The following is a 56,690-nucleotide window of genomic DNA, read 5'->3' as shown; positions in this document are numbered from 1 at the left end:
TCGCGCCAGGCCGCCTCGCCCACGGCCGTCCCCGCGCCCCCGAGAAACGCCGCCGCCGCCAACACGCCGGCCAATGCCCTCCGCATACTTCACCTTTCTGAGAACCCAGCGACCCCTTCGAGGGCCGCTAGATACAGAAAGTAGCGCTACGGTAACGTGCTGAAACCTTCAGTCACTGGGTAGCCACCACATCAGGTGATCGACTTCCAGCCAAGCGCGACCAGAAAGCACAAGAGGGCGACACCCCCGCACAGGGTGTCGCCCTCCTCTTGCGCGCCGGAACCGTCGCCGATCGGTGAGGGTCGGGGACCGGTGGCGGCTCCGGGGTCTGTTGCCCCGCAGGGGCCCGCAGGGGCCCGCAGGGGCCCGCAGGGGCCCGCAGGGGCCCGCAGGGGATCAGCGGTGGTCGCTGCCCGTCGACTGTGTTGCCGCCCGTCCCGCCTCCAGGCGGGCCACCGGAATCCGGAAGGGGGAGCAGGAGACGTAGTCCAGGCCCACCTCGTGGAAGAAGTGGACGGACTCCGGGTCGCCGCCGTGTTCGCCGCAGACGCCGAGTTTCAGGTCGGGGCGGGTGCGGCGGCCCGCCTCCGCCGCCGACTTCACCAGGGAGCCGACGCCGTCCCGGTCGATCGTCTCGAAGGGGGAGACCCCGAAGATCCCCTTCTCCAGGTACGCCGTGAAGAAGGACGCCTCCACGTCGTCGCGGCTGAAGCCCCACACAGTCTGGGTCAGGTCATTCGTGCCGAAGCTGAAGAACTCCGCCGCCTCGGCGATCTGACCTGCGGTGAGAGCGGCTCGCGGGAGTTCGATCATCGTGCCGATCGAGAGCTTCAGGGCGACGCCCGTCGCCGCCTCGACCTCCGCGATGACCTCGTCGGCCTCCTCCCGCACGATCTCCAGTTCCTGGACCGTGCCGACCAGCGGGATCATGATCTCCGCGCGCGGGTCGCCCTTGGCATTCTTGCGTTCCGCCGCGGCCTCCGCGATCGCTCGGACCTGCATCGTGAAGAGACCGGGGATGACCAGGCCCAGGCGTACGCCCCGCAGGCCCAGCATCGGGTTCTGCTCGTGCAGGCGGTGGACCGCCTGGAGCAGGCGCAGTTCGTTCTCGTGCGGGTCTTTTCGGGCCTCCGCCAGGGCTACGCGCACCGACAGCTCCGTGATGTCGGGGAGGAACTCGTGGAGCGGGGGGTCCAGGAGACGGACCGTCACCGGGAGGCCGTCCATCGCCTCGAAGAGTTCGACGAAGTCCTTCTTCTGCAGGGGCAGGAGTTGCTTGAGGGACTCCTCGCGCTCCTCGTCCGTGTCCGCCAGGATCAGGCGTTCGACCAGCTCACGGCGGTCGCCCAGGAACATGTGCTCCGTGCGGCAGAGGCCGATGCCCTGCGCCCCGAAGCGGCGGGCGCGCAGCGCGTCCTCCGCGTTGTCGGCGTTCGCGCGGACCCGCAGCCGGCGCTTGCGGTCCGCGAAGGCCATGATGCGGTGGACGGCCTCCACCAGCTCGTCCGCGTCGTCGGCGCCCGCGTGCATCCGGCCCTCGAAGTACTCCACCACGGGGGACGGGACGACCGGGACCTCGCCCAGGTACACCTTCCCCGACGAGCCGTCGATGGAGATCACGTCGCCTTCCTCCACCACGTGGCCGCCGGGGACCGTCATCCTCCGGCGCTTCGTGTCGACCTCCAGCTCCTCCGCGCCGCACACACACGTCTTGCCCATCCCGCGGGCCACCACCGCCGCGTGGGAGGTCTTGCCGCCGCGCGAGGTGAGGATGCCCTCCGCCGCGATCATGCCGTCCAGGTCGTCGGGGTTGGTCTCGCGGCGAACCAGGATCACCTTCTCGCCCGAGCGGGACCACTTCACCGCCGTGTAGGAGTCGAAGACCGCCTTGCCCACCGCCGCGCCCGGCGAGGCCGCGATGCCCCGGCCGACCTTCTCCACCTTCGCGTGCTCGTCGAAGCGGGGGAACATCAGCTGGGCGAGCTGGGCGCCCGTCACGCGCTGCAGCGCCTCCGTCTCGTCGATCAGGCCCTGGTCCACCAGCTGCGTAGCGATGCGGAAGGCCGCGCCCGCGGTCCTCTTCCCCACCCGGGTCTGGAGCATCCACAGCTGGCCGCGCTCGATGGTGAACTCGATGTCGCAGAGGTCCTTGTAGTGGTTCTCCAGCGTCTCCATGATGGCGAGGAGCTGGTCGTACGAGTTCTTGTCGATCTGTCCCAGTTCGGCCAGGGGGACGGTGTTGCGGATGCCGGCGACGACGTCCTCGCCCTGGGCGTTCTGGAGGTAGTCGCCGTAGACGCCCTGGTGGCCGGAGGCGGGGTCGCGGGTGAAGGCGACGCCCGTGCCGGAGTCGGGGCCCAGGTTGCCGAAGACCATCGAGCAGACGTTGACCGCCGTGCCCAGGTCGCCCGGGATGCGCTCCTGGCGGCGGTACAGCTTGGCGCGGTCGGTGTTCCAGGACTCGAAGACCGCCTTGATGGCGAGGTCCATCTGCTCGCGCGGGTCCTGCGGGAAGTCGCGGCCGGCCTCGGTCTTGACGATCTTCTTGAAGCGGGTGACCAGCTTCTTCAGGTCCGCCGCCTCCAGCTCGGTGTCGACGGTGACCTTCTTCGCCGTCTTCGCCGATTCGAGGGCGTCCTCGAAGAGCTCGCCGTCCACGCCCAGGACCGTCTTGCCGAACATCTGGATGAGGCGGCGGTAGGAGTCCCAGGCGAAGCGGTCGTCGCCGGCCTGGGCGGCCAGGCCCTGGACCGACTTGTCCGACAGCCCGATGTTCAGGACCGTGTCCATCATTCCCGGCATGGAGAACTTCGCGCCCGAGCGGACGGAGACCAGGAGAGGGTTGTCCGGCTGGCCGAGCTTCTTGCCCATCCGGGCCTCCAGCGCGTCGAGGTGCGCACTCACCTCGTCACGCAGTGCCACCGGCTCCTCGCCACTGTCGAGGTAGACCTTGCAGGCCTCGGTGGTGATCGTGAAGCCCGGCGGAACCGGCAGACCCAGGTTGGTCATCTCGGCGAGGTTCGCGCCCTTGCCACCCAGGAGGTCCTTGAGGTCCTTGTTGCCCTCGGTGAAGTCGTAAACGAACTTCGCTACGTGGGAATCTTTGTTTTCCGACACGGTCTCGACTCCTCGAGGACGCGGTGGCTGCCCTGACGTCGAGGAACATACCCAGATCAAAGGCGTCTGGGTACGTCTACTCCTGCGTCATGTGCTTGTAACCAGTCGTCCGCCAGCGGATCGAAAGTCAAAGGTTGGCAAGCGCACAGCCGCTGATGTTTTCACTTCTTGAACGCATCCGTCTCTCACCCCACCCCATCATCGCTCATATGAGCGTAGAGCGCCACGTCTGATTTCGATCGATGAACGATCAGGGGGTGGCACCCAGTGCCACCCTTTGGAGAAGTGCATTCGATCGAAGATCCGCTCATCTGAGCATTACCCCCCTCAGGGGTGGCGAGAATCACGCCGCTCGAAGCCGTCGGATTTCACCATGCGGACGCGACACAGGCGAGAAACACCTCCCTTACAAGGTCGCTCACACCCCCAGCGCCAGCAACCGCTCCTCCACCCGCTCCGGCGCGTACAGATGCTCCACGACCATCGCACCGGCCCCGACCAGCCCAGCCCGCTCCCCCAGCCGCGAGGTCACCACGTCCAGATGGGCCGTGGAGCGTGGCAGCGCCCGCTGGTAGAGCAGTTCCCGCACGCCCGTGAGGAAGGGGGTGCCGGCCAGATCTCCGGCGATCATCAGCACGCCCGGGTTGAGCAGAGTGACGACCGTCGCGAGTACGTCCCCGACCTGGCGCCCCGCCTCCCGCGCCAGCGCCGCCGCCTCCGGGTGCCCGGCGGCCAGCAGATCCCGTACGTCCGAGCCCGACGCCGCCGGAATCCCCGCCTCCGCAAGCTTCCGGGCCACCGCGCCCCCGCTGGCGACGGCCGCGAGACAGCCGTACGACCCACAGCGGCACAGCGCCTCCGCACCCACCCTGATGTGGCCGATGTCCCCGGCCCCGCCGTCGATCCCACGGAAGACCGAGCCGTCGACCACGACCCCCGCGCCTATCCCCGTCGACACCTTGACCAGCACGAACGCCGAGCAGTCCAGGTAACCGGTGCGCTGTTCGCCGTACGCCATGAGGTTCGCGTCGTTGTCCACGAGCACGGGGACGGCGGGCGCCCCGGAACGCTCGGTGAACGCTCTCGACAGGCGGCCTCTTATGTCGTAGCCGTCCCAGCCCGGCATGATCGGCGGCTGGACGACCTTGCCGCTCTCCCTGTCCACCGGGCCGGGGACGGCGAGCCCGATGCCGCAGACCTCGTCCGGCCCATGGCCCGCCTTCTCCAGCAACTCCGCGAACCAGCCGCCGAGTTCGCCGAGGACGGCGTCCGGGCCGTCCTCGATGACCAGGGTGCCGCCGTGCTCGGCGAGCAGCTCGCCGGTCAGGGACAGGACGGCGGCCCGCGCATGCCGGGTGTCCAGGTCCGCCGAGAGCACCACCGCGTGTGCGTCGTCGAACTCCAGTTTGATCGAGGGACGGCCGCCGAGCGGCGAGCCGACCGGGCCGCCGGCGCCCTCGCGCAGCCAGCCCGCGCGGAACAGCCGGTCCAGGCGCTGGCCGACTGTGGCACGGGAGAGCCCGGTCGCCTGCTGGAGCGCGCCGCGGGTCGTCGCCCGTCCGCTGCGCACCAACTCCAGCAGGTCTCCGGCGCTGGCCTGACCGCTCGCCCTGCCGGTCCGCCCCGGACGTCCGATGCCAGTCATGCGCACCCCCTTGTGTTTCCCAAGCCTGCATTACATATTGAGTTTTGCGTGTTAAATAGACGTAACCCTACGGTAGCCACTGCCGAACCTGGTGGCCTTGTCGTCTTCGGGGAGCCCCGAGTGGATCGCACTGCCCAGCTCATCGCCCGCCCGGCGGAGTACTCCGTTGCATACGATCCGGCGGCACCGCCGGGTTCCCTGCACCTCAGGGCGACAGCCGTGCTGGAGGGCAACTGGACCGGAACCTCGACGGTCCCCTCGCACCGGCTGTACCCGCACCAGTGGTCCTGGGACTCCGCGTTCATCGCGATCGGCCTCAGGCACGTCTCGCCGCTGCGGGCCCAGACCGAGCTGGCGACGCTGCTCGACGCCCAGTGGGGTGACGGACGCATCCCGCACATCGTCTTCAACCCCTCCGTGCCCCTCGACGCGTACTTCCCGAGCCCCGACTTCTGGCGCTCCTCGACCGCGGGGCGCGCTGCGGGCGCCCCGCGCACCGTACAGACCTCGGGCATCGTGCAGCCACCGGTGCACGCGCTCGCGGCCTGGCTGGTGCACCGCGCCGACCCGGGGCTCTCACGGGCCCGCGGCTTCCTGGCCCGGGTCTACCCGCGGCTGGCCGCCTGGCACCGCTATCTGCTGCACCGCCGGGACCTGGGCGGCGGCGGGCTGGTGTCGGTGGTCCATCCGTGGGAGCAGGGCATGGACAACGCCCCGTCCTGGGACGCCCCGCTGGCCCGGGTCGCCCCCGCCCCAGCCCGCTCCTTCCGCCGCGCCGACCTCGCCCACGGCGCGCCCGAGGACCGTCCGACGGATCTCGACTACGGCCGTTACGTCCGTCTGGCCACGGACTACCGGGATGCCGGGTACGCCGACGGAGGCGGCGAGTTCGCCGTCGAGGACCCCGCGTTCAACGCCCTGCTCATCGCCTCCGAACACGCCCTCGCGCACATCGCGCACGAACTGGGAGCGACGGCGACGGCCCGCCACGCGCGCGCGGAGCGACTGACGGCGGCGCTGGTGGACCGCCTGTACGACCCGGCGGAGGGCATGTTCTTCTGCCGGGACGTAAGGGACATGGAGGGTGACGGGCTGATCCGTGAGCGCGGGGTCTCCGGGCTCGTCCCTCTTCTCCTCCCCGGCCTGCCGCGCGAAGTGGTCGCCGCTCTCGTCTCGACCCTGCGCGGCCCGCACTTCGGTGTCGGTACGGCCACCCGTCTCGTCCCCAGCTACGACCTGCTCGGCGAGGCCTTCGACCCGCACCGCTACTGGCGCGGCCCGGCCTGGTTCAACACCGCCTGGCTGCTGGAGCGCGGTCTGCGGCTGCACGGCCGCCCGGCCGAGGCGCAGGCGCTGCGCGAGGCCGCCCTGGACACCGCGCTCACCTCGGACTTCGCGGAGTACGTCGACCCGTACACCGGCGAGGCCTGCGGCGCGACCGGCTTCAGCTGGACCGCCGCGCTCACGCTCGACCTGCTGCACGGCACCACCACTTCAGGCACGGGTATCAAGGGAGGGGACCTGGGATGACGGACCGGCATCATCTGCTCGTGTACGGCGGTACGTTCGCCGCCGTCGGCGACCGCGGGGACATCAGTGGCGTACGGGGTGCCGTCGGCTCCTCTTCCGCTCCGGAGGGGTTGTTCGTACGGGACGCCCGGCACCTCAGCCGCTGGCAGCTGACGGTCGACGGCGCCGTGCCGGAGACGCTCGCGCCGGTCGCGGACGGGGACACCGCGCGCTGCGTGCTCGTCCCGCGCGGCGGGCGCAACGAGCCGCCGTCCTGCACGCTCTTCCGTGAACAGGCCGTCGGGGACAGCTCGTTCGTGGAGTCGCTGCGGGTGGTCAGCAACCGTCCGGTGGCGACGACCGTCCGGCTCGCGCTCACCGTCGACGCGGACTTCACCGACCAGTTCGAGCTCCGCTCCGACCACCGTACGTACGCCAAGACCGGCGCCGTCCGCCGCCGCCAGGTCATGGACGACGGCGTGGAGTTCACGTACCACCGCGGCGAGTGGAAATCCTGTACGTCCGTCACGGCCGAGCCCGCCCCGGACGCCGTCGAGGAGACGGGCACCGGTGCCCGGCGGCTCGTCTGGGCACTGGAGCTGGAGCCGCACGGCTCCGCCGAACTGATCCTGCGGGTGGTGGCCAGACCGCACGGCGAGAAGCGGGCACTGCGGGTGCCGAGCTCCCCGTCGGCAATGGCCGAAAAGCTGCTTGCGCAGGAAGGTGACTTTGTGCAAGGAGTCGCCTTTCCGACCGGTTGGCCCGAACTGGCATCCGCTTGTGTTCGAGGGCTCTCCGATCTCGCCGCGCTCCAGGTCCACGCGACCGGCCCGGACGGCGAGGAACTGCGCGTCCCGGCCGCCGGAGCACCCTGGTTCCTCACACTCCTGGGCCGCGACGCCCTTCTCACCTCCCTCTTCGCCCTCCCCTACCGCCCGCAGCTCGCCGCCGCCACGCTGCCGGCGCTCGCGGCGACCCAGGCGACGGAGACCGGGCCACGGGCGGTGTCCCAGCCCGGCAAGATCGTCCACGAGGTGCGGCACGGCGAGCTGGCCCACTTCGGGCAGGTCCCGTACGGGCGTTACTACGGCTCGGTCGACGCGACGCCGCTGTTCCTCGTGCTCCTCGGTTCGTACGTCGAACAGACCGGCGACACCGCGCTCGCCCGCCGCCTGGAGCGGAACGCCCGTGCGGCGATCGGCTGGATGCTCGACCACGGCGGGCTGACCTCGCGCGGCTACCTGGTCTACCGCGCCGACCAGGGCGGCCTCGCCAACCAGAACTGGAAGGACTCCCCCGGCGCCATCTGCTCCGCGGACGGCACCCGCGCCACCGGAGCGGTCATGGCGGCGGGGGCCCAGGGGTACGCGTACGACGCGCTGCGCCGCACGGCGTGGGTGGCGCGGACGGCGTGGGAGGACGAGACGTACGCGGCGCTCCTGGAACAGGCGGCGGCGGATCTGCGGGACCGCTTCCAGCGGGACTTCTGGGTGCGGGAACGGTCCTTCCCGGCTCTCGCGCTGGACGGCGAGGGCCGGCAGGTCGATGCGCTCGCCTCCGACGCGGGCCACCTGCTCTGGTCCGGGCTGCTGGACAAGGAGTACGGCGAGATCGTCGGCCGGCGTCTCCTCGAACCGGACTTCTTCTCGGGCTGGGGCGTACGCACCCTCGCCTCCGGCCAGCCCGCCTACCACCCCCTCTCCTACCACCGGGGCTCGGTCTGGCCCCACGACAACGCGCTCATCACGCTCGGCCTCGCCCGGTACGGCCTCCACGACGAGGCCCGTGCCGTCGCCCACGGCCTGGTCGACGCGGCGACCGCGACGGGGCACCGGCTGCCGGAAGTCCTCGCGGGCTACGGCCGTGACACCCACACGGAACCGGTTCCCTACCCGCACGCGTGCGTACGGGAGTCCCGCTCGGCGGCGGCCCCGCTGGCACTGCTCACGGCGGTGGGCGGGGGGTAGCCGTACCCGGGCGGGGGCTTGGCTGGGGCCATGCGGGACCTTGCGGGGCCATGGTGGGCCTTGGTGGGGTGCTTGGCGGGGCTTTGCGGGTGCTCGGCGGGCCCTGGTGGGCGCTTGGCGAGGCGCTTGGCAGTTCCTGGCGGGTGCTCGGCGGGGCGCCTGGCGGGTACTCGCGGGGCGCCTGGCGGGGCCCTGGTGGGTACTCGGCGAGGCGCCTGGCGGGTGCTCGGCGGGGCCGCCTGGCGGGTACTCGCGGGGCGCCTGGCAGGGCCCTGGTGGGTACTCGGCGAGGCGCCTGGCAGGGCCCTCGCGGATGCTCGGCGGGGCGCTTGGCGTGCCATTTGCACGGTGTTTGCCGAGGACTGGCCGAGGGGGGTGAACGCGGGCCGAGGGCAGGCCGTACGAAACTGAGGCGGATCCGACTTCCCACGTCGGATCCACCGAACCACCGGGCTTCGTACGGAAGGACCCTCGGGTGCCTGTCTCCACTCGCTCTCACCAGCCACGGCAAGATTCGAACCAACCCGAGGACAGCACGACGCCTGCCACGGACCCGGAGGAGACAGCGGGGGCCGCGGAATCCAAGCCGACGGCTACCGGGGAACCGGCTGACGCCGGGGAGACGGCGGCCGTCGAGGAACCGGCGGAGGCCGGGAAATTGGTGCCCGCCGGGGACACGGCCGAGGCAGGGGAGCCGGTGACCGTCGAAGAGACGGCGAAGGCAGGGGAAACGGTGCCCGCCGGGAAGACGCCGGACGCCGGAGCAGCGGCGGATGTCTTGGAAACGGACGGCACCGGGGAGGACGGGGCCGTCGCGGAAGCACCGGAGACCGCGAAGGCCGAGGGCGCCGCGAAGGCCGAGAGCACCCCGAAGGCCGAGAGCACCCCGAAGGCCGAGAGCACCCCGAAGGCCGAGAGCACCGCGAAGGCCGAGAGCACCCCGAAGGCCGAGAGCGCCGCGAAGGCCGAGAGCGCCGCGAAGCTTCAGGAAGGCGCCGAGGCCACCCTCGCGGACGCCCCGGACGGGGAAACGCCGGCTTCCGAACCCTCAGCAACAGGAAGCCCCGCCGCCGAAGCCCCGAACGTCAACGCATCGGCGCGGAAGGCCCCGGCTGACGAGGCCCCCGACACCGCAACCCCGAGCACCGAAGCCCCCGGCGGCGAAGCCCCGTCCGGCGAAGCCCGCTCCACCGAAGCCCGCTCCACCGGAGCCCCTGCCACCGAAGCCCCTGCCGCCGGAGCCCCTGCCGCCGAAGCCCCTGCCGCCGCGGCGGCCACCGCTGGAACCCCTGCCGCCGAAGCAACCGGCGGGGAGGTTTCGGCCGGGCGAGTCGGGCGGGTGGGTGGGCGAAGTGGTGGGGGGTGGGGGCGCGTTGGGAAGGTGCTGTGGTGGACGGGGACTGTGCTGTCCCTCGCCCTGATCATCGGGGCCATGCTGTTGCCGAACAGGGTTGCCGCGTTGCAGGTGAACAGGTTCGTGCGGCTGCCCGGCGAGGCGATCATCGGCGCGGCCGTACTGCTGGCGCTGCCGAAGAGGCCCAGGATCGCGCTGGCCGCGCTCGGCGGCACCCTGCTCGGCGCACTCACCGTCGTCAACGTGCTCGACATCGGTTTCATGGAGTACCTGGGCCGGGACTTCAACCTCGTCCTGGACTGGGGCCTGCTGGACGACGCCCAGTCGTACCTCGCCGACTCCATGGGCAAGACCACCGCCGTGGCCGCCGCGATCGGCGTCGTCGTACTCGTCGTACTCGTCCTCGTACTCATGGCGCTGGCCGCCGTCCGCCTGAGCAACATCCTCGTGCTCGACCACCGCCGCGCCACCCGCGGCACGCTCATCGCGGGCACGGCGTGGATCACCTGCTCGGTGCTGGGCCTGCAGTACGCCGGCATCCCGGTCGCCTCCGACCGCGTGGGGGCCCGGCTGCACTCCGAGGCCCGGCACGTGCGCGACACCCTGCGCGACGAGGCCGCGTTCGGGAAGGAGGCCCGCAGCGACACCTTCGGCAACACCCCGGCCGACCAGCTCGTCCCGGACCTGCGCGGCAAGGACATGATCTTCACGTTCATCGAGAGCTACGGCCGCAGCGCCATCGAGGACCCGATCATGGCCCCGGGCGTCGACAAGACCCTCGACGTGAGCACCAAGGCCCTCGCGAAGGCCGGCTTCCACGCGAAGAGCGGCTGGCTGACGTCGGCGACGTACGGCGGCAGCAGCTGGCTCGGCCACTCCACCACCATGTCCGGGCTCTGGGTGGACAACCAGCAGCGCTACCGCACGGTGATGGCCAGCGACCACCTCTCCCTCACGAAGGCGTTCCAGAAGACGGGCGCGTGGGACACCGTCGGCATCATGCCGGGTGTGCAGAAGGGCTGGCCGGAGGCGAAGTTCTACGGGCTGGACAAGGTCTACAACGCTTTCCAGATGGGGTACCAGGGACCGAAGTTCAGCTGGTCGACGATGCCGGACCAGTACGCGCTGGAGGCGTTCCAGAAGCTGGCGCACGGCAAGGACCGCGACAAGCCGCTGATGTCGGAGATCATCCTGACCTCCAGCCACCAGCCCTGGGCGCCGATCCCGAAGATGGTCGGCTGGGACGAACTCGGCGACGGCTCGATCTTCAAGGGCATCGAGGAGTCCGGCACCAAGGCCGCCGACGTCATCGCCGACTCCACCAAGTCCCGTCAGGAGTACGGCAAGTCGATCCAGTACTCGGTGACCGCGCTCACCCAGTGGATGGAGCGCTACGCCTCCGACGACACCGTCCTCGTCTTCCTCGGCGACCACCAGCCGATCGCCCGGGTCAGCGGTGACAACGCCAGCCGGGACGTGCCGATCTCGATCGTCGCCAAGGACCCGAAGGTCCTCGACAAGATCGCGAGCTGGAACTGGACGGACGGCCTCAAGCCGGCGCACAACGCCCCGGTGTGGAAGATGAGTTCGTTCCGGGACCGCTTCCTGACGGCTTACGGTTCCACACCCAACCCGAAGAACGACTGATCAGCCGCCGGAGGTGTCCAGCTCCGCGTCCTCGCCCACGCCGGCGCAGTCGTAGGGGTCCTTCAGCCAGCCGTCCGGCAACACCACCCGGTTGTTGCCGGACGTACGGCCCCGGGGGCCGTCGGCGCCGACGGGCCAGGGCTGGTCGAGGTCCAACTCGTCCAGCCCGGACCGGAGTTCCTCCAGGGAGGACGTGATCGCGAGGCGCTTGCGCATCTCCGAGCCGACCGCGAACCCCTTGAGATACCAGGCGACATGCTTACGGAAGTCGACAACTCCCTTGGTTTCGTCGCCGATCCACTCGCCGAGCAGCGTGGCGTGGCGGACCATGATGTCGGCGACCTCGCGGAGAGAAGGCCTGCGGCTGCTGTATCCATCAGTGCCTTCGGCACGGGCATCCCGCCCTTCGAAGGCGGCCACCAGGTCCGCGAACAGCCACGGCCGCCCCAGGCACCCGCGCCCGACGACCACCCCGTCGCACCTGGTCTCCCGCACCATCCGCAGCGCGTCGTCGGCGGACCAGATGTCGCCGTTGCCGAGGACGGGGATCTCCGGCACATGCTCCTTCAGCCGCGCGATGGCGTCCCAGTCGGCCGTGCCGCCGTAGTGCTGGGCGGCAGTGCGGCCGTGCAGCGCGATGGCCGTGACGCCCTCCTCGACGGCGATGCGGCCCGCGTCGAGGTAGGTGATGTGGTCGTCGTCGATGCCCTTGCGCATCTTCATGGTGACCGGGAGGTCCCCGGCCCCCGACACGGCCTCCCGGAGGATGGCCCGGAGCAGGTGCCGCTTGTAGGGGAGGGCGGAGCCGCCGCCCTTCCGGGTCACCTTGGGGACCGGGCAGCCGAAGTTCAGGTCGATGTGGTCGGCGAGGCCCTCCTCCGCGATCATGCGGACGGCCTTGCCGACGGTCGCCGGGTCGACGCCGTACAGCTGGATCGAGCGCGGCGTCTCGGTCGCGTCGAAGTGGATCAGCTGCATGGTCTTCTCGTTGCGCTCGACCAGCGCCCGCGTGGTGATCATCTCGCTCACGAACAGGCCCTTACCACCGCTGAACTCCCTGCACAGGGTGCGGAAGGGCGCGTTGGTGATACCGGCCATGGGGGCCAGTACGACGGGCGGCTGCACGGTGTGCGGGCCGATCCGCAGGGGCGGGGCGAGCGTGGGCGCGGTCGTGGGCATTGGGCCATTGTCGCGCATGGGCGCTGATCATGTAACAGTCATTAGTTAGACGCACTATCAATGCAGGCGTACGATGTGCGTCATGCCCGAGCTCAGCCCCCGCCGACGGCAGCTGGTGCTCGCGATCTGCTGTATGAGCCTGCTGATCGTGAGCCTCGACAACACCGTCCTCAATGTCGCCCTGCCCTCGATGGAGCGCGACCTGCACGCCACCACCGCGGGTCTGCAGTGGACGATCGACGCGTACACCCTGGTCCTGGCGGCGCTGCTGATGCTCGCGGGCTCCACGGCCGACCGGATCGGCCGCCGGAAGGTGTTCATGGCGGGCCTGGTGGTGTTCTCGCTGGGCTCGCTCCTCTGCTCCCTCGCGCCGAACCTGGACCTGCTGATCGCCGCGCGAATGGTGCAGGCGGTGGGCGGTTCGATGCTCAACCCGGTCGCCATGTCGATCATCACCAACACCTTCACCGACCCGCGCGAGCGCGCCCGGGCGATCGGTGTGTGGGGTGCGGTGGTCGGTATCTCGATGGCGGCCGGCCCGCTGGTGGGCGGTCTGCTGGTGGAGTCGGTCGGCTGGCGCTCGATCTTCTGGCTCAACCTCCCGGTGGGCCTCGCGGCCCTCATCCTCACCCTCCGTTACATCCCCGAGTCCCGCGCGCCGAAGGCCCGCCGTCCCGACCCGGTCGGCCAGCTGCTGGTCATCGCCCTCTTCGGTTCGCTCACGTACGCGATCATCGAGGCGCCGGAGGCGGGCCTGTCGACGAGCGGCCCCTTCGCCGTCGTGGCGCTGGCCGCGCTGATCGGCCTCCTCCGCTACGAGCCGCGCCGCGCCGAACCCCTCATCGACCTCCGGTTCTTCCGCTCGGCGCCGTTCAGCGGGGCGACGGTGGTGGCGGTGAGCGCGTTCGCCGCGCTGGGCGGTTTCCTGTTCCTCTCCACCCTCTACCTCCAGAACGTACGGGGGCTCGACGCGCTGCACGCGGGCCTGTGGATGCTGCCGATGGCCGTACCGACGTTCCTGTGCGCACCCGTGTCCGGCCGCCTGGTCGGCACCCGGGGCCCGCGCCTCCCCCTCACCATCGCCGGTACGGCGCTCACCGCCAGCGCCCTGCTGTTCGCCGCCTTCGACGCGGAGACCTCCGACACGACGCTGTTCCTCGGCTTCGTCCTGTTCGGCGTGGGCTTCGGCTTCGTGAACGCGCCGATCACCAACACCGCCGTGTCCGGGATGCCGCGCACCCAGGCCGGGGTCGCCGCGGCCGTCGCCTCCACCAGCCGCCAGCTCGGCCAGACGCTCGGCGTCGCGGTGGTCGGCGCGGTGCTGGCGGCGGGCGTGAACATGTCGTCGTACCGCGAGACCTTCGTCTCCGCCGCCAGGCCGAGCTGGTGGATCCTCACCGCCTGCGGCGTCCTGGTCCTCGCCCTGGGCATCCTCACCACCGGCCCCTGGGCCCGCCGCACGGCGGAACGCACCGCGGAACGCCTGGAGACGAAGGACGTCCGCGAGGCGACCGGCGTCACGGCGAGGTGACCGGTGAGCGGGGTCTCCCGGACGTGCGGTGCCGCTCGGACAGGTCCTAGCCGGCCATCAGGTGCAGGTTCTCCAGCCGTTGCCGGGTCTCCTCGTCGATGGGCGTGTACGTCACGATGCGGGCCGACTGTTCCGGGCTGAGCCAGAGGTCGGTGTGCTGGAGGTTGAGCAGGCCCACGTGCCGGTTGCGGAACTGCTTGGTCTTGGTGCGGGCGGCGACGATCTCGTACCGCTCCCAGTTCTCGCGGAACTCGGGCGACTCGGTCTGGAGCCGCTTGACCAGCAACTTCCAGGCCGGTTCGGAGAGATGACCGGCCATGGAGGCGCGCAGCTTCGCGGCCATCAGGCGCATCGTCTCCTCGAGGTGCACGATCGACGCCCGCCACTCGGGGTGGGTGTGCACGAGGACCATGCAGTTGCGGTCCTCGGGCGGGATCGCGTCGAGGTCGCACAGCAGGCGGGCGTAGGTGCGGTTGTAGGCGAGGATGTCGTAGCGGCTGTTCTGGACGCAGGCGGGCAGCGGATCGAGCTGGTCCAGCATCTGGCGTACGGCGTCGCTGACACCGTCGCAGGACGCGGCCGGTGTCGGGTCGACCTCACCGGCCAGCTGGAAGAGGTGGGCGCGTTCGCTCTTGTCCAGCATCAGCGTGCGGGCGACGGCGTCGAGGACCTGCACGGAGACATGGATGTCCCGGGCCTGCTCCAGCCAGGTGTACCAGGTGACGCCGACGGCGGAGAGGTGGGCGACCTCCTCGCGGCGCAGGCCGGGCGTCCGGCGCCGGGCCCCGCGCGGCAGGCCCACCTGTTCCGGGGCGATCCGGTCGCGCCGGCTGCGCAGGAAGGCGGCCAGTTCGTGCCGCCGTATCTCCGAACCGGTGCCGACCTGCTCACGGACCGTCGACTGGGCCATCGTCGTCATGCCTCCAGCGTGCCGCTGCCCGGACCCTGTTGCCAGGTACTCCTTCTACCAGGATAAGAACACTCTGGTACCCGTCTGAGGCACGGCGCAAGCTCGGGAGCGTGACCCAGACAACGCCCAGGACCACGACCGCAACCACAACCACAACCACCCTGCCCGGCAACCGGACGGCCTCCGCCCCTCCCCGTCCCCTCGGCTCCCTCGGCCTCTTCACCGTGCTGCTGGGCGCCGCGCTGCCCCTCATCGACTTCTTCATCGTCAACGTCGCCCTGCCCACCATCGGCCGGGACCTCGCCGCGAGCGAGTCCGTCCTGGAGCTGGTCGTCGCCGGGTACGGCGTCGCGTACGCCGTGCTGCTCGTCCTCGGTGGACGCCTCGGCGACCTCTTCGGCCGCCGTCGGCTCTTCCTGGCCGGCATGGCGGCCTTCGGTCTGACCTCGCTGGCCTGCGGTCTCGCGCCCGGCGCCTGGTCGCTGGTCGCGGCGCGGGTCGCGCAGGGCGCCTCGGCCGCCCTCATGGTGCCGCAGGTGCTCGCCACCATCCAGTCGTCCACGCAGGGCTCGCGCCGCGCCAAGGCGATGAGCCTGTACGGCGCCACCGCCGGCCTGTCGATGGTCGCGGGCCAGATCCTCGGCGGGGTCCTGGTCTCGGCGGACCTCGCGGGCACCGGCTGGCGCTCGGTGTTCCTCGTGAACGTCCCGGTCGTCGTCGTGGGCCTGGTCCTCGCCGTCCGCGCGGTCCCCGAGACCCGCTCCCAGCACCCCGAACCGGTGGACGGCCCCGGCACGGCCCTCCTCGCCGCCGCCCTGCTGACGCTGCTCGCCCCGCTCACCGAGGGCCGCGCGGCGGGCTGGCCGCTGTGGACGTGGCTGTCCCTGGCCGCGTTCCCGCTGATCGCAGCCGCCTTCTACGTCGTCGAGCGCCGAGCGGACCGAAGCGGCCGTACGCCCCTTGTCCCGCCGAGCCTGCTCGGACTCACCACGCTGCGGCGCGGTCTGACGCTCATGGTGCCGTTCTCGATCGGCTTCAGCGGGTTCATGTTCGTCGTGGCGGTGGCCCTGCAGAGCGGGGCGCGCCTGGGCCCGGTCCAGGCGGGTCTCGCCCTGGCCCCCATGGCCCTGGCGTTCTTCGTCGCCTCGCTCGCCGGCCCCCGGCTGGTGTCCCGGTTCGGGGCGCGGGTGGTGACGGCGGGGTCGGTGCTGCAGGGCATCGGCATCCTGCTGATCATTCTCGCGGTGTACCGCGACTGGCCCGACGTGGGCTTCGTCGAACTGCTGCCGGGCGCGGCGGTCGCGGGCGCCGGCCAGGCGCTCCAACTCCCCGTCGTCATGCGGATCGTGATGTCCGAGGTGCCGCCGGCCCGCGCGGGCGTCGGCAGCGGGATGATGGTGACCACCCAACAGGCCTCCCTGGCACTGGGCGTGGCGACCCTCGGCACCCTCTTCCTGTCCCTGGCCCCGGGGTTGGGCATGCGCGACGCGCTGCTGACGACGCTCGCGGTGCAGGTCGGCGGAGTGGTCCTGACGGGTCTGCTCAGCCTGCGGCTGCCGCGCCAGGTGGGCTGAGCCGCCGAACGCGGACCTGCACCCGACCCCCGGCCCCCTGTTGATGTTGATATTGCGGCACACTCCATGCTGGCCAGGTTCCGCACAGCAACAGGAAAGGGAATCGGAGGCATCGTGCCGTCGATCGACTCGAGCAAGGTGAGCCGCTGGGACCAGCACGGGCGCGAGCATGTCGTCCGGGTGCAGCGGACGGGAGTGCAGCGCACCATCAGATGTGACACCTGCGGCTGGCGGCAGAGCGCGCAGTTCCTGCCCTGGCTGAAGGCGGCCGAGCACCTGGCCGAGGCCCACCAGGCGACCGTGGATCCGTCGGAGGACCCGCAGCGGCGATGAGTTCCGGGCGGGCGCGGAGTCGTACCGGACGACAGCACTGTTTCCGCACCGGAAGGCAGACGGCATGAGCAGCCTGCACGCGACCCTGCGAAAGTACGTCGACGACGGCACGGTGCCGGGGGCGGTGGGCCTGGTGGCGCGGGGCGAGGAGGTGGAGGTGGTGGCCGTCGGCTCGGTCGACGCCGCCGGCTCCGCCCCGATGACCCGGGAAACCCTGTTCCGGATCGCGTCGATCACCAAACCGCTCACGGCGGCGGCGCTGCTGACGCTGGTGGACGACGGGACGCTGACCCTGGACGCGCCGATCGCCGAGTGGCTCCCGGAGCTGGCGTCCCCGACGGTGGTCCGTACCCCCTCCGGTCCCCTGGACGACGTGGTCCCGGCGGCCCGCCCGATCACGGTCGAGGATCTGCTGACCTCCCGCCCGGGCTGGGGCTTCCCCTCCGACTTCTCGCTCCCCGCCGTCCAGGCCCTGTTCGCCGTGCAGAAGGACGGCCGCGCCCCGCAGGCCTACCCGGAGCCCGACGCCTGGCTGTCGGACCTGGCCCGCACCCCTCTCCTCCACCAGCCGGGCGAGGCCTGGCTGTACGGCACGGCGTCCGACCTCCAGGGCATCCTGATCGCCCGCGCGTCGGGGCGTGGCCTCCCCGAGTTCCTGTCGGAGCGTCTCTTCGAGCCGCTGGGCATGAAGGACACGGCGTTCGAGGTCCCGAAAGAGAAGCGGGACCGTTTCACCACCGCCTACCGGACCGACAGCGCGGGCGCCCTGGAGGTGACGGACACCCCCGACGGCCAGTGGAGCACCGTCCCGGCGTTCCCGTCGGGCGGCGGCGGCCTCGCCTCCACGGCGGACGACTGGCTGGCCTTCGCCCGCCTCCTCCTCACCAGCGGCGCCGGACTCCTCTCCCCCACCTCCGTCAGCCGCATGACGGCCAATCACCTCACCGCGGCCCAAAGGGAGTTGGGCGGGCTCTTCCTGGAGGGCCAGGGCTGGGGCCACGGCGGCAGCGTGGACGTCGAGGCCCTGGACCCGTGGAACGTCCCCGGCCGCTACGGCTGGGTCGGCGGCACCGGCACCACGGCCCACGTCGTCCCGCAGACCGGCACGGTCACGATCCTGCTGACCCAGGTGGCGATGGACAACCCGACCCCGACCCCGCTGATGCGGGACTTCTGGCGGTGCACGGCGGGGGTTGGGCCGGGCGGCCGGTGACACACGGCGATCACGGTGGCCAGGTGGGCCACCGTGATCGCCGGGCACGCCGACCCCGGACTCAGGGCCTTGAAACCCTCAGTGCCTCAGACCCTCAAGGCCTCAGCGCCCCGTCGAACTGCGACCATCCCGACCAGGAACCCGCGGGAGTGGTCTGTGAGCGGTGCCAGATGTTCCCCGCACCGTTGACGCCGAACAGTTCGATGCGTCCGTCGGCGTTCGTCTCCGCGGCGACCTGCGTGAGCGCGCCGTCGAACTGCGACCAACCCGACCACGACGAACTGCCGGCAGTGGTCTGGAAACGGTGCCAGATGTTCCCGGCGCTGTTCGTCCCGAAGATCTCCAGCCGCCCGTCCTGGTTCCGGGCCACGGCGATCGACGCCAGGGCACCGTCGAACTGCGACCACCCGGACCAGGAACCGCCCGGACTGGTCTGCCAGCGGTGCCAGATGTCCCCGGCACTGTTCACACCGAACAGCTCGACCCGGCCGTCGGCGTTCGTCTCCGCGGCGACCTGCGTGAGCGCACCGTCGAACTGCGACCAACCCGACCACGACGAACTGCCGGCAGTGGTCTGGAAACGGTGCCAGATGTTCCCGGCGCTGTTCGTCCCGAAGATCTCCAGCCGCCCGTCCTGGTTCCGGGCCACGGCGATCGACGTCAGGGCACCGTCCAGTTGCGACCAGCCCGACCACGAACCACCCGGACTCGTCTGCCAGCGATGCCAGATGTTCCCCGCGCTGTTCACACCGAACAGCTCGACCCTGCCGTCGGCGTTGGTCTCCGCGGCGACGGAGCGCAGGGCGCCGTCGAACTGCGACCAACCCGACCAGGAGGAACTGCCGGCAGTGGTCTGGAAACGGTGCCAGATGTCGTCGCCGTTGTTGGTTCCGAACATCTCCAGCCGGCCGTCGTCGTTGCGGGCCGCGGCGATCGAGGACCCGAAGACGGGAACGGAGTACAGCAGCCGGTTGGGCGATCCCGTGCCGATGTTGCTCAGCACACCGGGCGTGGCCGCGTCGGTGATCCATCGCTTCACGGTCGCGGGTGGGACGCCGGTCCTGCCCTGGAGATAGAGCGCCGCGACACCGGCGACATGCGGCGTGGCCATCGAGGTGCCGTCGATGGTGTTGGTGGCGGTGTCGGAGCCGATCCACGCGGAGGTGATGCCGGTGCCGGGGGCGAACAGCGTCACGCAGGAGCCGTAGTCGGAGTAGCTCGTGTCGCGGCTGTCCGCGCTGGTACTGGCACCGACGGTGATCGCCGCGGGAGTGCGCGCCGGTGAGTAGTTGCAGGCGTTGTCGTTGCTGTTGCCTGCCGCGACGGCGTAGACGACTCCGGAGTTGATGGAGTTGTTGACGGCGTCGTCCAGCGGCTGGTAGGCGCCGCCGCTCAGGCTCATGTTCGCCACCGACGGCCCTGAGTGGTGCGCGGTGACCCAGTCCACCCCGGCGATGACCGTGGAGAACGGCGAAGAGCCGCTGCAGCCGAACACGCGCACGGGCACCAGTGAAACGCCCTCGGCCACCCCGTAGGTGGACCCGCCGATCGTGCCGGCGACATGGGTGCCGTGCCCTCGGCAGTCGTTCGTGCCGTTGCCGTCGCCCACGAAGTCCGCGCCGCCGGAGACGCGCCCGCCGAACTGGGTGTGGGTGGCGCGGATTCCGGAGTCGATGACGAACGCGGTCACCCCGGCGCCGGTGGCGTTGTCGGTGTAGGTGTTGTCCAGCGGCAGGGAGGTCTGGTTGACGCGGTCCAGGCCCCAGGTGGCCGGTGACTGTGTGCCGTCCAGCTGGGCGTAGCCGTCCTCGGCCACGTAGGCGACGTCCGGGTCGCTGCGGACCTCCGTGAGCTGGGCGGGGGAGAGTTCGGCGGCGTATCCGGTGAGGGCGTGCCCGTAGACGCGCTCCACCCGTACTCCCTCGGCGCGGGCCCGGGCGACCGCCGCCGCCGGGGGTGCCGCGGCCTTGCCGGACGGCTTCGAGCGGAGTACGACGACGTACCGGCCGGGTATCGCGGACTGCCCCTCGGCGGCCACCAGCGGAGCCGGCTGCCCGGCCGGGGAGGCCGCCGAGGCCGTCCCCGAGAAGGCCGTGCCCGGCACGCCGACGAGCAACGCCGCTCCGAGGACGCCGATCAGTCGGACCAACGGTCTGTGTCGCTTACGCATACGACTGCCTTTCCGGTTGCGCGGATTGAGCCCTTGCCCTGTAGGGCGTTCCATCCCGTTCCAACTCCGGGAGAAGGTCCGGCAGGACATGCGCCGAGGAGGTCAGTCCGCGTGGAAACAGCAGCGCAGCCCGGTCTGTGTCCGGGCGCGGAGTTCGTCGCCGATCACCGGGTCCGCCGCCGCGAGCCGGTCGAGCGCGCGGCGGATCGCCTTGCCCACCGCGATACGAGCCCGTTCGGCGTCGTCGGCGAAATGGCGCCTGCGCCCGCTCAGGCCGGTGGCGGCCTCCAGTTCGCCGAGCAGCCAGTCACGCTCGACGTGCGCCGCTGCCACGCGTTCGAGGTCGTTCATCGCCAGGTACTCGTCCGCCTCCGTCTGCAGCTCTGTCAGCCGTTTCCGGTACTCGCGTACGGCGACGTCGTCGAGCAGGGGCTGTCTGGAGTCCCCCACCCGGGCCGGCTGCTCCGACGGCTCCGGGGCGGCCCCGGCGAGATCGATCGCGGGGATGTCCTGGCCCGGGTTGCCGATGAGCTTCGCGAGATACCTCATGCCGACCGAGTCCTTGACCAGCACCGTGCGCAGGCCGATCTCCACCTGCCACCGCGGTCCGCGCCGACGGCACACCGGCACCGGAACCGGCGGCTCGCCCCAGGCCCCCGCCCCCTCCACGGGAGGCAGCGACATGCCCAGGCCGGTCGCCTCGGCGGCGGCCGCGGCGAGTTCGGCCGCCGCCTGCGCACGGTCTCCAGCCCCCTGCCGGCGCGCCAGAGCCTGTCCCAGCCGGTGCTGGGAGAGCGCCGCGGCCGGCCAGTGGCCGAGCGCGTGGTTGGCGCGTACCGCGTCGCGGAAATGCCCCACCGCGCGGTCGAGTTCACCGGAGGTCAACGCCGCCACTCCCAGCGCGTGGTGGGTCGAGCCGAAGCAGGCCACGGCCAGGCTGCACATCATCGGCAGCTCCGCGAAGGGCCGCAGCAGGGCGTACGCCTCGGCCGCGGTCTGTCTGTCGTCCAGCAGATGGGCCGCCTCGACGGCCCCGTACATGGCCACGAGCCAGCTGCTCGACGGGACGAGGTCGCACAGTGTGCGACCGCGCAGCCGGGCGAGCGCGCCCCGCGCCTGCCGCCGGTCGCCCGCCGTCGCGGCGCAGATGGCCAGAGCCGCGAAGTAGGCGTGGTCGACAGGGCTCAGGGTGGGTGAGTGCGCCAGCTCGGCGAGCGCCGGAACGAGCTCCGCGCCGCGTCCCTGGTACCACCGGATCGCCACCAGGTGGGCCCCGTACCAGCCCTCGGCGTCGGCGTCCCCGGCCAGGGCGCCGCGCTCCGCGCAGACTGCGGCGAGGCGTTCCGCGTCCGTGAACCGTCCCGCGCGGATGGCGAGCATGACCTGGAACGCGGAGGCCACGAAGCCCGCCGCAAGGTGGTCCTGGTGGTCCAGGGCGTCCCGCAGCTCCGCGAGCGAGCGCTCGGCCCGCGGATCCGCGACGAGGAACCGGTCGGTCGTCTGCCAGAGCAGCCCCATGAGGACGTCGCTCCGCCGGCCTGTTCCGCTGCCCACCCGGAGCAGTTCGTCGGCGAGTTCGAGGCGCTTCGCTCCATGGCCGGGGCCGAGCAGACAGTGATGGGCCAGGCTCAGCACCTCGGCCAGCGCGGTCGCGTCACCGGCACGGCGGGCCTCCTCCACCACGGCGAGAACCCTGGTGTGCCGGCCGCTGCGGTAGTCGGCCTCGCCGGCCAGCCTGGCGCGCAGCCGCAGGGCGAGGAGCGAAGCCGGCTCCAGCAGGGCCAGCGCCCGCCACTGACGGCTCTCCACTCCGGCGGCCTCCGCGGCGGTACGGTGCTCGTGGACCCACAGTCCGCCCAGGCCCAGCGCCGCCCGGGCCATCTCCTCGGTCCGCCCGGCGGACTCCGCCTCGGTATAAGCCGCCTCGAACCACCTGCGGCTGTCCCGTAACGCCCCCTGGACGAACAGGGACCGCTCCCCCCTCCGCAGCGCGCCCCCTTCATCCGGTCCCAACGGCCCTAACGGTCCCCCTTGCATGGGCCCCTCCCCATACGACACGTCAGAAGCGACACGTGAGAAGTGTCAGGGAAAGAGATAAATATTCGATAGTCGCGAGGAAGGGCACCCACATCAGAAGGGCAGGCCCCGCAGGTCCACACCGGCGGTCGGACGAGGCAGGCCGGCCAGGTCATAGATCATGGTGGCCAGTGGCGAGGTCCGCGCGCCGTCGGGCTGCCGGAAGGTGACGGGCACGGAGAGCCTCCTCGCGGCGGATCGGCTCCATCACAAGCCTCTGGGTACGCAGGACGGGTCCACCTGACCGGGCCACTCAGCGGCTCCGCGTGAGCGAGGACCACGCGCCGAACCACTGCTCGGCGCCCCACTCCTCGAAGCGCTGCACCTCGGTGAACCCCAGCTTCGCCGCGAGGCGCATCGAGCGGTCGTTGGCGGTCTGGGTGCAGAGCACCACCGGCTCGCCGGGAAACGCGTCGGCGAACCGGCCGAGCGCCGCCGCGCACGCCTCGGCGGCGTACCCGTGTCCCCATGCCTGTGGGAGGAACAGGTAGCCGAGCTCGGCCTCCCCGGCATCCGGGCGGACATGACTCCGATGCTCCGGGTCGCGCCGGTTGAGCTCGACGGTTCCGATCATCGCTCCGTCGAGTTCGACCACGAAGAGGCCGGGGCGCCTCGCGGGCGTCTCGGGCAACGCGCGTTCCAACTCGTCACGCGGTCGAGGGCCGCCTGTGTAGGCGCCCGCCTCCGGCGATGCGAACAGCTCGACGAACGCCGCACGGTCTCGGGCCTCGGGCTCGCGGAGCACGAGCCGTTCGGTCCTGATCGGGGCAGGTGGCCAGGCGACGGGTCCGGGTCCGGGTCCGGTCATGGTCGGAGCGCTAGTTCTCGCCGAGGTCCTCGACCAGCCCCCGCAGTACCGGCCCGTACTCGGGGTGGGCCAGGGCGGTGGCCATCTGGGCGACCAGGTAGTCGGCCGGGTTGCCGGTGTCGTACCAGCGGCCCTGGATGACCTGGCCGTAGACGGCGCGGGTGGAGGCGTAGGCGTTGATGGCGTCGGTCAGGTAGATCTCGCCGGTGCGGTGCTCGTACCAGCGGCGGGTCTGCTCGCGCAGTTCGTCGACGATGCCGGGGGTGATGACATAGCCGCCGATGGCCGCGTACGAGGAGGGCGCGGCGGTGGGGTCGGGCTTCTCGACGAGGCCGGTGATGCGCAGGGTGCCGGCGCCGAGGTCCTCCTTGACGATGGGGACGCCGTAGCGCTGGGAGTCGGCGGGGTCCATCGGCATGAGGGCGAGCGTGGGGCAGCCGGTCTGTTCGTAGGCGCGGATCAGCTGCTGGGCGCGGGGCACCTCGGCGACGAACACGTCGTCGGGCCACAGCACCAGGACGGGCTCGTCGCCGAAGGAGCGGGCGGCGTTCAGGACGGGGGTGCCGTTGCCGTACGGGCCGCGCTGGTCGAGGTAGGTGATGTGGCCCCGGCGGGCCAGCTCGGCGACCTCCTCGACGGCGTCGGCGTAGAACGTCTTGCCGTCGGCGCGCAGTTGCTCGACCAGGGCGGGGTTGGGCCGGAAGTGCTCCTGGATCAGGGACTTTCCGCCGGAGACGACGATGGTGATGTCGGTGATGCCGGAGTCCACCAGCTCGCGCACGGTGTGCTCGATCACCGGTTTGTCACCGACCGGGAGCATCTCCTTCGGCGTGGCCTTGGTGAGGGGCAGCAGCCGGGAACCGAGCCCGGCGGCAGGGATCACGGCCCTGCGGATGGTCGGCGACATCAGTCTCTCGGTTCCTGTCTGGGTACTGACACGGTCGCGGTCGGTCAGCACTCTATCCGCCCTCTAGCATCCCGACCTCAGCCCCCTCACCAGCAGCTCCAGTACCGCCCGGAAATCGGCGTCCGCCTCCGGCCGCAGCCATTCGCCCGCGTAGTCCGGATCGTGGAAACGGCCGGTCGCCTGGAAGACGGCTCGGGCCTCGACGGCCGGGTCGGAAACGGCGAAGGCGCCGCTTTCGACACCGGCCTCGATGATCCGGGTGAGCTGGCCGGTCAGGTCGTCGATGTGCTCGCCGACCGCCGGACCGGCCTGGGTCTCCTTCGCGAGCACGAAGTAGGTGGCGAACAGCTCCGGGTCGTCGGCCGCCTTGTCCCGCTTGGCCGCGAAGAGCCGGGTGAGCCAGTCACGCAGCCGCGTCTCCGGGGTCCTGCCCTCGTCGGAGGTGATCGCGGTGAGTTCCTCCAGCGTGCGGTCGAGCCACCGTTTGACGACCGCCTCGCGCAGCGCCGCCTTCGTACGGAAGTGGCGGTAGACGCTGCCGTGGCTGACGCCGAGCGCGCGGGCCACGTCCACCACGGTGGCCTTGGCCGGTCCGTGGCGGCGCAGCACCTCCTCGGTCGCTTCGAGGATGCGCGCGGCGGTCAGGGTCTCGGTGGTCGCTGCCATGCCCTAGACGGTACCGGGGGCGTCACGATCACTGCTCCGTGCCGAGATCCGCCATCTGCCGGGCCGGGTAGCGGGTGCCGGCCGCCGCGTCCGCCGGTACGGCCTCCTCGATCGCCGCCAGGTCCGCCGCGTCGAGTACGACGTCCAGGGCGCCCAGCGACTCGGTGAGCCGCTCGCGGGTGCGGGCTCCGACCAGCGGCACGATGTCCTCGCCCCGCGAGAGGACCCAGGCGGTCGCGACCTGGGCGACCGTCGCGCCCTTCCCTTCGGCGATCTTGCGCAGCGCCTCGACGAGGTCGAGGTTGTGGTGCAGGTTCTCGCCCTGGAAGCGGGGCGAGAGGGAGCGGTAGTCGTCCGCGCCGAACCGGCTGTCACGGGTGACGTGGCCGGAGATCAGGCCCCGCGAGAGCACTCCGTACGCCGTGACGCCGATGCCCAGCTCACGCAGGGTCGGCAGGATCTCCCGCTCGATGTCGCGGGTGATGATCGCGTACTCCAGCTGGACATCGGCGATGGGCGCGGTGGCGGCGGCCCGCCGGATGTTGGCCGCGCTCGCCTCGCTGAGGCCGATGTGCCGGACGTGTCCCTTCTCGACGAGTTCCGCGATGGCGCCGACCGTCTCCTCGATCGGCACGTCCGGGTCGACCCGGGCGATGCGGTAGACGTCGATGTGGTCGACGCCGAGGCGCTGGAGCGAGTACGCGGCGAAGTTCTTCACGGCGGCGGGCCGGCCGTCGTGGCCGCTCCAGCCGCCGTCCGGGTCGCGCAGGCCGCCGAACTTCACGCTGACCCGGGCCTGTTCGCGGCGGGCCGCGGGGGCGGTGCGCAGGGCCTCGCCGACCAGCATCTCGTTGTGCCCCATGGCGTAGAAGTCGCCGGTGTCGAGCAGGGTCACGCCCGCCTCCAGGGCGGCGTGGACGGTGGCGATCGCCTCGGTGCGGTCGGCTTCGCCGTACACGGCGGAGGACATCCCCATACAGCCGAGGCCGAGGGGGAAGACCTGGGGGCCGGTGGTGCCGAGGGTACGCGTGGGTGTGGTCATGCCGTCCACCCTGGCATGACAGCTGACAGATTTCAATATCTGTCAGCTGTCATGCACCATCAGGCCAGGCGGCCTAGGCGAAATTCGCGTCGATCACCTGGTAGAAGGCGGCACCGGTGTCCGCCACCTCCCATACGCCGAGAACCACGTGGTAGCCCTTGCGCTCCGGAAGCGTGATCGTGTGCTCCACCGGAACCCCATGCGGCGGCATCGGCAGTTCCCAGTACGGCGTGTCCCCGTTCGGCTCCAGCTTCGCGAACGGCACGGGCTCGAACTGGGCCCGCGTCAGCGGCTGCGACGGGTCCCAGCCGTTCTTGGTGACGAAGTAGTTGTAGCGGCGCGTCCGGTGCTGCATCGTGAAGTTCCAGACGAACTTCTGCTGCCCACCCGACGCGAGATCGACCTTCCGCCAGTCCCGCACCTCGTCCAGCTGGGGGGCACCGCCTCCGGGGTAGCCCGCGCTGGCGATCTTCCCGTCCGCCGGCGGCATGTCACTGGGGACGTCGGAGGGCTGCAGGGGATCCGTCCGGCCCGCCTCCGTCGCCGGGAAGAACTTGCCCGCCTCCAGCGCGTTGGACGGGTAGCCGTCGTTGAACAGACGGGCCGCGCGGGACGGCGGCTGGGTCACCCACCCGTGGAGCGGGGCGGCGTCCTGGTCGGTGCGCGTGGTCTTCGCTGTTGCCATCGTTCCTGGTCCTCCTTCTCGGCAGGCCCGTGGGACCTTCCGTGTGCAGGGGATTTCCCTCAGGCAGGCTCACACGGGCACCGGCGGCCCGCACTCGCGTGTGCGCCGAACGAGTGAACGGCAGCTCTCCCCCGCCGTCTGTCCTCCGGTCGCCGGAAATGACGCCCCGAGGACAATGAGAGATGTCGGTGCGCAGTCACGTCAGGGAGGCCTGTATGAGCATCCGCATCGCCACCTTCAACATGGAGAACCTCTTCCGCCGGCCCACCGCCTTCCGCCTCGCGGACCCGGTCAAACGCAAGGACATCCTCGACGACTTCGCCGCGCTGGCGACCCTCCTCGACCTGCCCGTGTACCGGGACCAGGACAAGGCCGAGATCGCCCGGCTCATCAAGAAGCACCGGGCGTACGACACCGACCCGAAGAACCCGCCGCCGCCGATCTTCATCAACCAGTCCCGCCCGGGGAAGGATGCCGGGCTGTTCAGGACGTCCGGGTCGGGAAACAGCACCACCGTCGAGGTCACCGCCAAGGGCCGTGCCGCGTGGGCCGGTTGGGCCGAACTGGGGCAGGACGACCTCGACCTGGACGTCGTACGGAACACCGGCCGGGTCGTCTCGGAGGTCGACGCCGACATCCTGCTCACCGTGGAGGTCGAGGACCGGCTCACCCTGGAGCGCTTCAACACGCAGGTGCTCGCCGGGGCACTCGGCAGACGGCCGTACCCCTACGCCCTGCTGATCGACGGCAACGACGGCCGGGGCATCGACATCGGGATCCTCAGCCGGCACCCGGTCACGTCCGTCCGGTCCCACATCTTCGACACCGACCCGGAGAGTCCCGCCAAGCGCCTCTTCAGCCGTGACTGCCCCGAGTTCGAGATCCATGTCAACGGCACGCCCCTGGTGATCCTCGGCAACCACCTCAAGAGCAAGTTCCACGACGATCCGGAACTGCGGCTGGCCCAGGCGACGCGGGTCGCGGAGATCTACCGGGCCGCGATGGAGCGCACCCCGCACGTCATCGTCGCCGGGGACCTCAACGACACCCCGGACAGCGACACGGCCATGGTGCTACGGGACACCGGGCTGCGGGACGTGATGAGTCACCGCACCTATCGCGGCCTGCCCGGCACGCACGGGGAGTGCAAGAGCGAGCGGGACAAGCTCGACTACCTGCTGCTGTCGCCGGAACTGTGGCCGGAGATCCAGCACGTCGGCCTGGAGACCCGCGGCATCTTCGCGGACGACATCAAGGCCTTCGACACCGTGACCTCGAAGGCCAACGCGGCCTCCGACCACGCGGCGCTCTACGTGGACGTGGACCTGTAGGCCCGGACGAAGCAGCCCCAGGCCTCGGCACCGATGAGAAGGACACCGAGTGCTGGGGCTTTGCTGTCCCGCACGGGGACGAGGGAGGGAACGTTTTCGGCGACTTCCACGCAGTTGCCGCCGTCAGAGTTGCTGTAGCTGCTCCTGCGCCATGTCACGCTGCTCAGGTCGATGGCTCGCACGGCAATTCCTCCAACATCCGCAAGATGAACGTCCGCGACTCGGCAGGGTTCAGCGCCAGGTCACGTACCGAATCATAGGTGCGGTGCAGGCGCTCAACCTTGCCGGAATCCTCGATCAGTTCGCCCCGTACGTCGTTTTCGACATAGACCACGGTACGGCCGTCCGCGAGCCGAAGGAACATCGAGTCGGTGCTGTCCAGGCCGTGCAGTCCCGTGCCCCAGGGCAGCACATGGAGCGTGACCTTCGGATGCTCCGCAGCCTCCAGCAGGAACTCCAACTGCCCTCGCCACTCTCGAAGTTGCCGTAGCGAGTTGCGCAGTACCGCTTCGGAGAGGAGCACACGGAACGGCGGCGCATCAGAGCCCTCCAGTACCTTCCGGCGTCCGATGCGTGCGTCGATCTGCTGCTCCAGTTCCTCCCCTTCAAGACCACCCGCCGCCAGCGCCTCTCGCGCATACCCGGGTGTCTGAAGCAGTCCCGGCGGCCTGCTCACCGAGTACTGCCAGAGGCTCACCGCTTCGGCCTCAAGCAGCATGTACCGGCGGTACTGCTCCTTGAACTGCGACGGATCCGCGACCGCCAGCTCCCACAGCGTCAGCAACATCGGCGTCGTCCCGTAATGCTGGTCCAGCGCCTCCACCACCTCCGGGCTCCCCAGGCTCTGTCCGCCCTCCATCTTGCCGAAGGTCGACGCGGTCCAGCCCAGCACCTCCTCCAGCTGCCGCAGGCTGTCCCCCCTGCCCGCCCGCAGTAAGCGCAGCTCCTCCGCGAACCGTCGCCGAGGTTCCTGGCTGCGCCCCGTGACCACCCGCCTCGCCGGCATCCCGCCCCCTTCGCAGTTGTTGAATTTGCGCAGCCGAACGACCACCCGGCCCACATCAACGGCATGTCGGCACCGCCCGGAGGCCATCCTGACGACGACCCCCACCACCCAGAGTAGCCCAACCCTCACAATTCGTATGGAAGTTGGGTAAAAGGAGCGGACACCATGCAGCACGAGCCCGGCACCCTCCTCTACGACCCGGCCACCGACATGGTCGGCGAGTACCGCGACAGTTCCGGCCCCTACGCGATGCTGCGCCCCGTCGGCGGCGGCCGGGAGTGGCAGGCCGACCCCGCCGCCCTGCGCCCCGCCACCGACCGGGAACGCCTGCGGGCCAACGTCCGTGCCGCCAACAAACTCGCCCGCACGGACGGGCCGTTCATGGTCGGCCTGCCCCGCCCGCCCCAGCCGGTCCCGGACTGCGCCGAGTGCGAGGAACTGGAAACGCTCCGCGAGGCGGCCCGCGCCGAGCACGACTACAGCGCGGAGACCGACGCGAACGTCCTGCTGCGCAGACACCAGCAGCAGGCGCACCCGCTCCCCCTGTAAGAACTGGGCCGCTGCGCGCACTGCTTGGTAAGAGAGCCGCTTCGGGCTCAGGATCCAGTAGGAGCACGGAAGAAGATGACAACACCCGCCACCCGCGTGGCCACCGCACTCGCGGCCTGCGCCCTCGCACTCACCCCGTATGCCGCACAGGCGCAGACGCAGGTACCGGCGCCCTGGAAAATGGCGTTACCGCTGTCCGCGGCGGAGTCGACCGACTTCTACGACGTCACCGCGACGGGCCGGACCGACGCGTGGGCGGTCGGCAGGAAGACGGACGAGTCCTGGGCGACGGCTCCGGTGGCCAAGCACTGGGACGGCACCCGGTGGAGCGATGTCCCGCTCGCGGGGACCGGCGGCAGGCCCGCGCAGTTGGACGCGGTGGCCGCCTCGGGCCCGGACGACGTCTGGGCGGCCGGAACGTACAACGACATCGAGGTCGGGGGCGCCTCCTCGGCTGCCGCCCGGCTGCCGGACACACTCCTGGACCGGCTGCCGGACACCCTGGCGGACCGTCTCCGCCAGGGCTCCGCACTCCCCGAGGCCGACGGCTCGATCGTCCTCCAGCACTGGAACGGCACCCGCTGGAAGCCGGTGTCGCGTCCGGCACCCGCCAAGGGCTCGATCCGTTTCGTCCTGGAACTGAAGTCGACGGGCGCGAACTCCGTGTGGCTGACCACGCTGGACTGGAACCCGACAGCGGACCCCGCCGACCCCGACAAGGCGTACTCGGGACAGCTGGAGCACTGGGACGGCCGCGAGTGGAGCCGTACGGCACTGCCCCAGGCACCCGACGGCCGTCCGGTGGAGCCCTTCGGCATCACGGGCACCGGCCCCGACGACGTATGGGTCAGCGCCCAGACCGAGACGGACGGCGTCTCCACGCCCCTGCTCTACCACTTCGACGGGCGGCGCTGGACGGTGGACACCGTCCCCGTCCCCTTCGCGTACGGCGCCGGCTGGGTGGCCAACCACATCGTGTCGACCAGGCGCGGAACGGTTCACGTGTTCGGCAAGACCAACGATCCGGGGGTGCCGAGCGGGCTCCTCTCCACGCGCTGGGACGGCCGCGCATGGCAGCGGATACCCGCCCCCGGCGTCGACGAAGTGAACGCCACGGGCACGGACGGCTCGGGGGGCGTGTGGGTCGCGGGCTGGCCGCCCCAGGGCGGTAGCCACGCGCTGCTCTCCCGCTGGGACGGCACCACCTGGACCGACGAGGAACTTCCGGCGGAACTCACCTCGACGAGCATGGGCAGCACGGTCTTCGACATCGAGGGCATTCCCGGCACCCGCGCCGTACTGGCCGCGGGCAACGCCGCGTGCGAGAGCGTGACGAGCGCGTGCGGTCTGCTGGCCTCGCGCGGGCTCCGCTGACGGAAACGGACCGCCCGAAGAGCATCGGGGGCCCCGCTGGATAACCGCCTCACAGGGCCGTAGGGTCTCGGCGGTCGTCCCCGGGGCCTGCCGATCGCCATGCCGATCGTGCCCCGTCAACTACGTCTGAGGGTTGGGCACATGCTGATCGGCGAAGCGGCACGAGTTCTGGCGTCGCCTGCTGGACGAGAGGATCCGTATCCGGCCTACGCCGCGTTACGCGCGCACGGGCCCGTCGTGCGACTGGGGCCGGGCTTCTACGCGGCGACCGGCTATGACGCGATCAGCGCGCTGCTGCGTGACCCTCGTCTGCGGGTGAGGGGCTGGCCGGACGGACCGGCCAGCCGGCTGGTCGCGGACTCCCTGATGAAGAGCAACGGCACCGGTCACACCCGGGTGCGCAGGCTGATGGCTGCGGCGTTCGCGCCACGGCAGGTCGAGGCGCTGCGGGAGGCGGTCACCGCGCAGGCCGTCAGACTCGCCGACTACCTGGCCCACCTGGGCGGTTCCGGTGAAGCCGTGGACTTCATGGACGAGTTCGCCTACCCCATGCCGATCCGGGTCATCTGCGCACTGCTCGGCGTGCCGGCCGCCGAACAGCAGTGGTTCCGGGAGCGAGCGCAGGAGATGACCGAGGTTTTGGAGCCCCGGCAGCCCGGCAGTCACACCATCGCGGCCGACCGGGCCGCCACCGAGTTGGAGGCCTACTTCACCGACCTGGTCCGAAGCCGGCGCAACGCGCCCGGCGACGACCTGATCAGCGCCCTGATCGCCACGCACGACGCCGACGGCGACCTGTCGACCCGCGAACTGATCGCCAACCTGGTCACCCTGCTGCTGGCCGGTTTCGAGACCACCGCCAACCTCCTGGGCAACGGTATGGGTGTCCTGCTGGACCACCCCGGCCCTGCCTCCCGGCTCGGGGCGGACCCCGGCCTCGCCGACGCATACGTCGAAGAACTGCTGCGTCTGGAGTCGCCGCTGCAACTCACCAGCCGCTGGGCCGCGGAGGAGGTGGACATCGACGGCGCCGACCGGATCGAGGCGAACAGCCACATCATGGTGTTCCTCGGCGCGGGCAACCGCGACCCCGACCGCTTCCCCGACCCCGACCGCTTCGATCCGTTCCGCGAGTCCGTCCAGCCGCTGTCCTTCGGCGCGGGTGCGCACTACTGCCTCGGTGCCGCACTGGCCCGCCTGGAGGCCCGCATCGCGTTCCCCGTGCTGCTGGCCCGCCTGCCCGCGATGGAGCGCGCCGGTGAGGCCGTCCGGCGGGACCGCACCACCTTCCGCGGGTACGCGAACCTGCCCGTTTATACGGAGAAGTTGGACCGGCCGACTCTTCTCGGCCTCCCGGGGACCAGGTAGAAATTCGTTGGCCCCGACCTGTACAGGGGGCCGTCCGCACCCACAACCGAAGGACGTCACTTGACCGCGACTGCCGCACTCCTCGCCGACATCGAGCGGACCGAGCACATCCTCGACGGTCACGAGCCCGATCCGGCCACCGCCCCCGCCGAGCCGTGCGCCGTAACCACCGACGACGAGGCGACCGCGTTCTTCTTCGTGTGCTGAGTGTGCTGACGCAGCCGCCGTCCGTGTGGCTCGGGCGGGTCGACGCCGAGGCCCTGGCGGGCGTGGAAGCCGCGTGTCAGGACCATTCCGGCCTGCTCCGCGCCGGACTGTCCGCGTTGCTCGACCGGTATCCCGGCAGCGTCCCGTCACGGCTCTTCGGCATCGCTGTGGCGGGCGCCCTCACCGGGCGCCCCGAGGAGGCTGTGCCGGTGGGCACGGTCTCCCGACTCTGGTGGGCGGGCGCACAGGCGCTGGACGACCTCGCCGACGGCGTCGGCGAGGTCGCCGGCGAGGTCGTCACTCCCGACGGGAAAGCGGTGCTGCTGGCGATGGCCTGCGGCACGCTCGTGCCGTTCGCCGTCATAGACCGGCAGCCGCTTCCGCCGGAGATCACCGAGTCCTGGCGACGCACGCTCCTCGGCACATCCATCCAGGCCACCGCGGGACAGCTCGCCGACCTCGCCTCCTTCGACAGCCCGTGCACCTGGGCGCAGGTGATCCGGAGTTACCGGGGAAAGACCGGCGCCCCCTATGGACGCGACGCCGTGATGGCGGCCCGCCTGTCGACCGACGACCCGGTGACCCTGCGCGCCTGGCGAGTGTTCGGCGAACTGTTCGGCCTCTTGCGGCAAGTGGCCAACGACGCCGCGCACGACGGCTCCGGCATCGACGAGGACCTCGCGAACGGGACCCTCACCCTGCTGCTCGCCCACGCCCTGGAGACCGCCGGCCCCGAGACACACGAGCGCCTGCTGCGCCTGCGGATCCACGCCCGCCGCGACCTGGGCGCGCGGGCCGAACTGTCGGAGGCCCTGCGCCGGCCCGGTGTCACATCCGGCTACGCCGACCGGATCGGCGCCCTGCGCGATCAAGCGTGTGCTCTGCTCGACCGCCTGGCTCCGGCCTCCGACCACCGCGACCTGCTCCACCATCTGCTGCACGGCTCGGCACGGCTCGCGGTCGCCGCCCGGCCCTAGCGTCCGTACGGAGAAGGGGTCGGCCCCGGCGGAGAACCCGCCGGGGCCGACCCCTTACCGCTTACGACGACGCACTACGCGCCGACGAGGCGCCCCGCGAGGTAGCCCTCGATCTGGTCGAGGGACACCCGCTCCTGCTTCATCGAGTCACGCTCACGCACCGTGACCGCGTTGTCCTCGAGGGTGTCGAAGTCGACCGTCACGCAGTACGGCGTACCGATCTCGTCCTGGCGACGGTAGCGGCGGCCGATGGCGCCGGCGTCGTCGAACTCGATGTTCCAGTTCTGACGCAGGGCGGCGGCCAGGCCCTTGGCCTTGGGCGACAGCTCGGGGTTCCTCGAAAGAGGCAGCACCGCGACCTTCACCGGGGCCAGCCGGTGGTCCAGGCGCAGGACCGTCCGCTTCTCCAGCTTGCCCTTGGCGTTCGGCGCCTCGTCCTCGACGTACGCGTCGAGCAGGAAGGCGAGCATCGCGCGACCGACACCGGCCGCCGGCTCGATGACGTACGGCGTCCAGCGCTCGCCGGCCTCCTGGTCGAAGTAGGAGAGGTCCTGGCCGGAGGCCTTGGAGTGCGCGGTGAGGTCGTAGTCCGTGCGGTTGGCGACGCCCTCCAGCTCGCCCCACTCGTTGCCGCCGAACTGGAAGCGGTACTCGATGTCAGCGGTGCGCTTGGAGTAGTGGGAGAGCTTCTCCTTCGGGTGCTCGAACCACCGCATGTTCTCCTCGCGCATGCCCAGGCCGGTGTACCAGTTCCAGCGCTGCTCCATCCAGTACTCCTGCCACGTCTCGTCCTCGCCCGGCTTGACGAAGAACTCCATCTCCATCTGCTCGAACTCGCGGGTGCGGAAGATGAAGTTGCCGGGCGTGATCTCGTTGCGGAAGGACTTGCCCATCTGCGCGATGCCGAACGGCGGCTTGCGACGCGAAGTGGTCTGCACCTGGCCGAAGTTGGTGAAGATGCCCTGGGCGGTCTCGGGGCGCAGGTAGGCGATGGAGCCGGTGTCCTGCGTCGGACCGAGGTGGGTGGAGAGCAGACCCGAGAACTGCTTCGGCTCGGTGAACTGACCCTTGTTGCCGCAGTTCGGGCAGTTCACATCCGCCAGGCCGTTGGCCGGGGGACGGTTGTGCTTGGCCTCGTACGCCTCCTCCAGGTGGTCCGCGCGGAACCGCTTGTGACAGGAGGTGCACTCGGTGAGCGGGTCGGAGAAGGTGGCCACGTGACCGGAGGCCACCCAGACCTCGGGGGCCAGGATCACGGACGAGTCGATGCCGACCACGTCCTCGCGGGACGTCACCATGTAGCGCCACCACTGGCGCTTCAGGTTCTCCTTGAGCTCGACACCCAGCGGTCCGTAGTCCCAGGCGGCCTTCTGGCCGCCGTAGATCTCACTACAGGGGAATACGAAGCCACGGCGCTTGCTCAGGCTGACGATGGTGTCGATCTTGTCGGCGGCCACGGTGCTCTCTTCATAACGACGACGGACGACGAAGCGAGATGCTTCCAGCGAATTGATTCAGCGTACCGGCGGGTGCTCCCCCTGAACCAAATCGGTTCCCTTGCCCGAGCCCCTGCCGGACCTCTTACCCAGGACTTGTTGACAACGGTTTCCATATTTGTTGAAAATGACTGTCATGAACGTACGACGACTCATACCGGGCACCGCACTCGCGGCGGTCACCGCCCTCGGCCTCGGCACCCTCACCGCGTGCTCCTCGGACAGCGCCGCCGCGGCCAACACGGACAAGTTCGACGTCGTCGCGTCGTTCTACCCCATGGCCTACCTCGCCGAGCAGATAGGCGGGGACCATGTGCACGTCACCAGTCTGACCGAGCCCGGCCAGGAGCCGCACGACCTGGAGATCAGCGCCAAGCAGACCGCGCAGCTCCAGGAGTCCGACGCGGTGCTCTACCTCAAGAACCTCCAGCCCTCCGTCGACGACGCGGTGGCCCAGTCCGAGGTCAAGACGAAGATCGACGCCGCCGCGCTGACCTCCCTGGAGAAGCACGGCAACGAGGTCGGCGGCCACGCGGCCGAGCACGACGACCACGAGAACGAGGAGCTGGCCGGCCTCGACCCCCACATCTGGCTCGACCCGGTGCGCTACGCCCAGGTCGCCGAGGGCGTCGGCAAGGCCTTCGAGAAGGCCGACCCGGACAACGCGGCCGACTACAAGGCCAACACCGCGACGCTCGTGAAGAAGCTCGGCGATCTCGACACCGAGTTCAAGACCGGGCTCGCGAACACGAAGACCAAGGTCTTCATCACCACCCACGCCGCCTTCGGCTACCTCGCCGAGCGCTACGGCCTGACCGAGGAGGCCATCAACGGCCTCGACCCCGAATCGGAGCCCAGCGCCGCGCGCGTGAAGGGGCTTGAGAAGATGGCGAAGGCCGACGGCGTCACCACCGTGTTCTACGAGACGCTCGTCAGCGACAAGACCGCGAAGACCATCGCCGCCGACGCCGGACTGAAGACGGACGTCCTCGACCCCATCGAGGGCATCACGGACAAGTCCCGCGGCAAGGACTACTTCTCGGTCCAGCAGGCGAACCTCAAGGCGCTCCAGACGGCCCTGGGAACCAAATGACAGATAGCGGCACGGAGGACGACGTCATGGGCGAGCCCGTCATAGCGATGCGCGGTGTCCGCGCCGACCTGGGCTCGCGCCCCGTCCTGCGCGGCATCGACCTCACCGTGCGCCACGGTGAGGTCGTCGCGCTGCTCGGCGCCAACGGCTCCGGGAAGTCGACCGCGATCCGCACCGTCATCGGACAGGTGCCGGTGAGCGAGGGCGAGATCGAGCTGTTCGGTACGGAGCGGAAGCGGTTCCGGGACTGGTCGCGGGTCGGTTACGTCCCGCAGCGCACGACAGCGGCCGGCGGGGTCCCGGCCACGGTGACCGAGGTCGTCTCCTCGGGCCGCCTCTCCCGCACCCGCTTCGGCGTCTTCCGCAAGGCCGACCGGGACGCCGTACGGCAGGCCCTGGAGCTGGTCGGCATGGCGGACCGGGCCAAGGACAACGTGGACGCCCTCTCCGGCGGCCAGCACCAGCGGGTACTGATCGCCCGCGCCCTCGCCTCCGAACCCGAACTGCTGATCATGGACGAGCCGATGGCGGGCGTCGACCTGGCCAGCCAGGAGGTCCTGGCGCGCACGCTGAGGGACCAGGTCGCGGCCGGCGCCACGGTTCTCCTCGTCCTGCACGAGCTGGGCGCCCTGGAGCCCCTCATCGACCGGGCGGTCGTCCTGCGCGACGGCTGCGTCCAGCACGACGGCCCGCCCCCTCGGGCCCTCGGCCAGCACGCGCTCCCCGGCCACGACCACGTACACCCCCACTCCGAGCACGAGCCGATACGCACAGGACTGCTGAGCTGATGGACTTCCTCGACTACGCCTTCATGCAGCGGGCGCTGCTCGCCGCCGTCCTGGTCGGCATCACCGCCCCCGCCGTCGGTATCTACCTCGTCCAGCGCCGCCAGGCCCTGCTGGGCGACGGCATCGGCCATGTGGCGATGACCGGCGTCGGCCTCGGCTTCCTGCTCTCCTGGTCCCCGGTCTGGATGGCGACGGCGGTGTCCGTCCTCGGCGCCGTCGTCATGGAGCTGATCCGCTGGTACGGCCGCACCCGCGGCGACATCGCCCTCGCCATGCTCTTCTACGGCGGTATGGCCGGCGGCGTGATGTTCATCAACCTCGCGCCGACCGGCTCCAACGCGAACCTCACGTCGTACCTCTTCGGGTCCCTGTCGACCGTCTCGGAGTCGGACGTGACGGCGATCTGTCTGCTGGCCGCCTTCGTGGTCCTCGTCACCGTCGGCCTGCGCCGCCAGCTCTTCGCCGTCAGCCAGGACGAGGAGTTCGCCCGGGTGACCGGCCTGCCGGTGCGCGCCCTGAACCTGCTGACCGCGATCACGGCGGCGGTGACCGTGACGGTGGCGATGCGGGTGGTGGGCCTGCTGCTGGTGTCCGCCCTGATGGTGGTCCCGGTGGCGGCGGCCCAGCAGCTGACCCGGAGCTTCGCCGCGACGTTCGCCATCGCGGTCGCCATCGGCGTCTCCGTGACCATCGGCGGCACGATCACGTCCTACTACCAGGACGTCCCGCCCGGCGCGACGATCGTCCTGCTGACCATCGGCGCGTTCTTCGTGCTGACCGTGCTGGCCGCCCCGATCGCCCGCCGCCGCGCCCGCGCCCTGGCCGCGTCCCAGCCCGCCGGCGACCCGGCGGAGTGCGCGATTCCGGCCACCAGGGGGGCGGGCGACGGGACCCGCCTTGCGGATCAGGTCACAGGAAAGTAACGGTGCTGGTGAGTGCCGGTGAGCGGGGCATGGTGCGTGCAGCTGCAAGGCGGAGGAGGGCGTCGACGCGGAGCGTCGGCAACCGACGACAACGCCGCAGATGGGCGTGCCATGCCCCGCGTCTGTGGCCTGATCCGGAAGGCGGGTCCTAGGCCGGCGTCTGACTGGGCACAGGCCGGGCTGGCACAATGGCCCGGCAAGCCGCAGTCGTGAGGAGGCAACGGTGACGACCGCTGGACCGCCCGTGAAGGGCCGCGCAACCCGGCAGCGTGCCGCTGTCTCGGCTGCGCTCAACGAGGTCGACGAGTTCCGCAGCGCCCAGGAACTGCACGACATGCTCAAGCACAAGGGCGACTCGGTCGGCCTCACGACCGTGTACCGCACCCTCCAGTCCCTCGCCGACGCCGGCGAGGTCGACGTCCTGCGCACCTCCGACGGCGAGTCCGTCTACCGCCGCTGCTCCACCGGCGACCACCACCATCACCTCGTCTGCCGCACCTGCGGCAAGGCGGTCGAGGTCGAGGGCCCGGCGGTCGAGAAGTGGGCGGAGGCCATCGCGGTGGAACACGGCTACGTCAACGTCGCCCACACGGTGGAGATCTTCGGCACGTGCGCGGAGTGCGCGGGTCGGCAGGGCTGACCCGCGCCCGTGCCCGGGATCAGCCGCGGCCGAAGCAGCGTTCCAGCTCCGCGAAGTCGTAGAACTTGCTGCCCTTGGAGATGGGGTGGCAGGCGGACTTGAAGGCCGTCTCCTTCTCGTTGTAGAGCATGCGGACCAGGTAGCGGCCGTCCTTCTCGTAGACGTCCCACTGGATGTTGGAGCCCAGGGGGGCCACGTCGGCGCCGCGCCAGGAGTTGGTCGCGTAGGTGTACGGCTTCTTCACCGTGACCGGCTCGGTGCTGCCGGGCAGGCCCATCAGGGCGGCCAGCGGGATGATCTCCTCGGCGTGGGTGAAGCGGAGTTCGGCGCCGAGGGTGCTGGTGCCGGCCTTCTTCGCCTCGATCTGCCGGAAGAAGTCGTCGAGGAGGACGTCCGCCATCTTGTACGTGATGTCGCTGTCCGCGAAGCCGGGGCCCTTCTCGTAGAAGTCCTCGGTGTCGCTGAGGTACCCGAACCAGGAGGCGTCCGAGCCGGAGATGTACCGCTGCATGTCCCAGCCCTTGCCGTCCGGGGCCGGGCTCTCCTCGGCCATCGCGGGGGCGATGGCGTACAGGTTGTAGACGGCCTGGGCGGCGGCCACCTGGTCCGCGGCGCTGAGTCCGGCCACGAAGTCGGCCTTGAAGATCCGGCGCAGGACGCTGATCGCGGCCTGGTGGGTCTTCGGCTGGTCGGTGATCTTCGCCAGGGTGTCCGCGAGACGCTGGTCGTTCGCGATGTAGTCGCGGTAGGCCGCGCCGCCGTCCGCCTTGTGGAAGTAGAGCAGGTCCTTGTCGGTGCGGGTCGCGCCGATGAGCGGCTTGAGGGCCGGGTCGGTGTCCGCGAGCCCGGCGGCGTAGAGGTTGGCGCTGTCGACCGCGCGTCCCTGGCCCGAGCTGACGACGTCAATCTTCTCGCCCTTGGCGGCGATCCCGGTGAACAGGGACGGCAGACGCTCGGCCATCCGGACGGCCGTGTCCTGGATCTCCTGCTTGCCGAGCCCGCTCAGGTTGCCGTAGCCGATCTTCGCCATGGCGGCCTGGAGGGCGGTCACCTTCGGGCCGAACTCCTTGCCCTTCCCGGTGAGTTGTCCGGCCGCCTGCGCCTTGTTCCACAGTGCGAGGATCAGGTCGGCGTCCTCGCCGTCCGTCGCGGAACGGGAGCCGTGCCGGGAGACGTTCTCCGTGAAGACGGGCGCGAAGCCGGCCGGGGGCCGCTGGTAGGAGCGGACGCTCTGCTCGGGCTCGTACGTGGCTTTCGTGCCGTAGCTGTCACGGTGCGCGAGGTGCGTGGCGGAGTCGGAGGCGTGCGCGGGCAGCGCGGTGAGGACCAGCGCGCCCAGGGCCGTGGCGAGAGCGGGGGTGACGCGATTCATGTGCGGGCCGTTTCAACGAGCGGGTGACCGGATTTGATCCCCCGCAGCGTCGACGGCCCGCGTGAACGCACAGCGGCTAGGAAGTGGCCTGCTGGTCTGGGGTTGTCCCTTCCATGGCCAAAAGTTCCTCATTCGGGATCGCGCCGCCGAAACGACGGTCCCGGGAAGCGAACTCCAGGCAGGCCCGCCACAGGTCGCGACGGTCGAAATCCGGCCACAGCACGTCCTGGAAGACCATCTCGGCGTACGCGCTCTGCCAGAGCAGGTAGTTGGAGGTCCGCTGCTCGCCGCTGGGGCGCAGGAACAGGTCGACGTCCGGCATGTCCGGGTAGTACAGGTACTTCGCGAGGGTCTTCTCGTTGACCTTCGACGGGTCGAGGCGGCCCGCCTTCACATCCTCCGCGAGGGCCTTCGCGGCGTCGGCGATCTCGGCCCGGCCGCCGTAGTTCATGCAGAAGTAGAGGGTGAGGCGGTCGTTGTCCTTGGTCTGCTCCTGGGCGATCTGGAGCTCCTTGGCGACCGACTTCCACAGCTTGGGCATCCGGCCCACCCAGCGCACCCGGATGCCGAGCCCGTCGAGGGTGTCGCGGGTCTTGCGGATGAAGTCGCGGTTGAAGTTCATCAGGAAGCGGACCTCGTCCGGCGAGCGCTTCCAGTTCTCGGTGGAGAAGGCGTAGAGCGAGATGTTGCGCACCCCGATCTCGACCCCGCCCTGAAGGACGTCCAGTACGCGCTCGGCGCCGACCTTGTGGCCCTCCGTGCGCGGCAGCCCGCGCTCCTTGGCCCAGCGTCCGTTGCCGTCCATGACGATCGCCACGTGTTCGGGGACCAGTTCGCCGGGAAGCTTCGGCGCGCGGGCACCGGACGGGTGCGGCTCCGGTGCCTTGTACTCCCGACGCTGCCGCCCCAGGAACCCGCGTACGACCATGACTCTCTCGTCTCCCTAGTCTTACTTTTCCACGTACCGGAGGGAGCGCAGGCCGCGCTCCAGGTGCCAGTGCAGATAGGCCGAGACCAGCCCGCTCCCCTCCCGCACGTACCGCGGCTCGCTCGCGTCCGCGGTCTCCCAGTCTCCCGTGAGCAGCGCGCCCAGCAGGACCAGCGTCTGTGGCGAGGGTACGACGCTGCCGGGCGCCCGGCAGTCGACGCAGACGGAGCCGCCGGAGGCCACGGAGAAGAACCGGTTGGGCCCGGGCATGCCGCACTTCGCACAGGCGTCGAAGCTGGGCGCGTAGCCGTTGACGGCGAGGGAGCGCAGCAGGAACGCGTCGAGGACGAGATGCGGCGCGTGCTCGCCCCGGGCCAGGGTCCTGAGCGCCCCGACCAGCAGCAGGTACTGCTGCACGGCCGGCTCGCCCTCGTGGTCGGTGAAGCGCTCGGCGGTCTCCAGCATGGCCGTCCCGGCGGTGTAGCGCGCGTAGTCGGACACGATGCCGCCGCCGTACGGCGCGATGGTCTCGCTCTGTGTGCACAGCGGAAGCCCGCGCCCGATCAGCTCGCTGCCGCGCGCGAAGAACTGCACGTCGACGTGCGAGAACGGTTCCAGCCGGGCCCCGAACTTCGACTTCGTCCGCCGCACCCCGCGAGCCACCGCCCGCACCCGGCCGTGCCCACGCGTGAGCAGCGTGATGATCCGGTCGGCTTCGCCGAGCTTCTGCGTCCGCAGGACGACGCCGTCATCTCGAAAGAGACTCACCGCGCACCCCCGCCGGACTGCCGGGGCCCGCGTGACAACAGCATGATGCGGTCTGCCTCACCCGGCTTCTGGGTGCGCAGCACGACGCCGTCATCACGGAACAGGCTCATGCCGCCCATTCTCGCCTACGCGGCGGGCGGCAAGCACCCTTCGGGATCCTGGCTCGGCGGACGATAGTCGGGTGCTGGTCGGCGATGGCGGTGGATGCAATGTCCGCCGGCCGCTCGCGAGGTCAACGACGCCGGCGGGATCGGTGGACGACCGCTCGAGCTGGTGGTCCGGCACCGTCGTCGAGCTCGACATGAGCGCGCTCACCCCCGCGGCCGTGTGCGACGCACTCGTCGGGCATCGCGCGACAGCCCTCCTTCTCCTGGTCGGCCACCCGGAACCGGCGGTGTCGATCGTCCGGTCCGTCCGCCGCGACCGGCGTCTCGCCGAGATCCTGATCGGTGCTCCGGCCGGGCAGCCGGCGTTCGCCGAATGGGCGGCGTCGCTGGGCGACGACGGCGCCGCGATCCCGTTCCTGCGCTATCTGCCGGAGCGCCTCGGCCCCCTCGGTGCGCGAGTCGGGGCGGCCCTGCACGAGCGGCTGGCCGAAGCGCCCTCCTTCGTCGCCTTCGAGGGCTACGACACGATCGCCGTCCTCGCCGATGTGCTGCGCTCCCCCGGCTCGGACCGGGCGCGCACCGCCGCGTCCTGGCCCCGCGTCCCGGCCTCGCGTCGCGGTCGAGGGCACCCGGGGGCTGATCCGGTTCTCCCGCACGCCGGGCATCAGCGTGTGGCAGTGGGCGCGGACGCCGGTCCAGGTCGTCGATCGAGATCCGGCGGAACCCGGTCGCTTCCGGATCCTCCACGCCGACTGAGAGTGCGCGGCGTGATCACCAGTTCGGCGTCCAGGTCCCGGCGGCGTCGTGGCCGGCTGTCGTGGCGGCGAGGTGGGCGCGGAGGGTGGCCAGCGCCGGGTGGGGGTTGTCGCGGTGCCAGAGGAGCGAGTGCGGGTAGACGGGCGTCGGGTCGGTCACCGGGATGCGGCGCAGGCCGTGGTCGGCGGGCCAGATGAGGCGGGTGTGCTCGCCCATGAAGGTGGCCAGGGCCGGGGTGTCGGCGATGGTGTCGAGGAGCGCGTCGGAGCCGAAGTTGGGTCCGGTCGCCTCGATGGTGAGGCCGAACTCGGCGACGAGGTCGTCGTAGTAGGCGCCCCACTCGGTGCCGGGGGCGATGCCGGGCATCCAGATCCGGTGCCCGGCGAGCTGGGCGAGGGTCACCGACCGGGCGCCCGCCAGCGCGTGGGCGGGGCCGGTGAGGAGCTGGAGCGGCTCATCGAGCACCCGGACGGACTCGATGTCCTCGGGAAGGGGCCGGCCGGGCACGGCGACGGCGCGGAAGGACGCGTCGATCACACCGGACCGGATGGCGGCGACGGCCGTCTCGATGTCGAACAGCATCACCACGTCGAGGTCGGTCTCGGGGTGTGCGCGGTGGAAGCCGCGCAGCAGGGCCGACTGCGCGCTGCGCGAGGTGATCACGTCGACGCGCAGCGGACGGCGGCCGGCGCGCACGGACGCGACCGCGCGCTCGGCGACGCGCAGCAGTTCGCGCGCGTGGGGCAGGAACGCCTGCCCGTCGATGGTGAGTTCGGCGCCGCGCGCGGTGCGGGTGAACAGCCGCACGCCGAGGGTGCGCTCCAGCGCGGCGATGCGTTTGGAGACGGCCTGCTGGGTGATCGCCAGCTCGGTGGCGGCCTCCTGGAACTGCCCCGCGTCGGCGGCGGCGACGAAGGTCCGTACGGCGTCGAGATCCATGCCGACACCCTAGGTCCACAACCGTTGGTTGTGGCCGTCGGCCCTGTGGTTGTTTGATCCCAGGCCATGGCGCCCGCTTTGATGCTTCCGGTCGCGGATCGGTTGTGCAGGGTGAGTGGCGAGGGGCGTCGGGCATGAGGAGCGGGCATCGGCTGGGGCGGCGGTTCGGGTGGCTCTGGGGGGCGTACGGGACCAGCGCGCTCGGCACCTGGCTGGCCTTCGGCGCGTTCCCGCTGATCGCCATCCAGGTGCTGCACGCCGGACCGGCCGAGGTCGCCGCGCTGGCCTCCGTGGGGGCCGCGGTGGGCGCGGCCGTGGCGGTGCCGCTCGGCCCGTGGGTGGAGTTCCGCCGCAAGCGGCCGGTGCTGATCGCGATGGACCTGGTGCGGTGCGCGGCGCTGCTGACGATCCCCATCGCGTTCGCGCTCGGCGTCCTCACGTTCCTTCAGCTCCTGCTGGTGTCGGTCGTCGTCGCGGCGGCCGACATCACCTTCCGCGCCGCTTCCGGCGCGTATCTGAAGACGCTGCTGCCGGCCGAGGACCTGCTCGTCGCCAACGCCCGGTTCGAGTCCACGGCCTGGACGACCACGATCGTCGGACCGCCGCTGGGCGGCGCGGCGATCGGACTCCTCGGTCCGGTGGCGACGGTGGTGGCCGACGCGGTCAGCTACCTGCTCTCGGCCCTGGGCATCCGCGCGATGGGCGGGCACGAGCCGCCGCCCGGGCGCCGGGAGGCCGCGCGCATGCGGGCCGGGGACCTGCTCGACGGCTGGCGGTACATCCTCGCCGACGCGACGCTGCGTCCGCTGTTCTTCAACACCGCCCTGTTCAACGCCCTGGTGATGGCCGCCCAGCCGCTGCTGGCCGTCCTGATGCTCGGCCGGCTCGGGTTCACACCGTGGCAGTACGGCCTCGCCTTCGCCGCGCCCTCGATCGCCGGGCTGCTCGGTTCGCGGCTGGCCAGGCCGCTCGTCACCCGGTTCGGGCAGCACCGGGTGCTGGTCGTGACCGGGGCACTGCGCGCGATCTGGCCCGTCGGCCTGGCCTTCCTGGGGCCGGGCACCGGCGGGCTGCTGCTGGTGATCGGCGTCGAGCTCGGGCTCATCTTCTGCTGCGGGGTCTTCAATCCCGTCTCCGTCACCTACCGCCTGGAACGCACGGCGAACGACCGGGTCGCCCGCACCCTGTCCGCGTGGGCGGTGACGACCAAGGCCACGACCGCGCTCCTGACAGCCGTCTGGGGTGTGCTGGGCAGCCTGCTCGGCCCGCGTACGGCCATCGGGCTGGCCGGTGCGCTCCTGCTGGCCACCCCGCTGCTGCTGCCTCGGTCAAGTCCCTTCCGGCGGTGGGCCGTTCGGAGTTCGGGCCCGTAGGGCGCTGGGGACGCCGTTCGGGGAGTTGGTGGGATCGGCCGCGTCCCAGAGGAGGTTGAAGCGGCGGATCAGGGGTTCGACCTCGTTCGCCCGGGCGTTGATCGTCGTCGAGGAGTTCACGCTGAGCTGGTCGGCGTGGATCTCGTACGACAGCGCTCCGTCGAAGACGATGAAGTCGATCATCTTGCCGCGCCGGAGGTAGGGCGGGAGTTCCTCCAGGGCGACGACGCGGACGTCGATGCCCATGTCCCGCTGTTCGGTGGAGATCGGGACGAGCCCGGCGAACTCCTCGTGGCGTTTGACGATGAACAGCCGCCGTACCGCGATTCCCCGCTCGATGATCGCCTCGCGCTGGGCGGTGAGATAGCGGCTGGCCGGCTCGGTGCTCCAGAAGCCGTCGTCGACGACGGTGGTACTGATGGCGTCGATCCGCGCGCGCGTGCACCGGGTGAGCGTCAGGAGCCAGTCGTGGTTCTCGCCGGGGCTCTTCGCGCTGAGGTTGGTGAAGTCCTCCATCTGCACGGCGAGCCGGTCGATCTCCGCGTGGGCGAAGGCGTGCAGGATCTCGGGGCCCATGGACACGACCTTGGTGGCGTTCTCGGCGAGCCGGGGCACCCCGTCGCCACGCAGCCGTTCCACCTCGTTGAAGAGCTTGGTGGCCCGCCCTATGTCGGCGAACCGTCTGTCCACGGACTCCTTCACGGCGTGCATCTGGTTCACGAAGGACACCAGGAACTGCACGATCAGCACGATGCCGCCGCACAGCACCGACAGCACAAGCTGCCAGGGCCCGTCGTCGTTCGAGTCGATGACGTTGGTGAGCACATAGACGACGCCGCCCACCACCACCGTGACCAGGAGTTTCTGGGTCACATGGCGGGCGCCTTGGTGTGGTGCCGTCGGTGCATTCATCTCGCTTTCTCCCCCCGTTGGGATCATCAAGCTGTCGGTAACGCCTCGCGTCTCGTGAGGTTCTGCAGGACCAGCTGGTCGCGGACGCGCTGGGCCAGCGCGGTCCACTGCCTGCCGTAGCCGGAGGTGCGCTCCAGCTCCTCCCAGGCGGTGTGCAGGGTGCGGTCGACGCGGGCCAGCGGCATCCACAGATGCAGCAGATGGTGGACGAGCGGGCGCAAAACCTTCAGTACGGCCCGGTCGTCGTCGGAGCCGACGGGCAGCCCGTCGAGTTTGTCGGCGACGGTCGTCAGCAGCCAGTCGTGCAGGGCGAGGTCCTCGCAGAGCCCGGCCGCGGCGGCGGGCTCGGTGCCGCGCGGGACCCGGAGCTGGACGATACGCAGACCGTCCTCGGCCTTGGTGAACTGCAGGGACGCCTCCTCGCCGTCGGCTGCCGGGGCCGCCGTCCAGCGCAGGCTGGTGTCGACGGTGGTGAGCGGGGTGTCGTAGTCGAGGACCTGGTGCTGACGGGAGATGCGCGCCAGCAGGCTCTCCGCAATGGATCCGACGTCCAGCTCTCCTTGTTGGTTCCCCGTCAGGAAACCCTCCGTAACCGATTTCTCGGGGAGTCTGCCGACGGGGACCAGCGTGCCGGGCCGGACCAGGTAGTAGCCCCAGGGGCGGCGCCGGTCCGGGCCTCCGCCGAAAAGGGAGAAGTACGCCGTCGACTGCAGCACCCGGCCTTCGACCAGCGCCGCCCGCCCGGTCACCGTGCCGACCGCGCGGACCCGGGCGCCGGTGGCGGTGGGCAGCCGGCAGTCGACTCCGGTGAGGACGTCCGGGGAGACGGCGTACCGGTTGGGGTGCCGGGAGACCCGTACGCGTTCGTCGGCGCGCAGCCGCAGCAGTCGTACGGCGGTCCGCTCGTCCACCGCGGCGCGGGTGGGCAGCAGGCAGGTGCGCACCTCGCCGCAGACGAGGACGGGACCGTCGGGGGTGCCGAGGCCGGCCATCACAGTCCCGGCGGGAAGATGTAGGAGGTGCGGTCCACTATCCCGGCGGGCACCGGAATGCCCTCGGCCGCCGACCGTTCGGCGACCTGCGCGAGTGCCTCGGCCTCGACCTGGACCTGGTCGAGGACGACGCGTACGGCGTGCTCGACGGGCAGGAAGCGGGCCGGGAGCACGCTGCATGTGACGTACGCGGTGAAGGGCGCCGCCGACTTGTTGAGCTTGAGGACGGGCGGCAGGGCGTCCCACTCCGCCGGGAACGCCTTGTCGAACCAGTCGGCGGGCCGCAGCACCGCCTCGCCGTCGTGGCGCAGCAGGCCGAGCCGGACCAGTTGCCAGACGGAGGCGAGGAAGGCGCAGGACCAGGTGCGTTCGTCCTCGGGGCCGTTCCACAGCTCGACGTCCATGAAGACGGAGTGGCCGCGCGCCTCGGTCTCGCTGGGCGGCTGCCAGACGCTGCCGGCCGCGTCCAGGGCGGCGGAGGTGCGGCGGGCGGGGGCGCGGCGGCCGTTGCTGAGCCAGCCGGTGCGGCTGACGGGCGGCCGGAAGCCGTTGCTGCCGGGCGGCGGGGACTCGACGAGGCGGTGCAGGACCGCTTCGGCGAGTTCGGCCCGGTCGCGGTGGGCCGGGTCGGCCACCGCGCAGCCGGACTCGCGGGCCAGGTAGTCGATGGCCAGACCGGCGTCGGCGGCGGCTTCGAGGAGCGGTGGGATGAGTTCGGCGGGGGTGGAGAGCCGGGAGAAGTAGTCGTCGATGAGGAAGCAGGTGCTGATCCGGGGGCGCCGGCCCGGGGGCAGCGGGCCGACGGCGGCGCGGGCGGCGTCCACCCAGGGGCGTACGGCGGCGAAGTGACGGCGCAGCCGGTCGGGACCCTCGACGAAGTCCTCCATATACAAGTGGCCTAATTCCAGGGACAGATGGGAGAACGGCACGGATTCCGTGCGCGGCTCGGCGCTGGTCTCCCGGAAGGCCGCCGGGGAACGGGTCACAGCTCCCCCCAGAACTTGTCCTCGGTCAGCCGCTGGGCGAGGTCCCCCATGGCCTGCCAGGTCTCGTTCGCCGCGATCCTGCGGTCGTGCACGTCCTCGTCGGTGATGAGGCGTTCCTGCCACTGAAGGACGGGTTCCAGCGGAATGGACGTCAGGACCCGGGTCTTGCCGATGCCGCGTCCGGCGGCGAGTTCCTCGAGTTCCTTGTCGCACTGGCGCATCCACGCGTACTGCGCGGGTGACACCTGCGCCCACAGGGGTGACTCCAGATCGGGTACGGCGGCACGGACGAAACGTATGGAGTTGTTGAGCGCCTGCGGGAGGTGGCCCATGTCGGTACCCGCCTGAACAATGCCCTGTTTTCCGTACACGAGTTCGGCGGCGGCCATGACGTGCTGACGGGTCCAGCGGTGATAGACGAGCCAGCGGGATTTCAGCCGCGCGAGCCCGCCGCGGGGCGAGGTGGCGACGAGTGCGAGGTCCATCGCATAACTGCGTCCGGCGCTCAAGTCCACGACAATGAGGTCGAATTCGCGTTTCAGGCCGAGGACGAGATCGACACAGCGGTGCAGGTTCTCCTCGTCGGTGACGAATTCACCGCCGGTGCGGTCGCCGGGCAGCAGCACCAACCGACCTGATCCGGCAGGGCGGTTGCGCAGGTCGGGGTGTTCGGTGCGGGCCCAGACGTCGACCCGCAGCGGCTTGCCGGTCCTGCCCTGGAGGTAGGAGTGCAGTCCGTGGCCCTCGGCCTCGGAGAGGACGTCGGGCAGGTCGAACACGGCCGCGGCGGTGGGCGATCCGAAGTCGAAGTCCAGGTAGCAGACGTCGTCCCCGTCGAGGGCGCGGTGGTAGGCGAGGTTGGCACTGGTCACGGAGCGGCCGGTGCCGCCCTTGTCGGAGGCGGCGAAGACGAGCACGGCTCACACCCCCCAGGAGCCGGCGTCGCCCCGGGCGCGCGCGAGGTCGTAGAGCCGGGCCAGCACGCCGAGGGCGAGCGAGTGGGCGGTGCCGGGCTGTCGGTCGACGAGCTGGCGGGCGCGGCGCAGGTCGGCCTCGATGGCCTTGATCTGTTCTCCCTGGGGGCTCTTGGGGGCGGGGGCGGCCTGCTCCATCTGCTCCTTGCCGAAGAGGTGGGCGGCCTCGCTGATCGCGGCCTGGGCGAGTGCGGACATCTCGGAGCTGCGGATCGGGTTCTGGGAGTAGAGGGCATGCGCGGCGACCATGCACTCGGTGACACGCTCGGTGATGCTCCAGGACAACGGGCCCTGTCTGACGGGTGATTCGGGGTACACGGCGTGCACGTTGTCCCACAGGCCGACGCCCTCGCCCTCACTGATCCGGCGGGCCCAGAGGTGGTCGAGGATGTCCTCGGCGAGCCGCAGCAGCCGGTCCTGCGAGGCGATGTTCCGGGACAGCGCGCACAACTGGAGGGTCCGCTTGAGGAGTTGGGCGGAGAAGTCGCCCATCGTCCACTTCATGGCGGAGCCGGCCTGTTCACTGCCCAGCAGCGGCAGGGTGACGCCGGGGGTGTGCAGGCCGATCGCCGGGTCCTCGCGGGTGGGACGGCTGGTGATCCGGCCGCGGTCGGCGAGCCGTTCCATCACGGCGACGGTGCGGGTGAGGTCGTCGTCGGTGGCGCGCCTGCGGACCAGGTCGTGGACGAGGATGGAGGCGACGGAGAGGGAGAAGTACTCGGACTCCAGCTGCTGGAGCGTGGTGCGCCAGGGGATCTCCTCCAGCGGCCAGGTGGCGTCGTCGAAGCGGGCGATGCCGGACCAGTACTGCTGGGTGATCTCCCAGCGCAGCCGCAGCGCGTCGGCGAGCCTCTGCTGCTCGGCGGTGAGCAGACCGAGGACGAGGGTGCGCTCGGAGGACAGGTCGGGGATGCCGTCGAGGGCGACGACGGTGAAGTACAGGTAGGGCACGGCCCGGGCGAAGCCCTCGGGCTGTTTGCCGATGATCTCGGCGGTGGCCGGCTCGACCTCGACCTCGGGGGCGCCCTGCACCAGGCTCCAGGCCCAGCCGCACTCGAACAGCCGGTTCTCGTTGCGGAGTTCGTCGGTGACGTCGGAGTCGAGGCCGAGCACGACGCTCTCGGTGATGAGGGCGCGCAGCGACTTGAAGCGGTCCTGGAAGCGCTGCAGGACCTGCCGGTCGGAGAGCCGGCCGCGGCCGAGGAGGCGGGAGAGGGCCTGTCCCTGCTCGGAGTTGATGTCGACGACGTTGACGGTGAAGGAGCGCAGCAGGCTCACCATGGCCGCGGTCAGCCGGGCGCTGGTCTCCTCCCAGAGCTTGTCGATCCGGGCGAGGGTGGCCGCCCGCCGGGTCTTGCCCCGGTAGACCTTGAGGAAGCCGAGGGTGGCCAGGCAGAGCGTGATCGACATGGAGTAGGCGTCGACGACGCCGATCTCCCGTTGCTCCTTGGAGAGTTCCTGCTCGGGGTCCGCAGCGGCGAAGTAGTAGCCGCCGGCGAAGGTGGGGCCCTCCTCGCCGCGGTGCTTCTCCATGAAGTCGCCGAGGATCTCCACGAGGTTCGCGGGAATCTCGCTGGAGTCGCCCGCGTTTCTCAGGGCTCTTTCCACGTCGAGCTGGGTGGTGTCGGGGTCGTCGATCCGGAACGGCCCGATCTCGGTGGCGGGATACAGCAGACAGAGCAGCCGCTCGGCGTCGGCGACGCTGCTGCGGCCACCCCACTCGCCCCATTCCCAGCCACCGCTGTCAAAGGAATGGCGGGCAATGGACTGCCACACTTCGAGCAGATTCTGCCGCGGTTTGATCTGCATGCCCATTCCCCTCAGACAGGAGAGTCGCTGCGTCGGCCGCAGACCAGAATCATTCCGGTGTATCCATCGCGCACAAGGTCACCCGGATTGTCCAGGTGATACATCTTCATGTCCTGGGCCAAATCACCGAGCGCGGTCTCGACCTCGGTGTCGTCGATATCCCGGGCGGGGAATTCCACGTCACCCACGCGATATCCGACGGAATGCTCCATGAATGCGGCGGCGAAAGGCGCGCCCGGATTGAGGGCGTTCATGAAGCAGCCCACTCCGCGCCGGAATTCGGCGAGGGAGGTGGTGATGGACTCGGCGACGAAGAACATGGTGCCGAGGTCCCAGCGGCGCGGGTCCGTGCCGAGGTCGAAGAGACTGCCCGACTCCGGGCGCCGGACGGCCTCCTTGAAGCGGACCCGGGGCGCGACGTCGAGCTTGGCATATGCCTCGTCCTGGCAGAGCACGTCCCAGAACTGGTCCCAGTGCGGGGCGTAGTCGGCGCGCTGACTGCGGAGGTACTTCAGGTTCCGGGCGGACCGCTCGAGGAGAGTGATCCGGTCGCACCAGGGCAGCATGGCGAGGGCGGGATAGAGATTGGGCCCGGCACCGACGTCAATACCGGAAGGAACTCGGCCGCCGTCCGGGAAATGATCACCGAAGTGGCTGCTGAAGTGGTCCCTCATCCGGGAAACGATCTCCTGGTCAACCGCCTGCATCGTGAGGTAGTTGTGGCTGATGTACTCACCGGGATCGAAGTCGTCCCAGGGTACGTCCGCATTCAGCTTTTGGTCGGCGGCGGTTCCAGAAGTCATGGTTCAGCCTAGCAGCAGGCGGGGGTCTTGAAGGCGTGCAGGCAGATCGCAATGATGGAGATCAGGTAGGGAAATCAGACAAGGATCCAATTCGATTTGTCGACATTCCACAAGGGGACGGTATGATTCCACTTCGAACCGGTGAACGGAACTTACGGATCAGAACGGCCAAGGACACCGATCTCGACGATATCGTCCGACTCGACGCCGAGGCCTTCCCGGCCGATCCCTACCCCTTCTTCGTGCTGCGCCAACTCCTCACCGCGTTCCCCGACTTCCTGCTGCTCGTGGAGGACGGCGAGGAACTGCGCGGCTATGTGCTCGCGACCCCGCCGCACGACGCGCAGAGCTGGGTCCTCAGCCTCGGCATCGTCCCCGACCTGCGCGGACAGGGGCTCGGCCGGCACCTCATGACCCGGATGCTCAGCCATCTGCGCGCCCAGGGCACGCACGCCGTCTGGCTCTCCGTGGAGCCCGGCAACGAGACCGCCATCTCCCTCTACCTCTCCCTGGGCTTCGTCGCGGACCCGGGCGGCCCCCGCAAGGACTACTTCGGCCCCGGCCAGCACCGCCTCCTCATGTCGCTGAACCTGTGAACCGCCGCACGTAACCCCGCTGCCACGGCGTCTCCACCGCCCGCCGGTCGTAGTGCCGCCGTACGAACTCGACCGCCTCCGCGGCCGGTACACCGTCCAGCACGGCGATACAGGCCAGCGCCGTCCCCGTACGCCCGCGTCCGCCGCCGCAGGCGACCTCCACCCGCTCCGGCGCGGCCCGCCGCCACGCCTCGCCGAGCGCCTCACGGGCGGCGGCGCGGTCCGTGGGCAGCCGGAAGTCCGGCCAGCGGATCCAGCGGGACTCCCAGGGGACGGGAGGGGGCTGCCTCCCCAGCAGATAGACGCCGTACGACGGTGTGGGTGCCGTCGCGTCGAGCGGGTGCCGCAGTCCACGTCCACGCACCAGCCGCCCCGAGGGCAACGCGAGTACCCCGGGCTCATCCTTCGACCACGTCCCGCTCTCCATCCCCCTATTCGAACGTGGTCGCGTCCGCCGGGCAACCGATTCCCCCCGACCCGTGGTCTGGAGGGCGAGGAGGGTGCTTGATGCAGGCCGAACTTGAGGACCGGTTTCAGGAGTTCGTCCGGGCGCGCTGGTCGCGACTGGTACGGACCGCCTATCTGCTCACGGGGGACGTCCACCACGCGGAGGATCTGACACAGACCGCGCTGGCGAAGGCGTACCGGTCGTGGCGGCGGATCGCGCGTACCGACAACCCGGAGGCGTACGTCAGACGGATGCTGGTCAGCTGCAACAGCGACCGGTTCCGCAAGAGACGGGTGACCGAGGCGCTGACCGCGGCCCCGCCGGAACGGCCGGGGCGGGACGAGGTGACCGGCCGGATCGAGGAGCGCGGCTCCCTGATGGCCGGGCTGGCCCGGCTGCCCGCCAAACAGCGGGCGGTCGTCGTGCTGCGGTACTGGGAGGACCTGTCGGAGGCGGAGGTCGCCGAAGTGCTCGGCTGCTCCCCCGGCACGGTGAAGAGCCAGGCGTCCAAGGGGCTGGCGAAGTTGCGTACATATCCGGGACTGGCCCCCAGCCGCACGGTCTCCGGCCAAGGCCAGGGAGGCAGCAGGTGAGCTGGAAAGAGCAGCGGGACACGGTATGGGACTCCGCCCAGGAACCTGAACCCGACCCCGACTTCGAGGAGCAGCTGCGGGAGCTGCTCGCACGGGACGCCGACGCCGTGCGCCCGGCCCCGGCGCCGTATCCGGCGATCCGGCGGCGCGGGGTGGCCGAGCGGCGGCGCCGGGTGGCGGTGGCCGGGGCGACGCTGCTGGCGCTGGCCGCGATGCCGGTGGGGGCGTACGCCACGGGTGTGCTCGGCTCCGGTACGACGGCACCGGAACTCGCGGTCGGCACCCAGAACGCCACGGCCACCGAGCCGGCCGCCCCGGCCACGACGGCGTCCGGGCCAGCCCGGCCGGCGTCGGACGGGCAGCTGCTCGACGGGATCACGTTCGCCCAGGCGGCGGACGGGCTGGAGACGTGTCTTGCCGCGGAGCGCCCGTCGGCCGCGCTCCGCGGCAACGGGACGGGCAAGGCGAAGGACTACCGGATCATCCTGGCGATGAAGAGCACCGGCGACTCCAACGCCCCCGGGGACGGCATGTTCGTCGTCGGCGTGAAGGACGGGCCGGAGCGTTTCCGGGTGGTCTGCAACATCGTGGACGGCGTGGCCTCCGGCATCAGCACCAGCTCGAGCGACGCCGACCCGCCGAACGCGGGCCCGGTCGTCGCCGACATCAACGCCGGCAAGCTGTACCAGCAGTCGGTGATCGACAAGGGCAACTGGAAGCTGCCCTTCCGCTGGGGGATGATCGGCACGGTCGAAGCGTCCGTCGCCAAGGTCACCGTCTCCTACGGCGACAGCGTCGCCGACCCCGCCGTCCTCGACCACGGCTGGTTCGTCGCCGCCGGAGTCATCGACGAGCAGGTCACCGAGGCCCCGCACATCATGGGCTACGACACCGACGGCAAGCTCGTCTACGACTCCGACACCGACTCCACCTACGACCGAGCCCTTCCCTAGAGGTCGTTGACCTCCAGGCGGCGGAACTCGATCGTCTCGTACGGTCCCGCCGTCCCGGTCTCGTACAGCACCCCGGCGGTCCCCGCGTCCACCCGTACGAGGTCGGAGTAGGCCGCGGGCTGCTCGGACAGGGTCACCGCCCGGGTGAAGCCGGCCGCGAGGTCGGCGCTGCGCCAGACCGCCATCGCCCGCCGGGTCGTGGGGTCGGAGGGGCCGGAGAACAGCAACGGGGCACCGGCACCCGGGAGTTGCAGGACGCTGCCCTGGACCACGGGCACGTCGTCGAGCGTGGGCTGCGGGGCGTAGGCGCGGACCAGGGTCTCACCGCCGTCCTCGGAGATGGCGTCCACCCGGTTGCCCGGAGCGTTGCCGCTCTGGTCGCGGGCACTGAAGTACACCCGTCCGTCCGGGAGTTGGGCGGCGATGCTCTCGTTCACGTTGACCGTGCCGTCGTAGTCGCCGTCGACGAAGCCCAGCCGCCAGGTGAGGCCCCCGTCGTCGCTGAGCAGGGCGTGGCCGCCGTAGTACCGGGCCTCGCGGCCGGTGTCGGGGGAACCGGCGGGCGGTGTGGCGGAGTGGTTGGCGGGCACGACCAGACGGCCCGCGTTCGGGCCCCGGGTGAGAGCGAGGGCGTGCCCGGGACCGGTGGCGTACCAGCGCCAGTCCGGCAGCCCGGCGTCGTCCGTGATGTCCCGGGGTTTGGTGAACCCGCGCCCGTCGTCCCAGCTGTGCTGGACGTACACCCGGCGGGCGGGCGCCTCGCCCCGCATGATCTGCGCCTCCGTCGCGGTGCCCTCGTTGGCGCAGCTGACGAGGACGACGGCGCCGGAGCGCGGGTCGACCACGGGGGCCGGGTTGCCCCGGGTGTGCCCGCTGCCCGCGGCCACCACGGTCAGCGGGCCCCAGGTGCAGCCGCCGTCGGTGGAGCGGCGCACCACGATGTCGATGTCCCCGGTGTCGCCGGGGCCGTTGCGGCGGCCCTCGGCGAAGGCCAGCAGGGTGCCCTGACGGGTCGTGACCACGGCGGGGATGCGGTAGGAGGCGTAGCCGTCCTGTCCGGCGGCGTAGGGCACGGAGGAGGTGCAGCGGACCGCGGCGGAGGCGGCGGCCGGGGTGGCGGTGAACGGGGTCAGGAACACGGCGGTGGCGAGGAGGGTACGGCTCAGAAAGGTCATCCTGGCTCCCTTGTGACGCCTTGGTGCGGTCTTCCTCACATGGTCCCCGGAGTCACCACCCCCGACTCGTACGCCACGACGAGTTGCGCCCGGTCCCGTGTCCCCGGTTTGCCCATGATCCGGCTGACGTGGGTCTTCGCGGTGAGCGGGCTCAGCCCGAGCGCCCCGGCTGTCTCACTGTCGGTCAGACCCCTCCCGACCAGGGCGAGTACCTCCCGCTCCCGGCCGGAGAGCTGCTCGGGACCGCCGACGGGCGGCACCGTCGGGCTGCGCAGGAACCGGGCGATCAGCCGTGCCGTGGGCCCCGGCGACAGCAGCGCCTCGCCGGCCGCTGCCGTCCGGATGGCGTCCAGAAGTTCGGCCGGCCGGGTGTCCTTCACCAGGAATCCGAAGCAGAGCAGCGGTCCGCCGAGCGAGTCGTAGCCCTCGGTGGCGTCGGTGGCGTCGGTGGCGAGCGCGCCCGGCCCGCCGACCTCGACGCCCATCCCGTCGGTGTCGTGGGTGCTCGGACGTCCCCGACGAACGCGTCCCGCTTGTCCTCGCCGGTGCCCGGCTCGGTGCCGGCGACCGGGTACATGCGGGTGGTGCCGTCGGCGGACGGGACGCCCTCGGGCTCGGTGGTCAGCGCGTGCTCCCCCGCGACGCGCGCGACCTGTTCCCCGGCGGCGAACGGTGACGGGGGGCGGCCCGGGGACCCTCGTTGCTCCCGGGGAGTATCAGGAGGGGGTGCCGGCGGCGGCCAGCAGCCGCGTCACGTCCTCCGCGTCGAGGGTCAGGGCCGTCCCCACCGTGGTCAGGACCTCTCGCTCGGCCGGGGTGTACGGGCCGTCGGCGAGGGCGATGCGGGCGCCCTGGAGCAGGATCGATTCGCGGCCGACGGCGGCGAGGTGCGGGGCGAGCGGGTCGAGGGCCTCGTGGAGCTCTATGGCGAGCCAGGCGCCGCAGGGGTCGCCGTAGGTGCGGCCGGTGTCGGAGGCGAGGGCCTCGACGAGGGCGACGAGCTGTTCCTCGGTGCAGTCGGTGAAGCCGGCCGCGCGCACGGCGCCGGTCGCCGTCTCCAGGGACGTACGCGCGCACGTGCCGCCCGCGGAGAGGACGGCGAGGGCGACGGTGTGGACGGCGTCGCGGAGCATCGCGGAGAAGCGGGTGGTGGTCGGGTGGTCGAGGACGTCCGTGCCGTACTGCCCCTGGCAGGCCGCGCACTCGACGACCGGGCCGGTCTCGCCGCGCGGGAGGACCGGTACGCCCAGGAAGGTGAACCGGCGGTGCCCGGTGAGGCGCTGGTAGTTGCGGTCGCCGCCGCAGCCGGGGCAGAAGAACTCGCCGTCCCCGACGGGTGTCCACGCGGTGCGGGTACCCAGGATGCGGGCAAGCCTGGTGACCTGGCCGTCTCGTCCCCGTCCTGGCAGCACGTCGCACCTCCGTAACCCCGCGGCAACATCGCCGCGTCTGCGTGATGTTAGCCACATGGGGCCGGAGTAGTCAGCACCCAGGACGAGACCTTTCCGTGACCTCCACGGAACAGTGGCCGATAAGCGACGAGGCGTTGATCGCCGTATACAGCGATCAACGCCTCGAAACCACCGGTCAGAAGGATTAACGCGTCGCGCGGTTGACGGCCGACACGACCGCCTTCAGGGACGCACGCGTCGTGTTCGCGTCGATGCCGATGCCCCACAGGATCTTGTCGTCGATCGCGCATTCGATGTACGAGGCGGCCTGCGCGGAGGCGCCCTCGCTCATCGTGTGCTCCTGGTAGTCCAGGAGACGCACGTCGATGCCGATGGACTGCAGGGCGTCGAAGAAGGCCGAGATCGGACCGTTGCCGGTGCCGGTCAGGACGGTGTCGGCGCCGTCGACGGTCGCCTCGACGGTCAGGGTGTCGACCCCGTCGGTGTCCGTCGTCGACTGGCCGGTGCGGACCTGGATGCGGCCCCAGGGGTTCTCGGGGTTCGGCAGGTACTCGTCCTGGAAGACCGCCCAGATGGCGGAGCCGGTGATCTCGCCGCCCTCGGCGTCCGTCTTCGCCTGGATGAGCTTGGAGAACTCGATCTGCATCCGGCGGGGCAGGTCCAGCTTGTGGTCGTTCTTCAGGACGTACGCGATCCCGCCCTTGCCGGA

The 56,690-nt window shown here is 70.8% G+C and carries 51 protein-coding genes and 3 pseudogenes (1 of these 54 running past the window's edge); 22 read left to right on the top strand and 32 right to left on the bottom strand.

Annotation, left to right across the window (positions count from 1 at the left end):
- The 3 genes from ACFPIH_RS36025 to ACFPIH_RS36015 all read right to left on the bottom strand — a co-directional run.
- Positions 1-65 carry the beginning of a hypothetical protein gene (locus tag ACFPIH_RS36025; RefSeq protein WP_381181224.1) on the bottom strand. It extends 322 nt beyond the left edge of the window, so 65 of the gene's 387 nt are visible here — the first part of the coding sequence; it begins with the start codon at positions 63-65; its stop codon lies beyond the left edge, outside the window.
- 331 nt (positions 66-396) lie between these two features.
- The gene (ppdK, locus tag ACFPIH_RS36020; RefSeq protein WP_381181132.1) at positions 397-3,117 is read right to left on the bottom strand and encodes a pyruvate, phosphate dikinase; all 2,721 of its coding nucleotides are present in this window, start codon (positions 3,115-3,117) and stop codon (positions 397-399) included.
- A gap of 418 nt (positions 3,118-3,535) precedes the next feature.
- Positions 3,536-4,762, bottom strand: coding sequence for an ROK family protein (locus tag ACFPIH_RS36015; protein ID WP_381181134.1), 1,227 nt, complete (start codon positions 4,760-4,762; stop codon positions 3,536-3,538).
- A gap of 120 nt (positions 4,763-4,882) precedes the next feature.
- On the opposite strand from ACFPIH_RS36015, the gene ACFPIH_RS36010 reads away from it, so the two are divergent.
- The 3 genes from ACFPIH_RS36010 to ACFPIH_RS36000 all read left to right on the top strand — a co-directional run bounded on the left by ACFPIH_RS36010 (position 4,883) and on the right by ACFPIH_RS36000 (position 11,239).
- Positions 4,883-6,292 (top strand): MGH1-like glycoside hydrolase domain-containing protein, encoded by a 1,410-nt coding sequence (locus ACFPIH_RS36010; RefSeq protein WP_381181135.1) that lies wholly within the window; start codon positions 4,883-4,885, stop codon positions 6,290-6,292.
- Positions 6,289-8,238, top strand: a complete 1,950-nt coding sequence (locus ACFPIH_RS36005; RefSeq protein WP_381181137.1) for an amylo-alpha-1,6-glucosidase — start codon at positions 6,289-6,291, stop codon at positions 8,236-8,238. Before ACFPIH_RS36010 ends, ACFPIH_RS36005 begins: the two co-directional genes overlap by 4 nt.
- Before the next feature lie 1,432 nt (positions 8,239-9,670).
- A complete protein-coding gene (locus ACFPIH_RS36000) occupies positions 9,671-11,239 on the top strand; it encodes an alkaline phosphatase family protein (protein WP_381181226.1) in 1,569 nt (522 codons plus the stop codon).
- Here the strand turns inward: ACFPIH_RS36000 and dusB are convergent, their stop codons facing one another.
- Complete coding sequence (gene dusB / locus ACFPIH_RS35995; RefSeq protein WP_381181138.1) at positions 11,240-12,436, bottom strand: tRNA dihydrouridine synthase DusB; 1,197 nt, start codon at positions 12,434-12,436, stop codon at positions 11,240-11,242.
- A 64-nt stretch (positions 12,437-12,500) separates the two neighbouring features.
- On the opposite strand from dusB, the gene ACFPIH_RS35990 reads away from it, so the two are divergent.
- Positions 12,501-13,949 (top strand): MFS transporter, encoded by a 1,449-nt coding sequence (locus ACFPIH_RS35990; RefSeq protein WP_381181139.1) that lies wholly within the window; start codon positions 12,501-12,503, stop codon positions 13,947-13,949.
- Between the two features lie 46 nt (positions 13,950-13,995).
- Here ACFPIH_RS35990 and ACFPIH_RS35985 read toward each other — a convergent pair whose 3' ends face one another.
- Positions 13,996-14,868 carry a helix-turn-helix transcriptional regulator gene (locus ACFPIH_RS35985; RefSeq protein WP_381181141.1) on the bottom strand — a complete coding sequence of 291 codons (873 nt, stop codon included), beginning with the start codon at positions 14,866-14,868 and terminating at the stop codon, positions 13,996-13,998.
- Positions 14,869-15,020: 152 nt separating this feature from the next.
- On the opposite strand from ACFPIH_RS35985, the gene ACFPIH_RS35980 reads away from it, so the two are divergent.
- The 3 genes from ACFPIH_RS35980 (at position 15,021) to ACFPIH_RS35970 (ending at position 17,979) form a co-directional block, all read left to right on the top strand.
- On the top strand, positions 15,021-16,433 hold the full coding sequence (locus tag ACFPIH_RS35980; RefSeq protein WP_381181228.1) for an MFS transporter: 1,413 nt from the start codon (positions 15,021-15,023) through the stop codon (positions 16,431-16,433).
- Between the two features lie 114 nt (positions 16,434-16,547).
- The gene (locus ACFPIH_RS35975) at positions 16,548-16,766 is read left to right on the top strand and encodes a hypothetical protein (RefSeq protein ID WP_381181143.1); all 219 of its coding nucleotides are present in this window, start codon (positions 16,548-16,550) and stop codon (positions 16,764-16,766) included.
- Between the two features lie 64 nt (positions 16,767-16,830).
- Positions 16,831-17,979, top strand: coding sequence for a serine hydrolase domain-containing protein (locus ACFPIH_RS35970; RefSeq protein ID WP_381181145.1), 1,149 nt, complete (start codon positions 16,831-16,833; stop codon positions 17,977-17,979).
- A 94-nt stretch (positions 17,980-18,073) separates the two neighbouring features.
- Here the strand turns inward: ACFPIH_RS35970 and ACFPIH_RS35965 are convergent, their stop codons facing one another.
- From ACFPIH_RS35965 to ACFPIH_RS35930, 8 genes are all read right to left on the bottom strand, one after another.
- Positions 18,074-20,149: a DUF8189 domain-containing protein gene (locus tag ACFPIH_RS35965; protein ID WP_381181147.1), complete on the bottom strand. Its 2,076-nt coding sequence runs from the start codon at positions 20,147-20,149 to the stop codon at positions 18,074-18,076.
- Between the two features lie 102 nt (positions 20,150-20,251).
- Entirely contained in the window at positions 20,252-22,162 is a 1,911-nt protein-coding gene (locus ACFPIH_RS35960; RefSeq protein WP_381181149.1) for a hypothetical protein, read from the bottom strand.
- Between the two features lie 117 nt (positions 22,163-22,279).
- Positions 22,280-22,402, bottom strand: coding sequence for a hypothetical protein (locus tag ACFPIH_RS35955; RefSeq protein WP_381181151.1), 123 nt, complete (start codon positions 22,400-22,402; stop codon positions 22,280-22,282).
- A 76-nt stretch (positions 22,403-22,478) separates the two neighbouring features.
- Positions 22,479-23,033 (bottom strand): GNAT family N-acetyltransferase, encoded by a 555-nt coding sequence (locus tag ACFPIH_RS35950; RefSeq protein WP_381181153.1) that lies wholly within the window; start codon positions 23,031-23,033, stop codon positions 22,479-22,481.
- 10 nt (positions 23,034-23,043) lie between these two features.
- The gene (locus tag ACFPIH_RS35945) at positions 23,044-23,940 is read right to left on the bottom strand and encodes a UTP--glucose-1-phosphate uridylyltransferase (RefSeq protein ID WP_381181155.1); all 897 of its coding nucleotides are present in this window, start codon (positions 23,938-23,940) and stop codon (positions 23,044-23,046) included.
- A gap of 63 nt (positions 23,941-24,003) precedes the next feature.
- Positions 24,004-24,606 carry a TetR/AcrR family transcriptional regulator gene (locus tag ACFPIH_RS35940; RefSeq protein WP_381181157.1) on the bottom strand — a complete coding sequence of 201 codons (603 nt, stop codon included), beginning with the start codon at positions 24,604-24,606 and terminating at the stop codon, positions 24,004-24,006.
- Between the two features lie 28 nt (positions 24,607-24,634).
- Entirely contained in the window at positions 24,635-25,648 is a 1,014-nt protein-coding gene (locus tag ACFPIH_RS35935) for an aldo/keto reductase (RefSeq protein ID WP_381181158.1), read from the bottom strand.
- A 73-nt stretch (positions 25,649-25,721) separates the two neighbouring features.
- On the bottom strand, positions 25,722-26,333 hold the full coding sequence (locus ACFPIH_RS35930; RefSeq protein ID WP_381181160.1) for a lytic polysaccharide monooxygenase auxiliary activity family 9 protein: 612 nt from the start codon (positions 26,331-26,333) through the stop codon (positions 25,722-25,724).
- A 215-nt stretch (positions 26,334-26,548) separates the two neighbouring features.
- On the opposite strand from ACFPIH_RS35930, the gene ACFPIH_RS35925 reads away from it, so the two are divergent.
- Positions 26,549-27,664, top strand: coding sequence for an endonuclease/exonuclease/phosphatase family protein (locus ACFPIH_RS35925; protein ID WP_381181162.1), 1,116 nt, complete (start codon positions 26,549-26,551; stop codon positions 27,662-27,664).
- Here the strand turns inward: ACFPIH_RS35925 and ACFPIH_RS35920 are convergent.
- Together ACFPIH_RS35920 and ACFPIH_RS35915 are read right to left on the bottom strand one after the other, a co-directional pair.
- The gene (locus tag ACFPIH_RS35920; protein ID WP_465270382.1) at positions 27,643-27,822 is read right to left on the bottom strand and encodes a DUF397 domain-containing protein; all 180 of its coding nucleotides are present in this window, start codon (positions 27,820-27,822) and stop codon (positions 27,643-27,645) included. The genes ACFPIH_RS35925 and ACFPIH_RS35920 overlap by 22 nt on opposite strands.
- 5 nt (positions 27,823-27,827) lie before the next feature.
- Positions 27,828-28,670, bottom strand: a complete 843-nt coding sequence (locus ACFPIH_RS35915; protein ID WP_381181230.1) for a helix-turn-helix domain-containing protein — start codon at positions 28,668-28,670, stop codon at positions 27,828-27,830.
- Between the two features lie 165 nt (positions 28,671-28,835).
- Between ACFPIH_RS35915 and ACFPIH_RS35910 the strand changes: the two genes are divergently transcribed.
- The 5 genes from ACFPIH_RS35910 (at position 28,836) to ACFPIH_RS35890 (ending at position 33,145) form a co-directional block, all read left to right on the top strand.
- Entirely contained in the window at positions 28,836-29,219 is a 384-nt protein-coding gene (locus ACFPIH_RS35910; RefSeq protein ID WP_381181166.1) for a hypothetical protein, read from the top strand.
- A gap of 75 nt (positions 29,220-29,294) precedes the next feature.
- Complete coding sequence (locus tag ACFPIH_RS35905) at positions 29,295-30,593, top strand: hypothetical protein (RefSeq protein WP_381181168.1); 1,299 nt, start codon at positions 29,295-29,297, stop codon at positions 30,591-30,593.
- Between the two features lie 141 nt (positions 30,594-30,734).
- Complete coding sequence (locus tag ACFPIH_RS35900) at positions 30,735-31,961, top strand: cytochrome P450 (RefSeq protein WP_381181169.1); 1,227 nt, start codon at positions 30,735-30,737, stop codon at positions 31,959-31,961.
- Between the two features lie 60 nt (positions 31,962-32,021).
- On the top strand, positions 32,022-32,168 hold the full coding sequence (locus ACFPIH_RS35895) for a hypothetical protein (protein ID WP_381181171.1): 147 nt from the start codon (positions 32,022-32,024) through the stop codon (positions 32,166-32,168).
- Positions 32,162-33,145, top strand: coding sequence for a polyprenyl synthetase family protein (locus ACFPIH_RS35890; protein WP_381181173.1), 984 nt, complete (start codon positions 32,162-32,164; stop codon positions 33,143-33,145). The genes ACFPIH_RS35895 and ACFPIH_RS35890 overlap by 7 nt, the downstream gene beginning before the upstream one ends.
- A gap of 74 nt (positions 33,146-33,219) precedes the next feature.
- On the opposite strand, the gene ACFPIH_RS35885 is transcribed toward ACFPIH_RS35890, so the two are convergent.
- Positions 33,220-34,602: a glycine--tRNA ligase gene (locus ACFPIH_RS35885; RefSeq protein ID WP_381181175.1), complete on the bottom strand. Its 1,383-nt coding sequence runs from the start codon at positions 34,600-34,602 to the stop codon at positions 33,220-33,222.
- A 175-nt stretch (positions 34,603-34,777) separates the two neighbouring features.
- Between ACFPIH_RS35885 and ACFPIH_RS35880 the strand changes: the two genes are divergently transcribed.
- The 4 genes from ACFPIH_RS35880 to ACFPIH_RS35865 all read left to right on the top strand — a co-directional run bounded on the left by ACFPIH_RS35880 (position 34,778) and on the right by ACFPIH_RS35865 (position 38,085).
- The gene (locus tag ACFPIH_RS35880) at positions 34,778-35,734 is read left to right on the top strand and encodes a metal ABC transporter substrate-binding protein (protein WP_381181177.1); all 957 of its coding nucleotides are present in this window, start codon (positions 34,778-34,780) and stop codon (positions 35,732-35,734) included.
- A gap of 26 nt (positions 35,735-35,760) precedes the next feature.
- Entirely contained in the window at positions 35,761-36,522 is a 762-nt protein-coding gene (locus tag ACFPIH_RS35875) for a metal ABC transporter ATP-binding protein (RefSeq protein ID WP_381181179.1), read from the top strand.
- Positions 36,522-37,445, top strand: coding sequence for a metal ABC transporter permease (locus tag ACFPIH_RS35870; RefSeq protein ID WP_381181181.1), 924 nt, complete (start codon positions 36,522-36,524; stop codon positions 37,443-37,445). The genes ACFPIH_RS35875 and ACFPIH_RS35870 overlap by 1 nt, the downstream gene beginning before the upstream one ends.
- A gap of 223 nt (positions 37,446-37,668) precedes the next feature.
- Positions 37,669-38,085, top strand: coding sequence for a Fur family transcriptional regulator (locus ACFPIH_RS35865; RefSeq protein ID WP_381181183.1), 417 nt, complete (start codon positions 37,669-37,671; stop codon positions 38,083-38,085).
- Positions 38,086-38,104: 19 nt separating this feature from the next.
- Here ACFPIH_RS35865 and ACFPIH_RS35860 read toward each other — a convergent pair whose 3' ends face one another.
- From ACFPIH_RS35860 to recO, 3 genes are all read right to left on the bottom strand, one after another.
- Entirely contained in the window at positions 38,105-39,457 is a 1,353-nt protein-coding gene (locus tag ACFPIH_RS35860; protein ID WP_381181185.1) for a histidine-type phosphatase, read from the bottom strand.
- A gap of 76 nt (positions 39,458-39,533) precedes the next feature.
- Entirely contained in the window at positions 39,534-40,385 is an 852-nt protein-coding gene (locus ACFPIH_RS35855) for an isoprenyl transferase (protein ID WP_381181187.1), read from the bottom strand.
- 21 nt (positions 40,386-40,406) lie between these two features.
- Positions 40,407-41,153: a DNA repair protein RecO gene (recO, locus tag ACFPIH_RS35850; RefSeq protein WP_381181189.1), complete on the bottom strand. Its 747-nt coding sequence runs from the start codon at positions 41,151-41,153 to the stop codon at positions 40,407-40,409.
- A gap of 280 nt (positions 41,154-41,433) precedes the next feature.
- Between recO and ACFPIH_RS35845 the strand changes: the two are divergent.
- Positions 41,434-42,016 (top strand): annotated as a pseudogene (locus ACFPIH_RS35845) (ABC transporter substrate-binding protein); the annotation flags it as partial.
- Between the two features lie 15 nt (positions 42,017-42,031).
- Here ACFPIH_RS35845 and ACFPIH_RS35840 read toward each other — a convergent pair.
- Positions 42,032-42,955 (bottom strand): LysR family transcriptional regulator, encoded by a 924-nt coding sequence (locus tag ACFPIH_RS35840; protein ID WP_381181191.1) that lies wholly within the window; start codon positions 42,953-42,955, stop codon positions 42,032-42,034.
- Positions 42,956-43,089: 134 nt separating this feature from the next.
- Between ACFPIH_RS35840 and ACFPIH_RS35835 the strand changes: the two genes are divergently transcribed.
- Positions 43,090-44,328, top strand: a complete 1,239-nt coding sequence (locus ACFPIH_RS35835; protein ID WP_381181193.1) for an MFS transporter — start codon at positions 43,090-43,092, stop codon at positions 44,326-44,328.
- Here ACFPIH_RS35835 and ACFPIH_RS35830 read toward each other — a convergent pair.
- From ACFPIH_RS35830 to ACFPIH_RS35805, 6 genes are all read right to left on the bottom strand, one after another.
- Positions 44,284-45,201 (bottom strand): hypothetical protein, encoded by a 918-nt coding sequence (locus ACFPIH_RS35830; protein WP_381181195.1) that lies wholly within the window; start codon positions 45,199-45,201, stop codon positions 44,284-44,286. The two genes, ACFPIH_RS35835 and ACFPIH_RS35830, sit on opposite strands and share 45 nt — an antisense overlap.
- A gap of 65 nt (positions 45,202-45,266) precedes the next feature.
- Entirely contained in the window at positions 45,267-46,232 is a 966-nt protein-coding gene (locus tag ACFPIH_RS35825; RefSeq protein WP_381181197.1) for an SCO2521 family protein, read from the bottom strand.
- Positions 46,232-47,218, bottom strand: a complete 987-nt coding sequence (locus tag ACFPIH_RS35820) for an SCO2522 family protein (protein WP_381181199.1) — start codon at positions 47,216-47,218, stop codon at positions 46,232-46,234. Before ACFPIH_RS35820 ends, ACFPIH_RS35825 begins: the two co-directional genes overlap by 1 nt.
- Positions 47,215-48,135 carry an SCO2523 family variant P-loop protein gene (locus ACFPIH_RS35815; RefSeq protein WP_381181201.1) on the bottom strand — a complete coding sequence of 307 codons (921 nt, stop codon included), beginning with the start codon at positions 48,133-48,135 and terminating at the stop codon, positions 47,215-47,217. The genes ACFPIH_RS35820 and ACFPIH_RS35815 overlap by 4 nt, the downstream gene beginning before the upstream one ends.
- 3 nt (positions 48,136-48,138) lie before the next feature.
- A complete protein-coding gene (locus tag ACFPIH_RS35810) occupies positions 48,139-50,001 on the bottom strand; it encodes an SCO2524 family protein (protein ID WP_381181203.1) in 1,863 nt (620 codons plus the stop codon).
- Positions 50,002-50,012: 11 nt separating this feature from the next.
- A complete protein-coding gene (locus tag ACFPIH_RS35805; RefSeq protein WP_381181205.1) occupies positions 50,013-50,804 on the bottom strand; it encodes an SCO2525 family SAM-dependent methyltransferase in 792 nt (263 codons plus the stop codon).
- A gap of 122 nt (positions 50,805-50,926) precedes the next feature.
- Here ACFPIH_RS35805 and ACFPIH_RS35800 point away from each other — a divergent pair, with 122 nt between their 5' ends.
- Entirely contained in the window at positions 50,927-51,400 is a 474-nt protein-coding gene (locus tag ACFPIH_RS35800; protein WP_381181207.1) for a GNAT family N-acetyltransferase, read from the top strand.
- Here ACFPIH_RS35800 and ACFPIH_RS35795 read toward each other — a convergent pair.
- Complete coding sequence (locus tag ACFPIH_RS35795) at positions 51,381-51,827, bottom strand: protein-tyrosine phosphatase family protein (protein WP_381181209.1); 447 nt, start codon at positions 51,825-51,827, stop codon at positions 51,381-51,383. The two genes, ACFPIH_RS35800 and ACFPIH_RS35795, sit on opposite strands and share 20 nt — an antisense overlap.
- Before the next feature lie 80 nt (positions 51,828-51,907).
- Here ACFPIH_RS35795 and ACFPIH_RS35790 point away from each other — a divergent pair, with 80 nt between their 5' ends.
- Both ACFPIH_RS35790 and ACFPIH_RS35785 read left to right on the top strand, forming a co-directional pair.
- Positions 51,908-52,441 carry a SigE family RNA polymerase sigma factor gene (locus ACFPIH_RS35790; protein ID WP_381181211.1) on the top strand — a complete coding sequence of 178 codons (534 nt, stop codon included), beginning with the start codon at positions 51,908-51,910 and terminating at the stop codon, positions 52,439-52,441.
- Entirely contained in the window at positions 52,438-53,394 is a 957-nt protein-coding gene (locus tag ACFPIH_RS35785) for a hypothetical protein (RefSeq protein WP_381181213.1), read from the top strand. The genes ACFPIH_RS35790 and ACFPIH_RS35785 overlap by 4 nt, the downstream gene beginning before the upstream one ends.
- Here the strand turns inward: ACFPIH_RS35785 and ACFPIH_RS35780 are convergent.
- The 5 genes and pseudogenes from ACFPIH_RS35780 to ACFPIH_RS35760 form a co-directional block, all read right to left on the bottom strand.
- Entirely contained in the window at positions 53,391-54,569 is a 1,179-nt protein-coding gene (locus ACFPIH_RS35780; protein ID WP_381181214.1) for a sialidase family protein, read from the bottom strand. The genes ACFPIH_RS35785 and ACFPIH_RS35780 overlap by 4 nt on opposite strands.
- 35 nt (positions 54,570-54,604) lie before the next feature.
- Positions 54,605-54,958 (bottom strand): annotated as a pseudogene (locus tag ACFPIH_RS35775) (LuxR C-terminal-related transcriptional regulator); the annotation flags it as partial.
- A 6-nt stretch (positions 54,959-54,964) separates the two neighbouring features.
- Positions 54,965-55,233, bottom strand: a pseudogene (locus ACFPIH_RS35770) (MMPL family transporter); the annotation flags it as partial.
- A gap of 52 nt (positions 55,234-55,285) precedes the next feature.
- Positions 55,286-55,981, bottom strand: coding sequence for a TerB family tellurite resistance protein (locus ACFPIH_RS35765; protein WP_381181216.1), 696 nt, complete (start codon positions 55,979-55,981; stop codon positions 55,286-55,288).
- 184 nt (positions 55,982-56,165) lie between these two features.
- Positions 56,166-56,690, bottom strand: a 525-nt coding sequence (locus tag ACFPIH_RS35760; protein WP_381181218.1) for an alpha-isopropylmalate synthase regulatory domain-containing protein, incomplete at its 5' end; no start/stop codon positions are given.

The organism is Streptomyces vulcanius, from assembly GCF_042653945.1.
In the GTDB taxonomy this organism is placed as follows: Bacteria; Actinomycetota; Actinomycetes; order Streptomycetales; family Streptomycetaceae; genus Streptomyces; species Streptomyces mangrovi.
Note: the sequence above shows the minus strand (reverse complement) of the source record. Positions and strands in the feature narration are given on the sequence as shown.

Bases quoted from the DNA above. Each gene is read 5' to 3' on its own strand.
- ACFPIH_RS35905 (WP_381181168.1), top strand. From the start codon at position 29,295: ATGACAACACCCGCCACCCGCGTGGCCACCGCACTCGCGGCCTGCGCC.
- ACFPIH_RS35950 (WP_381181153.1), bottom strand. From the start codon at position 23,033: ATGACCGGACCCGGACCCGGACCCGTCGCCTGGCCACCTGCCCCGATC.
- ACFPIH_RS36015 (WP_381181134.1), bottom strand. From the start codon at position 4,762: ATGACTGGCATCGGACGTCCGGGGCGGACCGGCAGGGCGAGCGGTCAG.
- ACFPIH_RS35795 (WP_381181209.1), bottom strand. From the start codon at position 51,827: ATGGAGAGCGGGACGTGGTCGAAGGATGAGCCCGGGGTACTCGCGTTG.
- ACFPIH_RS35810 (WP_381181203.1), bottom strand. From the start codon at position 50,001: ATGCAGATCAAACCGCGGCAGAATCTGCTCGAAGTGTGGCAGTCCATT.
- ACFPIH_RS35915 (WP_381181230.1), bottom strand. From the start codon at position 28,670: ATGCCGGCGAGGCGGGTGGTCACGGGGCGCAGCCAGGAACCTCGGCGA.
- ACFPIH_RS35860 (WP_381181185.1), bottom strand. From the start codon at position 39,457: ATGAATCGCGTCACCCCCGCTCTCGCCACGGCCCTGGGCGCGCTGGTC.
- ACFPIH_RS35910 (WP_381181166.1), top strand. From the start codon at position 28,836: ATGCAGCACGAGCCCGGCACCCTCCTCTACGACCCGGCCACCGACATG.
- ACFPIH_RS35825 (WP_381181197.1), bottom strand. From the start codon at position 46,232: ATGGCCGGCCTCGGCACCCCCGACGGTCCCGTCCTCGTCTGCGGCGAG.
- ACFPIH_RS36000 (WP_381181226.1), top strand. From the start codon at position 9,671: ATGCTGTTGCCGAACAGGGTTGCCGCGTTGCAGGTGAACAGGTTCGTG.
- ACFPIH_RS35800 (WP_381181207.1), top strand. From the start codon at position 50,927: ATGATTCCACTTCGAACCGGTGAACGGAACTTACGGATCAGAACGGCC.
- ACFPIH_RS35940 (WP_381181157.1), bottom strand. From the start codon at position 24,606: ATGGCAGCGACCACCGAGACCCTGACCGCCGCGCGCATCCTCGAAGCG.
- ACFPIH_RS35990 (WP_381181139.1), top strand. From the start codon at position 12,501: ATGCCCGAGCTCAGCCCCCGCCGACGGCAGCTGGTGCTCGCGATCTGC.
- ACFPIH_RS35855 (WP_381181187.1), bottom strand. From the start codon at position 40,385: ATGGTCGTACGCGGGTTCCTGGGGCGGCAGCGTCGGGAGTACAAGGCA.
- ACFPIH_RS35930 (WP_381181160.1), bottom strand. From the start codon at position 26,333: ATGGCAACAGCGAAGACCACGCGCACCGACCAGGACGCCGCCCCGCTC.
- ACFPIH_RS35945 (WP_381181155.1), bottom strand. From the start codon at position 23,940: ATGTCGCCGACCATCCGCAGGGCCGTGATCCCTGCCGCCGGGCTCGGT.
- ACFPIH_RS35965 (WP_381181147.1), bottom strand. From the start codon at position 20,149: ATGCGTAAGCGACACAGACCGTTGGTCCGACTGATCGGCGTCCTCGGA.
- ACFPIH_RS35870 (WP_381181181.1), top strand. From the start codon at position 36,522: ATGGACTTCCTCGACTACGCCTTCATGCAGCGGGCGCTGCTCGCCGCC.
- ACFPIH_RS35790 (WP_381181211.1), top strand. From the start codon at position 51,908: ATGCAGGCCGAACTTGAGGACCGGTTTCAGGAGTTCGTCCGGGCGCGC.
- ACFPIH_RS35835 (WP_381181193.1), top strand. From the start codon at position 43,090: ATGAGGAGCGGGCATCGGCTGGGGCGGCGGTTCGGGTGGCTCTGGGGG.
- ACFPIH_RS35935 (WP_381181158.1), bottom strand. From the start codon at position 25,648: ATGACCACACCCACGCGTACCCTCGGCACCACCGGCCCCCAGGTCTTC.
- ACFPIH_RS35900 (WP_381181169.1), top strand. From the start codon at position 30,735: ATGCTGATCGGCGAAGCGGCACGAGTTCTGGCGTCGCCTGCTGGACGA.
- ACFPIH_RS36005 (WP_381181137.1), top strand. From the start codon at position 6,289: ATGACGGACCGGCATCATCTGCTCGTGTACGGCGGTACGTTCGCCGCC.
- ACFPIH_RS35805 (WP_381181205.1), bottom strand. From the start codon at position 50,804: ATGACTTCTGGAACCGCCGCCGACCAAAAGCTGAATGCGGACGTACCC.
- ACFPIH_RS35840 (WP_381181191.1), bottom strand. From the start codon at position 42,955: ATGGATCTCGACGCCGTACGGACCTTCGTCGCCGCCGCCGACGCGGGG.
- ACFPIH_RS35880 (WP_381181177.1), top strand. From the start codon at position 34,778: ATGAACGTACGACGACTCATACCGGGCACCGCACTCGCGGCGGTCACC.
- ACFPIH_RS35925 (WP_381181162.1), top strand. From the start codon at position 26,549: ATGAGCATCCGCATCGCCACCTTCAACATGGAGAACCTCTTCCGCCGG.
- ACFPIH_RS35875 (WP_381181179.1), top strand. From the start codon at position 35,761: ATGGGCGAGCCCGTCATAGCGATGCGCGGTGTCCGCGCCGACCTGGGC.
- ACFPIH_RS35970 (WP_381181145.1), top strand. From the start codon at position 16,831: ATGAGCAGCCTGCACGCGACCCTGCGAAAGTACGTCGACGACGGCACG.
- ACFPIH_RS35780 (WP_381181214.1), bottom strand. From the start codon at position 54,569: ATGACCTTTCTGAGCCGTACCCTCCTCGCCACCGCCGTGTTCCTGACC.
- dusB (WP_381181138.1), bottom strand. From the start codon at position 12,436: ATGCGCGACAATGGCCCAATGCCCACGACCGCGCCCACGCTCGCCCCG.
- ACFPIH_RS35985 (WP_381181141.1), bottom strand. From the start codon at position 14,868: ATGACGACGATGGCCCAGTCGACGGTCCGTGAGCAGGTCGGCACCGGT.